This window comes from Novosphingobium sp. UBA1939, assembly GCF_002336885.1.
Taxonomy (GTDB): Bacteria; Pseudomonadota; Alphaproteobacteria; order Sphingomonadales; family Sphingomonadaceae; genus Novosphingobium.
On the sequence record NZ_DDFB01000020.1, the window covers coordinates 1 to 57,077 of the forward strand.

General features: G+C 63.8%; 54 protein-coding genes and 1 pseudogene (1 of these 55 running past the window's edge). 15 read left to right on the forward strand and 40 right to left on the reverse strand.

All coding sequences use genetic code 11. The annotated features are described in order from the left end of the window. The 4 genes from B3547_RS03585 to B3547_RS03600 form a co-directional block, all read left to right on the forward strand. A partial coding sequence (locus B3547_RS03585; protein ID WP_292960259.1) for a hypothetical protein occupies positions 1–283 on the forward strand: 283 nt, incomplete at its 5' end. 130 nt (positions 284–413) lie between these two features. Then, on the forward strand, positions 414–854 hold the full coding sequence (locus B3547_RS03590; protein WP_292960262.1) for a winged helix DNA-binding protein: 441 nt from the start codon (positions 414–416) through the stop codon (positions 852–854). Further along, positions 854–1,225 (forward strand): hypothetical protein, encoded by a 372-nt coding sequence (locus B3547_RS03595; protein WP_292960264.1) that lies wholly within the window; start codon positions 854–856, stop codon positions 1,223–1,225. The genes B3547_RS03590 and B3547_RS03595 overlap by 1 nt, the downstream gene beginning before the upstream one ends. Positions 1,226–1,709: 484 nt before the next feature. Continuing rightward, the gene (locus B3547_RS03600; protein ID WP_292960266.1) at positions 1,710–1,976 is read left to right on the forward strand and encodes a helix-turn-helix domain-containing protein; all 267 of its coding nucleotides are present in this window, start codon (positions 1,710–1,712) and stop codon (positions 1,974–1,976) included. Between the two features lie 134 nt (positions 1,977–2,110). Here the strand turns inward: B3547_RS03600 and B3547_RS03605 are convergent, their stop codons facing one another. After that, complete coding sequence (locus B3547_RS03605; protein ID WP_292960268.1) at positions 2,111–2,680, reverse strand: outer membrane protein; 570 nt, start codon at positions 2,678–2,680, stop codon at positions 2,111–2,113. 212 nt (positions 2,681–2,892) lie between these two features. On the opposite strand from B3547_RS03605, the gene B3547_RS03610 reads away from it, so the two are divergent. Further along, positions 2,893–3,141 (forward strand): hypothetical protein, encoded by a 249-nt coding sequence (locus B3547_RS03610; RefSeq protein ID WP_292960270.1) that lies wholly within the window; start codon positions 2,893–2,895, stop codon positions 3,139–3,141. Positions 3,142–3,182: 41 nt separating this feature from the next. On the opposite strand, the gene B3547_RS03615 is transcribed toward B3547_RS03610, so the two are convergent. From B3547_RS03615 to B3547_RS03710, 20 genes are all read right to left on the reverse strand, one after another. After that, positions 3,183–6,320, reverse strand: coding sequence for a conjugal transfer protein TraG N-terminal domain-containing protein (locus B3547_RS03615; RefSeq protein ID WP_292960272.1), 3,138 nt, complete (start codon positions 6,318–6,320; stop codon positions 3,183–3,185). A gap of 42 nt (positions 6,321–6,362) precedes the next feature. Further along, positions 6,363–7,814: a conjugal transfer protein TraH gene (locus B3547_RS03620; protein ID WP_292960275.1), complete on the reverse strand. Its 1,452-nt coding sequence runs from the start codon at positions 7,812–7,814 to the stop codon at positions 6,363–6,365. Then, positions 7,814–8,716: a conjugal transfer protein TraF gene (locus B3547_RS03625; protein WP_292960278.1), complete on the reverse strand. Its 903-nt coding sequence runs from the start codon at positions 8,714–8,716 to the stop codon at positions 7,814–7,816. The genes B3547_RS03620 and B3547_RS03625 overlap by 1 nt, the downstream gene beginning before the upstream one ends. Positions 8,717–8,718: 2 nt before the next feature. After that, positions 8,719–9,219, reverse strand: coding sequence for a hypothetical protein (locus B3547_RS03630; protein ID WP_292960280.1), 501 nt, complete (start codon positions 9,217–9,219; stop codon positions 8,719–8,721). A gap of 108 nt (positions 9,220–9,327) precedes the next feature. Next, entirely contained in the window at positions 9,328–12,369 is a 3,042-nt protein-coding gene (gene traN, locus B3547_RS03635) for a conjugal transfer protein TraN (protein WP_292960282.1), read from the reverse strand. Then, positions 12,369–13,112 (reverse strand): type-F conjugative transfer system pilin assembly protein TrbC, encoded by a 744-nt coding sequence (trbC, locus tag B3547_RS03640; protein WP_292960284.1) that lies wholly within the window; start codon positions 13,110–13,112, stop codon positions 12,369–12,371. The genes traN and trbC overlap by 1 nt, the downstream gene beginning before the upstream one ends. Before the next feature lie 17 nt (positions 13,113–13,129). Continuing rightward, positions 13,130–14,206, reverse strand: a complete 1,077-nt coding sequence (traU, locus tag B3547_RS03645) for a conjugal transfer pilus assembly protein TraU (RefSeq protein ID WP_414690490.1) — start codon at positions 14,204–14,206, stop codon at positions 13,130–13,132. Between the two features lie 11 nt (positions 14,207–14,217). After that, positions 14,218–14,829 (reverse strand): type-F conjugative transfer system protein TraW, encoded by a 612-nt coding sequence (gene traW, locus B3547_RS03650; protein ID WP_349676468.1) that lies wholly within the window; start codon positions 14,827–14,829, stop codon positions 14,218–14,220. A 35-nt stretch (positions 14,830–14,864) separates the two neighbouring features. Next, positions 14,865–15,446 carry a S26 family signal peptidase gene (locus B3547_RS03655; protein ID WP_292960290.1) on the reverse strand — a complete coding sequence of 194 codons (582 nt, stop codon included), beginning with the start codon at positions 15,444–15,446 and terminating at the stop codon, positions 14,865–14,867. Continuing rightward, positions 15,427–16,077: a TrbI F-type domain-containing protein gene (locus B3547_RS03660; protein ID WP_292960292.1), complete on the reverse strand. Its 651-nt coding sequence runs from the start codon at positions 16,075–16,077 to the stop codon at positions 15,427–15,429. Before B3547_RS03660 ends, B3547_RS03655 begins: the two co-directional genes overlap by 20 nt. Positions 16,078–16,089: 12 nt before the next feature. After that, on the reverse strand, positions 16,090–16,419 hold the full coding sequence (locus B3547_RS03665) for a hypothetical protein (RefSeq protein WP_292960294.1): 330 nt from the start codon (positions 16,417–16,419) through the stop codon (positions 16,090–16,092). Positions 16,420–16,582: 163 nt separating this feature from the next. Further along, complete coding sequence (traC, locus tag B3547_RS03670; RefSeq protein WP_292960296.1) at positions 16,583–19,159, reverse strand: type IV secretion system protein TraC; 2,577 nt, start codon at positions 19,157–19,159, stop codon at positions 16,583–16,585. After that, positions 19,159–19,818 (reverse strand): hypothetical protein, encoded by a 660-nt coding sequence (locus tag B3547_RS03675; RefSeq protein ID WP_292960298.1) that lies wholly within the window; start codon positions 19,816–19,818, stop codon positions 19,159–19,161. The genes traC and B3547_RS03675 overlap by 1 nt, the downstream gene beginning before the upstream one ends. Then, the gene (locus B3547_RS03680; RefSeq protein WP_292960300.1) at positions 19,815–20,093 is read right to left on the reverse strand and encodes a hypothetical protein; all 279 of its coding nucleotides are present in this window, start codon (positions 20,091–20,093) and stop codon (positions 19,815–19,817) included. Before B3547_RS03680 ends, B3547_RS03675 begins: the two co-directional genes overlap by 4 nt. Beyond that, positions 20,090–20,956, reverse strand: coding sequence for a DsbC family protein (locus B3547_RS03685; protein ID WP_292960302.1), 867 nt, complete (start codon positions 20,954–20,956; stop codon positions 20,090–20,092). The genes B3547_RS03680 and B3547_RS03685 overlap by 4 nt, the downstream gene beginning before the upstream one ends. 14 nt (positions 20,957–20,970) lie before the next feature. Beyond that, positions 20,971–22,320 carry a TraB/VirB10 family protein gene (locus B3547_RS03690; protein ID WP_292960304.1) on the reverse strand — a complete coding sequence of 450 codons (1,350 nt, stop codon included), beginning with the start codon at positions 22,318–22,320 and terminating at the stop codon, positions 20,971–20,973. Positions 22,321–22,375: 55 nt separating this feature from the next. Beyond that, positions 22,376–23,191, reverse strand: coding sequence for a type-F conjugative transfer system secretin TraK (locus B3547_RS03695; RefSeq protein WP_292960306.1), 816 nt, complete (start codon positions 23,189–23,191; stop codon positions 22,376–22,378). Beyond that, on the reverse strand, positions 23,188–23,823 hold the full coding sequence (locus B3547_RS03700; protein WP_292960308.1) for a type IV conjugative transfer system protein TraE: 636 nt from the start codon (positions 23,821–23,823) through the stop codon (positions 23,188–23,190). The genes B3547_RS03695 and B3547_RS03700 overlap by 4 nt, the downstream gene beginning before the upstream one ends. A 3-nt stretch (positions 23,824–23,826) precedes the next feature. Further along, entirely contained in the window at positions 23,827–24,111 is a 285-nt protein-coding gene (gene traL, locus B3547_RS03705; RefSeq protein ID WP_292960310.1) for a type IV conjugative transfer system protein TraL, read from the reverse strand. 63 nt (positions 24,112–24,174) lie between these two features. Beyond that, a complete protein-coding gene (locus tag B3547_RS03710; RefSeq protein WP_349676470.1) occupies positions 24,175–24,438 on the reverse strand; it encodes a hypothetical protein in 264 nt (87 codons plus the stop codon). A gap of 441 nt (positions 24,439–24,879) precedes the next feature. Here B3547_RS03710 and B3547_RS03715 point away from each other — a divergent pair, with 441 nt between their 5' ends. Further along, on the forward strand, positions 24,880–25,335 hold the full coding sequence (locus tag B3547_RS03715; protein WP_292960312.1) for a hypothetical protein: 456 nt from the start codon (positions 24,880–24,882) through the stop codon (positions 25,333–25,335). Positions 25,336–25,376: 41 nt separating this feature from the next. On the opposite strand, the gene B3547_RS03720 is transcribed toward B3547_RS03715, so the two are convergent. Beyond that, complete coding sequence (locus tag B3547_RS03720) at positions 25,377–26,081, reverse strand: lytic transglycosylase domain-containing protein (RefSeq protein WP_292960314.1); 705 nt, start codon at positions 26,079–26,081, stop codon at positions 25,377–25,379. Positions 26,082–26,086: 5 nt separating this feature from the next. On the opposite strand from B3547_RS03720, the gene B3547_RS03725 reads away from it, so the two are divergent. Both B3547_RS03725 and repC read left to right on the forward strand, forming a co-directional pair. After that, the gene (locus tag B3547_RS03725; RefSeq protein ID WP_292960316.1) at positions 26,087–26,713 is read left to right on the forward strand and encodes a hypothetical protein; all 627 of its coding nucleotides are present in this window, start codon (positions 26,087–26,089) and stop codon (positions 26,711–26,713) included. Between the two features lie 118 nt (positions 26,714–26,831). After that, positions 26,832–28,133, forward strand: coding sequence for a replication initiation protein RepC (gene repC / locus B3547_RS03730; protein ID WP_292960318.1), 1,302 nt, complete (start codon positions 26,832–26,834; stop codon positions 28,131–28,133). A 266-nt stretch (positions 28,134–28,399) separates the two neighbouring features. Here repC and B3547_RS03735 read toward each other — a convergent pair whose 3' ends face one another. Both B3547_RS03735 and B3547_RS03740 read right to left on the reverse strand, forming a co-directional pair. Beyond that, the gene (locus B3547_RS03735) at positions 28,400–28,768 is read right to left on the reverse strand and encodes a hypothetical protein (RefSeq protein WP_292960320.1); all 369 of its coding nucleotides are present in this window, start codon (positions 28,766–28,768) and stop codon (positions 28,400–28,402) included. Between the two features lie 200 nt (positions 28,769–28,968). Then, a complete protein-coding gene (locus tag B3547_RS03740) occupies positions 28,969–31,230 on the reverse strand; it encodes a hypothetical protein (RefSeq protein WP_292960322.1) in 2,262 nt (753 codons plus the stop codon). Positions 31,231–31,262: 32 nt separating this feature from the next. Between B3547_RS03740 and B3547_RS03745 the strand changes: the two genes are divergently transcribed. The 3 genes from B3547_RS03745 to B3547_RS03755 all read left to right on the forward strand — a co-directional run bounded on the left by B3547_RS03745 (position 31,263) and on the right by B3547_RS03755 (position 38,204). Further along, positions 31,263–32,120: a hypothetical protein gene (locus B3547_RS03745; protein WP_292960324.1), complete on the forward strand. Its 858-nt coding sequence runs from the start codon at positions 31,263–31,265 to the stop codon at positions 32,118–32,120. A 536-nt stretch (positions 32,121–32,656) separates the two neighbouring features. Then, complete coding sequence (locus tag B3547_RS03750) at positions 32,657–33,652, forward strand: CHC2 zinc finger domain-containing protein (protein WP_292960326.1); 996 nt, start codon at positions 32,657–32,659, stop codon at positions 33,650–33,652. Between the two features lie 415 nt (positions 33,653–34,067). Next, positions 34,068–38,204 (forward strand): CHAT domain-containing protein, encoded by a 4,137-nt coding sequence (locus B3547_RS03755; protein WP_292960328.1) that lies wholly within the window; start codon positions 34,068–34,070, stop codon positions 38,202–38,204. A gap of 193 nt (positions 38,205–38,397) precedes the next feature. Here B3547_RS03755 and B3547_RS03760 read toward each other — a convergent pair. After that, positions 38,398–38,592 (reverse strand): annotated as a pseudogene (locus tag B3547_RS03760) (ATP-binding protein); the annotation flags it as partial. A gap of 228 nt (positions 38,593–38,820) precedes the next feature. On the opposite strand from B3547_RS03760, the gene B3547_RS03765 reads away from it, so the two are divergent. Further along, on the forward strand, positions 38,821–39,138 hold the full coding sequence (locus tag B3547_RS03765) for a hypothetical protein (protein WP_292960329.1): 318 nt from the start codon (positions 38,821–38,823) through the stop codon (positions 39,136–39,138). Between the two features lie 253 nt (positions 39,139–39,391). On the opposite strand, the gene B3547_RS03770 is transcribed toward B3547_RS03765, so the two are convergent. From B3547_RS03770 to B3547_RS03790, 5 genes are read right to left on the reverse strand one after another with little or no spacing between them, the layout of a single operon-like run. After that, positions 39,392–39,808, reverse strand: coding sequence for a SirB2 family protein (locus tag B3547_RS03770; protein WP_292960331.1), 417 nt, complete (start codon positions 39,806–39,808; stop codon positions 39,392–39,394). A 26-nt stretch (positions 39,809–39,834) separates the two neighbouring features. Then, on the reverse strand, positions 39,835–42,114 hold the full coding sequence (locus B3547_RS03775) for a nitric-oxide reductase large subunit (protein ID WP_292960333.1): 2,280 nt from the start codon (positions 42,112–42,114) through the stop codon (positions 39,835–39,837). A gap of 19 nt (positions 42,115–42,133) precedes the next feature. Then, a complete protein-coding gene (locus tag B3547_RS03780) occupies positions 42,134–42,595 on the reverse strand; it encodes a hypothetical protein (protein ID WP_292960335.1) in 462 nt (153 codons plus the stop codon). Continuing rightward, complete coding sequence (locus B3547_RS03785; RefSeq protein WP_292960337.1) at positions 42,588–42,872, reverse strand: DUF1971 domain-containing protein; 285 nt, start codon at positions 42,870–42,872, stop codon at positions 42,588–42,590. Before B3547_RS03785 ends, B3547_RS03780 begins: the two co-directional genes overlap by 8 nt. Then, positions 42,869–43,252 carry a group III truncated hemoglobin gene (locus tag B3547_RS03790; protein ID WP_292960339.1) on the reverse strand — a complete coding sequence of 128 codons (384 nt, stop codon included), beginning with the start codon at positions 43,250–43,252 and terminating at the stop codon, positions 42,869–42,871. Before B3547_RS03790 ends, B3547_RS03785 begins: the two co-directional genes overlap by 4 nt. A 102-nt stretch (positions 43,253–43,354) precedes the next feature. Between B3547_RS03790 and B3547_RS03795 the strand changes: the two genes are divergently transcribed. Together B3547_RS03795 and B3547_RS03800 are read left to right on the forward strand one after the other, a co-directional pair. Continuing rightward, entirely contained in the window at positions 43,355–43,774 is a 420-nt protein-coding gene (locus B3547_RS03795; RefSeq protein WP_292960341.1) for an RrF2 family transcriptional regulator, read from the forward strand. 41 nt (positions 43,775–43,815) lie between these two features. Further along, positions 43,816–44,892 carry an NAD(P)H-dependent flavin oxidoreductase gene (locus B3547_RS03800; RefSeq protein WP_292960343.1) on the forward strand — a complete coding sequence of 359 codons (1,077 nt, stop codon included), beginning with the start codon at positions 43,816–43,818 and terminating at the stop codon, positions 44,890–44,892. 8 nt (positions 44,893–44,900) lie between these two features. Here the strand turns inward: B3547_RS03800 and B3547_RS03805 are convergent, their stop codons facing one another. Further along, a complete protein-coding gene (locus B3547_RS03805; protein WP_349676469.1) occupies positions 44,901–45,818 on the reverse strand; it encodes an HPP family protein in 918 nt (305 codons plus the stop codon). A gap of 144 nt (positions 45,819–45,962) precedes the next feature. Between B3547_RS03805 and B3547_RS03810 the strand changes: the two genes are divergently transcribed. Continuing rightward, entirely contained in the window at positions 45,963–46,313 is a 351-nt protein-coding gene (locus tag B3547_RS03810; RefSeq protein WP_292960346.1) for a hypothetical protein, read from the forward strand. A 46-nt stretch (positions 46,314–46,359) separates the two neighbouring features. Here the strand turns inward: B3547_RS03810 and B3547_RS03815 are convergent, their stop codons facing one another. From B3547_RS03815 to B3547_RS03855, 9 genes are all read right to left on the reverse strand, one after another. Beyond that, positions 46,360–46,950: a cation transporter gene (locus B3547_RS03815; protein ID WP_292960348.1), complete on the reverse strand. Its 591-nt coding sequence runs from the start codon at positions 46,948–46,950 to the stop codon at positions 46,360–46,362. Further along, a complete protein-coding gene (locus B3547_RS03820; protein ID WP_292960350.1) occupies positions 46,947–50,027 on the reverse strand; it encodes an efflux RND transporter permease subunit in 3,081 nt (1,026 codons plus the stop codon). Before B3547_RS03820 ends, B3547_RS03815 begins: the two co-directional genes overlap by 4 nt. 3 nt (positions 50,028–50,030) lie before the next feature. Further along, the gene (locus B3547_RS03825) at positions 50,031–50,987 is read right to left on the reverse strand and encodes a hypothetical protein (RefSeq protein WP_292960352.1); all 957 of its coding nucleotides are present in this window, start codon (positions 50,985–50,987) and stop codon (positions 50,031–50,033) included. Between the two features lie 44 nt (positions 50,988–51,031). Next, positions 51,032–52,216 carry a TolC family protein gene (locus B3547_RS03830; protein ID WP_292960354.1) on the reverse strand — a complete coding sequence of 395 codons (1,185 nt, stop codon included), beginning with the start codon at positions 52,214–52,216 and terminating at the stop codon, positions 51,032–51,034. Between the two features lie 209 nt (positions 52,217–52,425). Then, positions 52,426–53,697: a sensor histidine kinase gene (locus B3547_RS03835; protein WP_292960357.1), complete on the reverse strand. Its 1,272-nt coding sequence runs from the start codon at positions 53,695–53,697 to the stop codon at positions 52,426–52,428. A 71-nt stretch (positions 53,698–53,768) separates the two neighbouring features. Beyond that, positions 53,769–54,443 (reverse strand): response regulator transcription factor, encoded by a 675-nt coding sequence (locus tag B3547_RS03840; RefSeq protein WP_292960360.1) that lies wholly within the window; start codon positions 54,441–54,443, stop codon positions 53,769–53,771. A gap of 11 nt (positions 54,444–54,454) precedes the next feature. After that, positions 54,455–54,736 (reverse strand): PepSY domain-containing protein, encoded by a 282-nt coding sequence (locus B3547_RS03845; RefSeq protein WP_292960362.1) that lies wholly within the window; start codon positions 54,734–54,736, stop codon positions 54,455–54,457. 636 nt (positions 54,737–55,372) lie between these two features. Then, positions 55,373–56,617: a Y-family DNA polymerase gene (locus B3547_RS03850; RefSeq protein ID WP_292960364.1), complete on the reverse strand. Its 1,245-nt coding sequence runs from the start codon at positions 56,615–56,617 to the stop codon at positions 55,373–55,375. A 37-nt stretch (positions 56,618–56,654) separates the two neighbouring features. Beyond that, on the reverse strand, positions 56,655–57,077 hold the 3' portion of the coding sequence (locus B3547_RS03855; protein WP_292960366.1) for a hypothetical protein. It continues 45 nt past the right edge of the window; the window shows 423 of its 468 coding nt (coding positions 46–468); its start codon lies beyond the right edge, outside the window; the stop codon is at positions 56,655–56,657.

Here is a 57,077-nt window from a genome sequence, read left to right on the forward strand (position 1 = left end):
GACCATGCACGTGAGACGCGTCCTGCTCGGCGCGGGTGTGCTCGGCGCGGCGCTATCGACCGCGCCGGCCCGCTCGGCCGACGCTCTTCCCACAGTCGACAGCAACGCCGGGCTTCATGGCTCTGGCGCCCATCAATCCGATCCGATTGGCGCAATCATCGCGCGCTGGATGGAGCGTCAAAGGAATGCCGCACCCTCCCCGTCACCGGCCCAGGTTCACACCGCGAAACCGCCGACGCGCAACACTCCGCCGAAAGTCCGTGACGCGGCGGCATTCCCATGATTGTCGAAATAGACAATTATCGTCTATTCTTGATAGCCGCTGCCGTTCGGGAGCTTCGGGAAGGGTGGAGCGCCATTGAAACGGCCGATTGTAGGCCAAATGACTGAGGTAAGCATTGAACACAACAGGCATGACACCATCGCAGACGGGCGTAATGCACGCTGATGAAGCCGAAGAGATCGCTCTTTGGCTGATCAAAGTTCGCGAGAAGCGGAACGCTTTCATTCCGGGCGATTTACTGGGAGAGCCCGCCTGGGATATCCTGCTCGCGCTCTATCTCTTCCACCGCCAGGGGCGCAAAATATGGAGCCATGCTGTCATCGAATCTGCAAATGCGAGTTGGGGCACCGGCTTGCGCACTCTTGCTCGCCTCGAACGCGAAGGATTCGTTCTCCGATATACGGATGAACACAACAAGCGTCGCAAACTCGTGGAACTGACGGACGAGGGTATGACGTTCATGCAGCAAACCCTTCTCAACATGGCGCAGGCGCTCTCGATAAAGGTTCGTGCATCGCATGTGCGGCCCGCCAACCTGCCACGCAGAACAGGTGAGAGAGCAGACACCTGATGCACGAACAGGAAGACCTCTTCGTCGGCATGGGCCGTTTGCTGCGTGGCGCCGGCGTTCCGCTGGATCATGTGGAGCAAATGGCCGAGAAGATCCTCGAGAAGCACGCGGCCGTGAAACCGGCGGCGGTCGAGCATGCCGAGAAACGAGCGGCTGATACCAACCCGGAACTGATCCGTTCGTTTGCAGCGCTTGTCTCGGAGTGCCAGGTCGTCAGCGCGGCGTTCCGCGCCGACATTCTGCGGGCGCAGCGTGTTGCCGGTGCGATCCATACCGCGCAGCGCCGGCTGATCCTGACCGTGATCGGCTTGCAAGCCCTTGGTCTTGCTGGACTGGCCATACTGATATGGCTTGTATGGCGGGCGGCCTGATTAGCGGCAGCTGCTGAAGACGATCACCGCCGCGAACGGACAGGCCCCTTCCCGTTTCGCACGATTCAGGCCATGGCGCCGATGCAGCCAGTTCCGGCTGCATCGAAAGGGGGTGTTTCTCATTGATGTGACAACTGCAATTGCGATCGCGATGCTTTGCATCGCCTTCGCAGGCCTCGTGATCAAAATCATCGAGGTCGCCCGCAAGTAAGCGGTGAGGGAGGCCGGTGCGCCAACACCCGAGCCCTGGAGGTGATCCTCGACGATCCAACTGCCAGACTCATATACGCGGCAATGGTCACCGCTTCAAGTCGTTCTGCCCACGTCCTGTGGGGCAAGCCCTCGCTTCATGTGATCTGCGGGTACTACTCGGTACCGTTCGCCTGAGGAATATCTTAACCGCTCTCTGACATAGCACCGACCTGAAGAAACCTCGCGCGGGAACAGGCCGCGGGAGGGACAAGACAGGCGGTTGGGCAAGAGAATGGTCAAGGTTGCATCTGTGGCGCAGTATCGGTCCGTCGCGGCGGTGATCGAGGCATGCCGCTATGAAACCGGCCTGACCCAGACCCAGCTCGCCCAGCGCATGGGCGCGACGCAGAAATTCGTGTCGCTGATTGAGACCGGCGCCCGTCGGGTCGATGTTCTGGAACTTTTCGCCATCGAGCGGGCCCTTGGGCTGAAGCCCCTGGCTCTTGTCGAGCGGATCTACGAGGCCGACAAGGCGGTGGATGATGACAACGACGATTGACGTCGATCGTTAGAGGCTGTGCAGAATTAGGCGATAATCGGGTATTGTTGGCGGCGCAGCTGACTTATGCCGCCAGAAGGCTCGCGCAATCGCGACGGGGAGAGTTGTCCCTCCCCGCCGCGACGCTGGGGGTCTCAGAAGCGGTAACCGACGCCCGCCAGTACCTGGTGACGCGAGAGGCTGCCCTCGTAGTTGGTATAGCGGTATTCCAGCGCGCCGTAGAGCGGGCCGGATACCCGGACCTGGGCGCCGACGCCGGCGCGAACGCCGTTGTAGTTTTCGCTGCGTTCGAAATGATAGTTAGCATCGTCTCCGGTGAATTTTACGCGGGTGTTCGTGTAACCGACCTTGGCGTAAAGATTGACGTTCTTGCTGGCCTGGAAGGTGACACGGCCACCGGCATACAGATCGCGACCGTACTTGATGCCAAGGGAATAGAGTGGGTTGGACTCGGTGTACTTGGACGAGGAGCCCGTGATTTCTCCATCCACGCCGACCGAGAACCGCGACGCCACAGCAACATCGTAACCAATGCCGCCGCCAAATGCGACACCGTTGGCATTGGCGCTATCCTCGTCAAAGCCCATCGAAACGTGATCGTAACCGACCAGCAGTTCCGCGCGTGGCCCCGAAATATCACCGGCGTGCGCAGCAGTAGTGATGGACGCCGCTGCCAGTGCAGCGACGCAAGCGATAGACTTCATGAGAATGTCCCCTTTTTGATGAAAGTGTTGTGCAACTGCCGTTAGGAGTCGCGAATCTTCGCCAGAAGAGGGAATTGGAGTCATTCCGGACAGATCAGGATTTGCGGATGACCCTGTGATAATGGTGCATCGGTCGGCGAAAGGACCGATCCGAGCACGAGAGATTGACCCCTGATAATGTTTCCAGTATGTTCCGAAGGAGGAGATTAGAAATGGATGAGCATTGGCTGACAAGCGGACCTCGTCCTGGTGGGATCGATCTAGAATCAAAATTTCTTTACGGGTCTCGTGCTCGACCTTTTGAAGATTCGATTTTCGTATCAGATCGAAATAATCCTGAGGTTGCCGCATACTGGGCGACGCTGACGCTGAAGCAGAAGATCGTCGGCTCGGTCTGCAGCATCGCGGTTGGTGCGGCCGGCGCTGGGCTGCTGATCGCTCTCGTGCAATTCCTGCACTGACCTGTCCGAACTTGCGCAGGACAGATCGGCAAGGGCGGCGCCTAGCGCCGCCCTTTTCCTTTGGGATCATACTCGGCGTGCAGATGGTTGCGCGACGGATCGTGCGGGAAGGTCTCGAAGGCGACGTCATAGTCGGGACCAAGACGACGGCCGACCAGCGTCGCCAGCTGCCGCCCTTGTGTCACCGAGATGTTGTTGCCCCGGAAGTCGAGGGCACGTCCCGAAGGGTGCAGGCTACCCACCATGTGCCTGCCATCGCGCCCGGAGGTCACGACCGGCGCCGGGAGGTTGAGCCCCTTGGCGGCCAGAGTCACAGTGTCGAACGCCGGCCACATCTTCTCCGATACCCCTGACAGGTTGACCCCGGGCTTGGTTTGAACATGCCGGCGGGCCTCCTCCTGCTCGCGCGGTGTCTGCATCGTGAAGAACGGCACCGTGTCCAATAGCGAGGAAGACAGCCGGTCGCCCACCGACTGCCGCACGATATCGGCCTGGCGGCCACCCTCGCCCAGCACCTGGTTGCGCATGGTGTCGCCATGCTCCTTCATCGTCGCTTGCGACGAAGTGATGCGGTTGCCCACTTCGTTGTCGAGAGCGGTGTCCGCGGAATGCCCGCGGACCGCTACCTGCGGTCCCTGCGCCGCGACGCCTGCCATGCCCGCATGGGCGATGCGCTGGATGTCCTCGGCACTCGAGAACGAAGGCCCGGCGATTTTTGGTGCCGGGGCCTGAGGGATCAGCCCGAGATCGGCCTGCATCTGCGCGATTTTCGCGTTCTCGTAGCGCTTGAGCAGGATATTCTCCGTTCCCTGCTGCGAGGCTGTCTGGTTGATCTGCCCGGGACGATAGGTGTGATCGAGATTGCGGTTCGCGGGATCGAGCATCTGCTCCTGTACAAACCGGACGTAATCCTGCGTATCGTTGCGGGAGATCGAGAAGTTGTTGTTGCGCCGCTCGGCAAAGGAGTTCTGATACCGCTGGAAGGTGTCCTCTGCGCGCGAGGCTTCTTCGCTAGCGCTCTGGGCATGGCGCAGATCCTGTGTCACCTCCTGGCTCAGCCCACGCAGCTGGCTATCCGACGACGCACTGGTCTGGCGGTAGAAGCTCTCGCGCGCCTGGCGGGCGGAATCGCCTCGTGATTGCTGTTCAAGGAAGCTAAGGCCGTCCAATAGCGATTTCTCCGTTCGGGAACCGTCCTTGGAGTTGCGAGCTTCATGGGCAGCCCACCGAGCCGACACACTTCCTGATCCTTTTAGCGCCGCTAGTCGTTCAGGACCAAGCATCGCTGAGATTGCGGCATCAGCACTGAACTGTCCTTCGCGTGTCGCTGATCGAGCCAGCTCATCAGATTCACTCTTCGTGAAGCCATTGCTCTGCGAAAGTTTCGACGACCAGTTGGTTTGGAGATCATTTACAGTCGCCAATGAGTTCTGCAGGCCACGCCCTACCTCGGTGTTCGACGAAGCCGAATGCTGGGCGGTCTCGAACAGGCGCATCGACGCGCTGTTGGCGGTCGACCAGGCATCGCTCGCCACCTGCCGCTTCTGCTCGACGACGCCGGCGCCCTTCGTGAGGCTCTCCTCCATGCTGCGCGCAAAGTCGCTGGTGGAATGCAGCGTGAACGGGAGTGACGACATGCCCCCTGAGGAATCGTAGCTCATGGTGCCGTCGGCCGCGGTGCGTGTCATCGTGCCATCGGCGTTGCGCTGGAAGAACTGCGGCGCGCCCGTGGTGTACGAGGGTGCGTCGTTCTGCTGGTGGGCGGTCAGATTGTTGTACTGGCGATTGCCATAGGCATAGTTGCCCGTGGTCTGCTCGGATGCCGCCTGCTCGGCCGCGTTCTGGCTTGGCGCGAGAAAGCTCGTCGACTGCGACGCGATCGACATCGCCCCGCGCGCCATCCCTGCGGCGATGAACGGCACCGACATGATCATGAAACCCGCAAGCGCGCCGGCGTCCTGGTTGATCGCCGAGACGCCGGCGAAGTTCGCCGCCGTGAGCCCCGCCGAGTTCCACGAGGCGAGCGAGGACTGCCAGCGCGTCATGAAGATCATGTTGAGGACCACGAACAGCGGTCCCCACGAGGCAAGGTAGAAGAAGCCGGTGATATAGCCCTTGATCACGCCAATGCCGCTGTTGGGCAGCAGCGTCAGCAGGAAGATGATCGGGAACATCGCGTAGAACACGACCGTCAGCACGATATTGAGCAGCGGCACCCATTTCATCGCGCCGGCGGCGATCGTCGCATAGGTATTGCGGGTCTGGACGTCCGCCCGCGAGGCCGCGAAGGCGTCGACCACGCTCTGCGACTGGTTGTTGCTGAAGTTCGAGACCGCATCGGTCATCGCGTTGACCATCATCGCCTGGCGGGTCAGCTGCTGCGCGCTGGTGCCCGATCCCCCGAACGCCGTCGCGCCGATTGCGCCGACGTCGTTGGAGAACTTCGTTTCTGCGGCCGAGGTCGATATCCCGGGGAAGAACTGCTGCGCGATGCGCGGCAGCGCGGCGGTGTAATAGGCGTTCCACCCCGTCAGGATCAGGTTGTAGGCCGACTGGCATGACACGATGTTCGAGGAGCCATCGGGATAGCGATAGGTCTGCGAGAGCGAGACCGATCCCGGGGCCATGGCCGCCAGCATGTCGGGAGCCTGGGTGATGCTCTCGATCGACTTGCGGCCCATAAGCACGTCGTAGAACACGCATTGCTTGAAATGCTCGTTGAGATTGAGCGCCAGCGTCGGATCGTCGATCCGCAGGTTCTGCGTCGCATCGAGCAGCTTCGCCCCGTAGATCATGCCGCCCGTCGAATAATTGAGCGAGGCCGGCATGACGAAGACGGTCTCGGCCGAGGTCGTGAGGTAATCCCCGATCTGGCTCGTGAAGCTCGCAATGCCGGCAAGCCCGATCGGCACGTTGGCGACGACCGCCGGCGCAAGCCCCGGATTGGTGCGGTCGGTGACCTTGACGCTGGTCGTCGGCACCATCAGCACCATGTACATGAGCGTTGCCTGCATGAACCAGCGGATCAGCGCGCGCGGATCCATGTTCCAGGCCGTGGTCATAAGCGCCATGGCAAAGCCCATCACCATGACCACGCGCAGCAGCGCCCGGTAGCCGCCCGCGCCCGACCAGGCCGCGATCGCGTTGAAGACGTTGACGAGGTACTCCCCGCCGCCCACCGTGAAGACCTCTACCGTCGATCCCATGTTATTGCTCCTGCCTCACGGCCGCAGCCCTTGCGCGGAGAGCGCGCGGGAGAAGTTGAGCGAGGCGGCAAGGCCTGGCGCCATGCGCGATTGCAGGGTGCTTTCGATGCGCATCGCCCTATCGACGATATCGAAGGTCCGGTTGACGCGATCGGTGACGCCCGTGGCGCGCTGGGCGATCTGCCCGCGCACGTCGCGCAGCTGCGCCATGTACTGCTCGACGTTCGAAGCATTGCTCTGCGCCTCGAGGCCGCCGCGCGAAGCGGCGACCTGGTCGAGGAAATGGGTGACGATGGAATCGAGCATGTCGATCGACACCACTTCGGCAAGGGAATCGATCTCGGCGTCCGACAGGCGGAAGCCGGAAGCCGCCTGCACGGCGAGGATCTTGTAGAGCGGCACGCTGGCGGTGCCGAGCAGGTTACGCTCCTCGGCCGTCAGCACAGTGTCCGTCGCGATCTTGTCGCTCATCGACTGGATCAGCGCCTTGACGTGCGGGCGCAGCGCCTGCGTTCCCAGCGCCGGCACGGTCTGGCCCCCGGTCTGGAGCGAGAGGCAATCGGTGCCGTCCGTGCACTTCAGAATATTGACCGCCTGATTGCCATCGAGCAGCGCATCGAGCACCGGTCCCACCTGCGGACCGACATACTGGACCGTGGGCTCCTCGCTGTCGCTGCCGCGCGCCGGCACGACGATCGTGCCGGTCAGCGTCATCATCAGCTCGCGCATCTGCTGGCTCTGGTCCGCCATGGGCGAGGCCCTGATGATCGCCCAGGCATAGTTCTTGGGGCCGGGCAATTGCTGCTTCAGCGCGCCATCGGCCTGGTTCAGCGTCGAGGTCTGCTGCCCGCCGTTGCCGCAACCCTGGCGGCTGCGCGCCCAGTCCGAGAAGATGCCCTTGGACGTGCCGACCGCATTGCAAACGGAATTGCTTTTGATCCCCATCTCGCCGGCGACGCCGCCGACCAGCGCCGAGGCCGCCTCGCAGGAATTGATGTTGAACTGGTTGAGATCCTGCACGGCCTTCTCGAGGTCGCCCATGACCTTGTCGATCTGCGGGCTGATCGCCTGGATCGCGAGATGGAAGGCAAAGCCGATCGCGTTGTTGGCGACGGCCTTGGCCATGGCGACGAACTGGTCGGAGTTGATGAACGAGAACGAGCCCGTGAACATATCGATGCCGCCGCATCCCGCCGTGACCTTGGGCAGCTGCAGGTTGGCGGGATAGACCGTCTTCTGCGGGAAACGCGCCCACATCGATCCCAGCGAATAGTAGCCGGCGGACTGGCCCTGATAGGCGACAGGCCCGGTCGCGTTGGCGGCGACGCCCATGTCGGAGAAGGCCTGTTCCATGTCCGAACCGACGCCGGCGCCGGCGGGCGCGATCGAGCCGAAGATCGTCCAGGCCATGGCGCCAAGGGCGAGCGAGGTGCGCGCGAGCGCGCGGCGGCGAAGAACGCGGGCCATCAGAAGCCACTCCCCGGGCGGGTATTGGTGAGCACGAAGATCCGTTCGGTGATCTCGTCGGCCGAGAGGATGCCGGTGCCGATCGGGACCGGGCGTTTGGTCACGGTGTCGTAGAGCACGAGCGCCGGCGTCGCGCGCGAGGTCAGCCCCATGCGCGCGTACTGGCCGGTGTCGACGACATAGCGCGGGAAGACGCGGTTGGGACCACCGTCCATGGAAACGGCGACGACGTCGAAGCCGCCCTTGTCGGACACAGCCTTGAGGATCGGCGCGAACACCTCGCAGGCCCCGCAGCTCTGCGCGTAGAAATAGAAGATGCCATAGCGCTGCGACAGGTGGCGCAGTGTCGCCTCTTCTTCGGCCTTGCGGTTGTCGAGCCAGGCCCGCTTGCCGAGCGACGAGACCGGGCGCTGCAGCGTGTAGTCGAGCGCAGGATCCTGCCAGACCGCGCGTTGCCAGACATCGGAGAACATCGAGGCGCGATCCAATTGCTCGCGCTGGTAGCGGATATAGGCGGTCACATTGGCCTCGGTCGGTTCGATAACCGCGCGCGCCTTCAGCTCGTCGAGGCGCTGGGTGATCGCCGCCAGCTGCGCCGTCGCCGAACCCGCAGGTGCGGGCGCCGTTTGCGGCGATGGCGCCGGGCGCTTGCGGCGATCGCAGTAGAACCAGGTGCCGAGCTTGCGCTGGTGGCAATAGAAGGCATCGCCCGTCACATCCTCGCCGGCGGCCGGCGCCGAGGCGACGACACCAGGCGCCGCGCCGGTATCGTCGGGGAACGTGTCCCCAGCCTCTGCCTGTTGCATCCCGTCCCCCGACGCCGGCACGGACTGGGCCGGCGCTACGCCGGCATGAATCAATGCCAGCAGCGTGGCGGTTGTCAGGAAGGTCCTGCGCATCATCGCTATCTCCTGTCAGGTCTGTCTTGAGGGGAACGCCGGTTACCGCGCCGGCCACCGGAACCGGGGGCCGGAAGACCCCGGAGAGCATCTTCGTCGCCGACGCCGGTCGGCACGCGGTCCTTGCCGGTGAGGCGGAACACGCCGGCAAGCATCAGCGGGCGTTCAACCGCGGCGAGCACGGCCTCGCCGAGCGGCGTGGTCAGCGCAAAGCTCATGCCCTCCTCGTCCCGCGTGATCTCCAGCCAGCCCTTGTCTTCCGAGCCGTAGATCAGATCGGCGAACTCCTGGGCGGAGAGGAAGGGGATGAACCAGCGATACATCGAGGCGATCACCTCATCGACGGGCACGGGCCGATCGGCGCGGCAGCGCACCAGCGCGGCCCATTCCTGGACGGTCACCGTCGGTTGTCCCGAATGGGTGTTGATGCTGGCTTCGATCTTCGCCTCGAACGCGGCGCGTTCCGCCGGCGTCATGTCCCCGAGATTGTCGTCGTCATCATGCATGTCAGGTATTGCCCCCCTTGTCGGTCTGGTGAGGCCGGCGCTCGTAATCGCGGCTTGCAGCCTCACCCATCGCGAACGCATCCGGATCGCTATCCACGTTGGCGGACATCAGTTGCCCCCGCTCCCGTTGATGGCGCTCCCGCTGGACGCGTTCTGCTGGTAATACGCCTTGATCTTGGCCTGGATGTCGCTCGCCATCTGCGCCTGGTCGGGAAGCTTGGCGGACTCGAGAAACTCGGAATAGATTTCCGAGAAGTCCATCTTCGAGAGATCGAGACGCGAGAACTCGTCGAGCGTGAGGCCGACGCACTGTTCGGTCTTGGGTGGCCCCCATGGCTTGTCGATCTGGGGGCGGCCCTGCTCCTGGATGATCCGGGTGAGCTTCGATTCAAAGCAGCAATAGGTCTTGCGCTTGGTGGTGCAGACCCCGAGGAAACTCGACGAGCAATAACTGCCGACGAAGTGGCACAGGCCGAGGCGATCCTTGACGTCGAGTTGCTTCTCGCTGCTGGCGCACAGGAATGTCGTCAGGAACTGCGTCGCGACACTGGCGATCGCGGTCGCGCCGCCCGAGGCGAGCGCTGTATACGCCGTGACCGCCGCGCCACCGGTGAGGAGGCCGGAAACCTTGCCCGCGCAGCAGTTGACGAGACCGAACACCGGCTTGTGGCAGGTCTCGCGCGTGCCCGAGAACATCTCGAGCTTGTCGGGATCGAACTCCTTGTGGGCCTGGTCGATCGCGCCCAGGGCGACGAGCGCGTCCTTGAACTCGTTCGACGAGTCCCGCTCGATCTGCTGGCAGGCGCCGCCGGCGCAGTAGATATCGCCCGAGCAGACATATTCCCGGTTGGGCGGCCCCTGCTCGCCCGGCACCGGGCAGCTGTAGGTGCGTTCGGTGACCTTGCACGGGCCGGACTGGGTCTCGTCGAGGCAGGTATCGCGCAGCCACTTGCATTGCGGATTGGCCTCGAGATCGGTGCATTCGGTCTTCTGGCCGACCGTGACGCAGGCCCCGTCGATGACGTCGCCGCCATTGGGGCAGACCTGGATGGGCGTCGCCGGTTGCTGGAGCACCTGGCTGCAGGTCGAACCGCTGAGCGTCCATCCGGCGGGACAGCTCCACGACGAGGGCATTGCCGCCGTGCTGGCGCGGCACAGCGACCCATCGAGGGTATAGCCGGTGGGACATTCATAAGTCGGCGTCGCCGAGGCGGTTTCGGCCAGCGAACAGCTCGTGCCCGAAAGGGTGTAGTTGGTCGGGCAGGCATAGATCGGCGTGCCCGCCTGCGTGGTGGTCTGCGAACAGGTGGTGCCCGACAGGCTGTAGCCGGCAGCGCAGGCATAGGTGACGCTGGCCGAGGCGGTCTCGGCCGTGCTGCAGGTGGTCCCCGAGAGCGATCCACCACTGGGGCAGGAATAGGTGATCGACGCCTGCTGGCTTTCCGTGGCCGTACAGGTCGTGCCCGAGAGGGCATAGCCCGCCGGGCAGGAGTAGCTGACACTCGCGGGCTGACTCTGTGTTGAGGTGCAGGTCGTCCCGTTCAGCGCGTAGTTCGCGGGACAGGTATAACTGACGGCCGCTCTGGTCGTATTGGTGGTGGTACAGGTGGTCCCCGACAGCGAACCCCCGTTGGGGCAGGAATAGCTGGCCGTGGCGTTCTGGGTATAGACGATCGAGCAGGTCGCGCCGTTCAGCGTGTAGCCGTTGGGGCAGGTGTTGGCCTTGATCGGGTTGTAGAGGCAGGAATCATAGATGCCGGTATTCTTGAGCCGGCGTTTGTCGTGGAATTGCATGCCCTTGTAGGTCGGCGATGCGCAGTTGTAGTTCACGAAGTACGTCGACGAAATCATGCAGTAGTCGGCTTCGAGATTGTAAGGCGAGCCGCTTCCCTTCTTCAGCAGCGTCCCTTGCCCACACTGCAATTCCTGCGTCGCACCCGTCGTGGCGGTCTGCGAACAGGTGGTCCCGCTCAGGCTATAGCCCGCCGGGCACGAATAGGAGGCTGTCGCGGAATACGTGCTGGTCTGGACACAGTTCGTCCCCGAGAGCGTCCCGCCTTGCGGGCAGGAGTAGCTCGGTGTCGCCGCCTGCGAATTGGTCTGCGTGCAGGTGGTGCCGTTGAGGCTGTAGCCACCGGGGCATGAATAGCTCGCCGCCGCGGCCTGGCTCAGCGTGCGCGAGCAGGTCGAGCCGGACAGGGTGAAGCCGTTGGGGCAGCTGTAACTGGCCGTAGCGGCGTAGGTCGTGCCACGCACGCAGGTCGTGCCCGAGAGGCTCCAGCCCCCGGGACAGGCATAGATCGGGCTCGCCGCCGCCGTGCTGGTCTGCGAGCAGATCGATCCCGAGAGCGTGAACCCGGCAGGACAGGTATAGCCCGATACGCTGGCGCCGATCGTCGTGGTGCGTGCGCAGATCGTGCCGCTCAGCGTCCATCCCGCCGGGCAGTTCCATTGCTTGACGCTGGCCTGGATAACCGACGAACAGGTCGTGCCCGAGAGCGTATAGCCCGAAGGGCAGTTGTAGCCGGTGACCGTGGCGTTCTGCGTCAGCGTTTTCGTGCAGGTCTCGCCCGACAACGTCCAGCCATCGGGGCAGGTAAAGGCGCCGACCGGTTCGGACGACGATACCGTCTGCCCGACATCGCAGGTGGCTTCGTAGAAGACCTGCGTCGGCGGCGTCAGGATCTCCTGGCACTTCCCCTGCTGGCCGCTGGTCGCGATACCCTCGGTGGTCGTGCCGGCATTGGCGTTGATCGCCTCGCCCCGCGCCTTGATGTCGGCAAGGCTCGCGGGATCGATGCGCGACCGGTTGCTGTCCGCGCCCCGCATCAGGTTCCAGGCGTCATTGCCGACCGCCCCCGTCGCGGCCGAGCCCAGCGCCTTGTCATCGGTCCCGTAGAGACCCGACAGGCTTTCGGGCGCGGCCTGGTAGCCGGGGATGGTGTCGGCATTGACCTGCTGGTCGGGGATGCCTTCAGCGGCCGACTTCTGGCCCTTGGCGAATGCCGTGCCGTCGTTGTTGGCGGCCTGGACGTCGCCCTGCTCGAGTTGGCCCGCAGCTCCTGCGACCTGCGCTGCCACGACGCCATTGTTGACCAGCAGCGACAGCGTCGCCACCAGGCACAGGATATCACGGGCAAGGCGGCGCATCAGGAACCCTGCCCCTTCCTCAGACGCCCCAGCGCCTGCGCGGCGATCTGCGCGCCGGGTCCATCGCCGGCGGCGATCGTGTCGAGCGCATAGTCGAGCGTGACATTGCCGCTGATGCGGTCGAACGGTGGCGGCAGCGTCGTGCACTCGAGGCCATCGCAGAGATCAAAGTCGGAGGTGACAACGACCACCGCCGGGACCGCGCTCACATGAAAGGCACGGAACAGGCGCGGATCGATGCCGATCGAGCCGTAATCGTCGCGGCTGTCGACGACCTTGAGAATGCCCTCCTGGAACGCCTTCATGGAATTGCCCGGAAAGCCGTTGAACACGACCGAGCCGCCGGCGCGCGCGGTGTCCCGGATCAGCGCCTTCAGCGATTGCGGCGGCATCGCGAGCGAGGCAAAGACGATCAGCTGCGGTGCACGGCCGTGGTCGGCGCCGGCATCGGCCGCGGTCTTCACCAGCGCGTCGAAATCGACAAGGCCGGCAGGCCCTCCGCCGAGACGCGGCAGGCTCGCGGTCATGTTGCGCTGGCCGACCTCGGCGGTGGACTTCGCCTCCTCGCGCAGGGCCTCGCTGCGGCGCAGGACTTCGTCGGCAAGAGCCTGGGCGTCGCCCTCCCCCGCCTTGCCGCGCGCGAGCACCGCCTGGATGTCGATACCCTCGACGTTCTGCGCCACGGCATAGCTGGCGCCCGCCAGCGCCAGAGCGCCGAGCGGCACGAGCGCCATGCGCTTCATGCGTGAATTCCTTTCGCTCACAGGACGCAGCAGTTCCGTTTGCGCCACACGAGGTAGCCCATGTCCTCGCCAGTGACGGGGACGGCGTTGCCCGAGCCGGGTTTCATGTCGCTGGCGCCGATCGGCGGACAGGCCCAGCGGCCCTTGACCATCGGCGAGGGGATCGTCGCCTGGAAGCGGTACTGCTGCTTCCGCATGATCGGCATGACGTACTTGCCGCACAGGCCCTTGGACCCCATCGTCCCCCAGGCCACGCCCTCGCGGTGGAGCTTGTAGGCAAAGCGCGAGAGCGCGAGCCGGCTCGACTGGACCTCGCCGACATGCTCGGCGATATTGCCGTCCATCGGATACATCGAGCCGAGACAGCCGGCGCACCAGAACAGCGGATCGAGCGGCAGCTTGAGCGTCGCCGCACCGCAGTCGGCGGCGCAGGCGACCTGCGCGATCGGATTGGCGAAGACCGCGACTTCCGGGTTGATCAGCGCGGTCAGGGTGTCATCCTGCCAGAGCGGATCGATCTCGGTCACATAGGCGATGTCGAACGAGGACTGCTCCATGCAGGCAACGTCGGTCAGGATCTCCATCCAGTAGAGCAACGGATAGACGTACCAGTGGACGTTCCACTTGGCCCCGCCATTGCGCCCGTCGCGCGAGGAGGCGGCACGGCCGTAGCCAATGTCAAAACCCGGCGCGATCCGCACTCCGCCAAGGCTCGAGAAGCACCAGGGCTTCATCGTGACATCGGCAAGCCGCACCGGCTCCCAGAAGCCGAACGCGAAACCGATGCGCGGCAGCGGCGAGCCGCAGGCGCAGACCGGAAGCGAGGGGTTGTCGGTATCGGGACGCTCACCGGGAAATATCTTCAGCGCGCCAACGGACAGAGGGAACAGGCAGGACCAGCACACATCGGTGATCGGGTTAACGAAGCGGCCGGTGCATTTGGCGGGAACATTGGCGGCGGCAACGCCGGTATCGGCATGGGCGCTCGCAGTAAGGCCGCCGATGCCGAGCATCAGCGCCAGCGCGGCGACCAGCGTCCGAACGGACAGGAGCGCCGCCCCAAACCGCACATTGAAGGAACGCAGGGGGAACATCGCAAGCGCGCTCATTTCCTGCCGATCCCGACCGGTATCTCGGATACGCGCATGACCTTGCCGGCAGGTTCGACGACGGCCGGAACCGCATGGATGCCGAAACGGGCGGTAAGATAGCCGCCCTGGTCGAAGTAGAACCGCCGGCGCCTGCGCGTCATCGCCTCGAGCGGCGCGCCTTTCACCATGACGATCTTGGCATTGAGATCGGTATAGCGCCGCATCGCCCATTCGAGCTGGTCGCGATCGTCAGCGTCGATGAACACCAGGCTCTGGCGCACGGTCACGAAGTCGAGCGGGTTGACCCGCTGGCCGGCCCGCGCGATCGCGTTGCCCTTGGTATCGAACACGTCGTGGTCGATTGTGATCGCGGGATCGTAGATCCAGCTGCGCGGGGTGGTGGCGAGGCCGATCCCGACAACCGGATCGGGACGGCGGATACGCGCCTCGCTGCGGCGCGCGAATTCCTGGTTCATCCGCTCGATCGCGCCCGAGTCCTTGAGGCGGGTGAGCTTGTTGCGGATCATCGCCAGCAGATCGGGCTCGATCACGGCGAAGACCGCACCATGCTGGCCATAGTCCCGCGCCATGGCGGGCGCGGGCGCCGGCGCCAGGCCGGCAGACACGGCGCAAGCGAGAAGAGCGAGACCTCCGCGCCGCATCACAGCAGGACCCTGGTGGCGATGCCGACGATCTGGCGGCGGCAAACGAAGCCGATCGCGGCATAGCGGCTGTCAAAGCCGTCCTTGTGCGCGCTGCCCATGTAATAGCAGCCGTCCGGAATGCGCCCCACCGGCCCCGGTTCCAGGACTTCGCCCTGCATCGTGCGCGGCTTGAGGTGTCCGACGACGCGGCTCGCAACGTGGCGGCCGCTGGCGTCGGTCACGGTGCGCAGCAGCACCACGTCGTCACCACGATGCTCGATCACGTCGCCGGCGAGGCCCAGCGCGATCTTGCCGAACGCCGACGGGGTCTTCCCGAAATGCGCTTCGACGAGCGCGTTGCGGGGCGGCAGGAAGAACGCGACCTGACCGCGCTCGGGCAACTTGCCCCGTTCGACCACATAGGCCCAGTTCGGAAGCGAGTGCGAGCGGTTGATCAGGAAAAGGTGGTTATGGGCAAGATCGTCGAGACCGCGCCAGAGCACGAGCGCGGCCACGAGGGCCGCACCCAGCAGCCAGCGCTGCCGGGCCGTCATATGCGCGGGCGAAGGCGTCGCGATCTCACTGGCCGGATGCGCCACTGGCCCCTCCCCCCATGGCCGGTGCGGGCGCCGGCATCACACCGACCTGTCCGGCAGCGCCATTCGGCACGATCGCGCCCGCGCCGCTGGCCGGCAGGCCGGCGTTGCCGGAGCCTTGTGGCGCGGCTCCGTTGGCGCCAGCAGGCGATGCCGGCATGCGCGGCGCGGGATTGGCGAGGATAAGCTTGCCCACCGCTTCGCGCACTTCGGCGGTGATATTGGGCGTGGACGAAGACACCACGGCTTCGCCAACAAGGATGGTCTCGCCCGCTCGCGCCCTCTGCTTCAGCACCGACTGCAGCGCCGCCATGTACTGGCGGGTGTCGATCTCGGTCTGTTCCGGACTGTTCCCCGTCCGCGCCTCGGCCATTACGAAATCGTTCATCATCGCGGCAAGGTTCACCGAGACGATCCGCCGGCTTTGCAGCACATGGACATCGCGGGTGATCCATGCGCCCCACAGCACGGCGCCGGCGATCGCGGTGCTGCCCAGCAGCTGGCCCCAGGAGAAACCGGCGAAGCCACGGCGGCGGGGCGGCGCGGCAACAGCGGGCGTTGCCGGCGACGAGACAGGAATCGGATCGCCTTCACCGGGCACGGAGACGGACAGGGACGGAGTGGTGGTAGCCATGACGGTAAACCTTCAGGATGAGCTGGAGAGGGCGGCCGGCGCGGCCGCGTGGCGCAGCGCGGCAAGGCGTGACAGGCAAAGGCAGACGAACAGCACGACGAGGATCTCGCTCACCAGCCTTGCAAAATCCGCCCGCGCCGCCGGCGATGCGGCGACGAAGTGGCGCGCGAGATTCTCGGCCTCGGTGAAGAACGTCAGCCAGGTGGCGTTGGCCATCAGCACGAACAGCGCCAGCAGAAGCCCAAGCGCGGCGGCCGCGTTGACGAACAGCCAGGTCGCGAGAGCGACGGCCCAATAGAGGATCGCGGACGTTCGCCCCGAGGCAGTCGAGCGAGAGGTCACCGATCGAACTCGTCTTCGACGAAGTGCTCGAGCCCCCGCGCCGCGTCGGAGCCAAGCCGCCAGCCAAAACCGCGGGCGATCGAGTTGAAGATCGTGCTGATGAAATGGAAAAACATGGGCGATCCTTCTCAGGACAGGTCGAACAGATGGGAATGACGGCGCATCACTCCGCCGCATCCTGGACATCGACGTTTTCGAGCGGCGACCATTTCCTGGGATCGTCGGGGTAGGCGATGCGCTCGATCGCCTGCGCCATCGGGAAGCCGCGCTCGACATAGCGCTCGACCGCGGCGAAGACCTGCGGGCTCGAGGAGAACACCGTCGCGGAATAGGGATCGAGCACGAGGCGGCCGACGGCGAGCGTCTCGGGGCCGCGGATCATCAGATCGGAATATTCGGTGCCATTGCGCTTGAGCGAGCGCATCAGCGCTTCGCTGCCATCGCTGAGATCGAAGCGCCCGTGCTTGGCGAAGTCGGTGATCGTCTCGGGCTTTTGCTGGAGAATGACCGACCAGTCGCTGTTCTCGAGAGCGGCCACCGATCCTTCGGACTTGTAGTAGTCGTTGAGCGATTGTGTCGCGGTGATGAGCGAGCCGCCGTACTTGCGGCAAGTGCGGGCATAGGCCTCGATAAATTCGGCCATCGAGCCGCCCTTCAGCATCTGCCACGCTTCATCGAGCAGCAGCGCCTTGCGGGTCGCGCGGTCCTCCCGCATCGCCTGGCTCGAGAGGAACATGATCGCGCTCAGCACGACCGAGCGCAGTTCCTCGCGCGAGGCGAGATCGGACAGTTCGAACACGGTGAGCGCCGCGCCGATCTTCAGCGAGGCGCGGCCAACGAAGAACTTGCCATAGGTACCCGCGCTCGAGAACGGGCGCATGCCGATCGCGAGGGCCTCGCCCTGCGGATGGCCCGTCCCCTCGAGCGCACGGATCACGCCATCGATCGAGCCCTCGACGCCGCGCGCCGCCCACTCGGCGTTGACCGCGCCGTCGACAAGGCCGACTTCGGTATCGTCGAGCCGCGTCGTGGGCCGCGCCATCTGTCCGATGATCGCCTTCAGCATCGCCATGCAGTCGAGACGGTAGTCGTCGCTCAGTGCCGCTTCCGCGCCATCGATCATCGAGAACGGGTTCAGGCGGAAGCCCGCCGACATCGTGAACTCGACGAACTCGCCTCCCTGCAGCTTGCACGAGTGCTCGAAACTGCGGCCATCGTCGATGACGATGACCTTGGCGCCGGCACCGACCAGCGCGGCGGTCATCTCCTGGAGCGCCACCGACTTGCCCGAACCGGACTTGCCGACGACCGCGACATTGTGGTTGCCGGCGGCGTTCTCGAACGGCGACCAGAAGAAGGGCTGGCCGCGCCGGCCCAGCAGCAGCAGGTGCGGCACCGGCGATCCCGCATATTCGCCCTGCATCGGCGCGATATTGGCGACCGTCGTCGTCAGCATCGTGCGCATGCGCTTGAGCCGCTCGAAATCGCGCGCCAGGCCATTGGCCATGGTCATCGGCATGACCGCGAGCAGGCCCGGGATCTGCATGTAGCGCTCGTCCTGCAGTTCCCATCCCGAGGACTTGTAGATCGCCTTCAGGTTGCGCTCGTGCGCATCGCCCTTGCCGAAGGGCGAGAACGTGGTGACGCCGTAATAGACCCGCACCAGCTTCTGGCCCTGGCGCAGCTGCTCCTGCACATATTCCCATTCGCGGGACTGGTCCTTCAGCTGCGGCATCCAGCGGGCCGAACGGGAATCGGCGAGCGAGGTCGTGCGCATGAACTTGAAGCTCGCGCGCGCCGTCGCCGCCTGCTCGTCGGGATATTCGAGCGCCAGCACGGTCGCGACGGGGCACGGCATGCGCAGCTTGTCGATGAAGGGATCGCCGATCAGCTTCGCAGTATCCCATGCCGTCCAGCGTGGCGGCAGGTTGCGGACGGCATAGGAGCGCACATCGAAATGATCGGGCCGCACTTCGCCGATATCGGGCGTGCCGTCGGTGTTCTGGCCGAGCGCGCGGAAGCGTTCGGTGCGCAGGACGATGCGCGTCGGCTCGATGCGGATCTCCATGTCGCGGCGCACGGCCTGGTCGGCGATCGGATCGAAGGCATTGTAGCCGGAGACATCCTCGCCGCCCGAGGTCGTGGGCGAGGTGAAGTCGTCGATCAGCGCGAGCAGGCCGACCGGATCGACGACCTGGGCATGGACGTCGATCGATTTCAGCATCGAGATCATGGAATCTCTCAGGGCAACGAGTTCAGCGTCGGTCGTCTTCGCGCCTTCTGGAACGCCCACCGAGACGATCACGCGGTGCGAGCGCAGATGGAACGGGGCATCACGCGACAGGCTTTCCCAGACACCGCCGTTGATATGGTCGCAGCGGTGCTGGGCCATGCGCTCGTAGATGCCGCCGGCCTCGGCGCGCGGCATGAACCACATGCCGATCGTGCCCGCGATGCGCGGGCTCTGCCACTGGACGATCTGGATGCAGGTCTTCTCCGGGATGCCTTCGGACAAGAACTGCGCGATGATCTCGCTGGTGCGATCGTCGGCGCCGACCAGCGGGGCCATCTCGACGAGAAATCCGCGCGAGGCGTTGTTGTAGTAGATCTGCGAGCGGGGATCGTAGCTGCGATAGGGCAGCCAGTGCGCGAGCATTGGGATCGCCGCCTGCGGCGGCGCCTTGTCCACCTTGCGCGGACCACCGAAGAGATCGGCGACGAGGCCGTCAAAGAACGCCATCAGTGCCCTCCATCGCCGCTGGTAGCCGGGAACGCTGGCGCTCGAACCGGCGCGGACGGAGATGCCGGCGGCGATCTGGGAGCAGGAGCAGGAGCCGAGGACGGGGCCGATCCGGACGCGGTTGCAGCCGCCGCCGGCGTACCCAGCGTCCGTTCGACCTGGGTTCGAATGCTCGCCACAGGCGAGGCCGCGACGGTCCTACCGCCATCGGAGGTCACCATCTGGTCGAACGCGGCGAGTTCCGGCGCGCCCGCCGCCAGTTCGACGAGGCTCAGTCGGACCGGTGTGGCTGTCGCCGGCGGCGTCCCACCGCCCAATCGGGGGCCTGGCGCATCCGGCTCGACATAGACAACCGTGGCATCGCGCCAGCGGCCAAAGCGATCGGTGCGCGCGGGCATCACCACCTTGAGCGCACCGGCCGAATGCTGGGCCGGCACGGACTGGCCCGCCACGGACTGGGCTGCCGCCGATGGCAGCGCGTCCGACCCGGCCGGGGCGTTCATCACAGCCAGCGCCTGATCATCGATCTTCGACGTCGGCGCGCAGATGCCGTCGGGCGCACGGCAGACGAAGTTGCCTTTGACGTTGCCGCCAAGGCTGACGCAGCCGGCGACAAGGGCCGGCACCGCGATCGCGAGCAGAAGTGCGGGCCGGTTCATGGGCACACACTCCCAAGATCCACGCGTTGACGATCGTGGTCGACAGGCGTTGCGCCCGCGACGATCGCCTGCGCCAGCGAGCCGGACACCAGCGTCGCGAGCAACAGCTCGCCGCACACCGCAAAAGCCTTCAGCCCCGCGAACAGCGGCAGCAGACCGGCAGGATCGAACAGAGCCATCCTGCTAGCCGCGCCGGCGCTGAGCCCATGGAGCACGCCCAGGCCCACCGCTTCGAAGCCGACCAGCGCCGCGACGATCATGCGCTTGCCCGTCATCGCCGCGCTCCCCTGAGCCAAGGCTCGAGAATGTCGCGCGAGCGGTAGCCTTCGAGGACTTCGCCATCGGAGCGCACGATCACCGGCGTGCCCGTGAAATTGTTGGTCCGCGCGAACTCCTCATTGGCATCGAGGCCACTGGTGTCGCAGGCCGCTGCCGGCAGGGGTTCGCCGGCATAAGCCGCCTTCACCGCCCTTGCCTTGTCGCGCGCGCAATAGACGCGGTTGGCGATATCGCGGCTGCCGAGCGTCGAGATCGGCCGCTCGATCACGCGCACGTTCATGCGCTCGAGTTCGTTCACGAGCGCGCGACAGTAGCCGCAATGGAAATCGGTGAAGATCGTGACCGGCGTGCCGTCCGGCGCGCCCCAGACCACCGCGCCTGCCGTCCCGAGCTTCGAGAGATCGACACGCCGTGCCGCGGCCGGCGGCGTCGCGGGCTGCGGGGCATTGCCCCGGCCCATCAGCGCCGGCGCGCTGGTCTCGCCGCCCTCTTCCTCGCGCGCTCCGGCATTGGCCGCGCCGCCGAGCAGCAGGCCCGGGTTGATCTCGAGGAGCTTTGCCGCCGTCAGGTCCTGGCGCGTCTCCATGTCATAGACGCGGCCGATAAACAGATAGCGCGCGCCATGATCGACGTAGAACAGACTCTTGCCGGCGACGACCTCGCAGAGACCTGCGACCTTGTCGCAGTCCAACGCGCTCACCTCAGTCTTTGGCAGGCGCGCCTTGAGCAGATCGGTGACGTGGGTCGCATCGATATGGCCATCGGCGGCATAGACGCCGGCGGAGACACTGAGCGCGCTGACCGCGCCAACGAGCGCCGCGCGCAGCGTGCCGCTCCTGAACTTGCTGATGATGTTCATGATGAGGATACCCTTCAATTGCGGATGAACGCGCCTTCGAGGAACACGATCTCGACATCGATGCCGGTCGGCATCTCGATCACGGGCTGATACTGTTCGGCGCGCTCGATCAGGTATTGCGAGAGCCGGTCTCCGGCCTGGCTGATGCCTTCGCCGAGCCCGCCCTGGGCGATGTCGCTGGCGGAGAGCTTGGGCCGCTCGCCGTTGACGATGGTCTGCCCGCTGGTGAGGAAACTGCGGGTGTTGACGGAGAAGCCCTTGCCGACGCCGCCAACAAGGCCGGCGAAGAACGCCTGCATGGTGAGGCTGCCTTCGCGGCTGACGACGCGGCCGCGCACGCCGGTCTTGCCGCCGAAGGCGACGAAGCCCTTGACCTCGCTTTCCGCAAAGCGCCCGCCGGGCTGCGGACAGGTCATCTTGGCAAGGCGCACATAGACCTTCTCGCTCGAGAGATCGCCGCGTGCGGCGCCGTTCACCAGGCAGCCATCGATCCGCGTGGTGAGGACCTTGCCGTTCTGCGCGACCGAGCGGGCCGGGCCGGTAATGCGCAGGACCACCGGAAGGGGATCGGACTGCGACTGGACGTTGGAAGCGGCATCGACGCCGACGATGACCCGCGCTTTGGCGTAGCTGTTCGCCGGCAGATAGTTGGGGCTGTCGGTATAGATCGTATTGCCGCGATCGGCGGGCTTGGCCGTTCCGGCAGGGCCGGACGGTGTCGAAGAAAAGCTGATGACCTTGAGCTCGGAACGCGGCGGTGCCGCCAGTGGCGATCCCGAGGGCACTCCGCTCGCGCCAAAGCCCTGATAGGACGCGGGGCCAGAAGCGCCATAGAGCGCGCGCGGCCCTGCCGCCGCCGCGGTGCTCGCGCTGGTCTGCGCGGCGGCAAGCTGCTGGCGCAGGTTGCGGTTCTCGTCCTCATAGGCCGAGACGACCTTGGTGCCGTCGGCCGCCATGCTCGAGTTCTCCGAACGCAGCGCGTCGAGTTGCGCCTGCAGCTGCTGCAGCTGGTTCCCCTGCCCCGCCATCCGGCGCAGCTGGTTGTCCTGCGCCTGCAGCCGGTTCTCGCTCATCGCGATCCATTCCTTCTCGGAAAGGTTGCGGGCGCCCAGGTCATCGGTCGAGACCGAGATCTGCTGGCCGCCTTTCGGGGTATCCGTGCCCGGAGCCTTCGATCCGGAATCGGCGAACAGCCACCAGCCACACAAGGCCACGACCACCGCGCCGCCCGCATAGAGCGCGATCCGCTGGCGGCGCTGGACATCGTCGTTGGCGCCAAGGCCCGCTGCCGGTGTCGGCGCGGCGCTCATATCGAGAGCGGTGGGCGAGGCTTTCCTGCGCCCGAACAGATCGCTCAATGCCATTGTCTTACCTCACTGAACTGGGGTCCGCCGTTGCGGGCGGCTTCAAGCATTGCCGTCACGATTCCGGCGCCGCCCGGCGCGTGACGACATAGGCCGTCGTCACCTGGTGCGGCTCGAGGCGGGGGCTGGCGATGGCGATGGCGAGCGCATCGCCGGGCGCGATCTGCGCTTCGCTGAGTTCGGTCGCGGCCTTGCCCGTGTTCTCGATGCGCAGCACCCGGCCCGTCAGGTCGAGACCGCGGTACTGCGCGAGCAGCTGCACGGTGACATCGCCCGAGCGCACCGGCATCAACGCGGCCTTTTCCATGCGGAAGCCGGGCACGACTTTCTGTCCGGCCATGGCCTGGACAAGGCGGACGGCGGTCTCGTCGAGGTCGGGCGCCTGCTGGTCGCCCTCCTCGGCATCTGCCGCCTTGGCCGCCTTCTCCGTGGCGGGATTGGCGAGGAAGATCTGCTGCGCCTCGATCGGTTCGATCCGGCAGGCGAACTTGTAGACGAAGCCCATCTTCGAGGTGCCGAAGAACGACAGCGCCTTCGGCCGAAAGCCGGTGGGGACGGACAGATAGATATCGCCGCGGTTCTGCTCGTTGACCACCGAGAAATCGTCTAGCGGGTTTTCCGGCTGCACCTTGGAGACGCTGGCGAACGCATCGCCGACGAGGCTGATGCGGGTGAGATCGCGCTGCGAGGCGACGCATTCGACGCGGGCATTGTCCTCGACCGTGAGGGTCTGGTCGGCCAAGGCCGGCGTCGCGCCGAACAGGCCGGCGGCGAACACAACGCATCCGGCAAGCTGCGCGCCGCGGTTGTCGAGCCGGGACAGCAGCAGGGCGCCGGCCCCGAGACAAAGGCCCATGGCGGTTGAGGTCATGGCTGTGATCCTGTGGTGTGCTGGTCGGTTGCCGGCGGCGTTGCCGTTGCCGGCGCCGGAGCATCGGCGTCCGCTGGCGCGCCAGGCGCGGCGACGGCGCCGAAGCCGATCAGGCGCAGTTCGATGCCGGTGTAGGTCCACTCGAAACGGAAGGTGCGCTTGAGCGCTGCCACTTCCTGGCGGCCGACCATGGTGTGGAGCACGCCCGAGACCTCGGACGTCAGGTGTTCGGGGTCCACTTTCATGGACTCGATCGTGTAGAACTGGGCGACGCTCGACCCGCGCTGGTCGTTGACGATGCGCAGCAGTTCGCCCTTCATCCGCCCGTAAGCGGAAGGGTGGACGATGCGCAGGACCGCATCCATCCAGTATTGCGCGTTCTGCGGTGTGCGGTTGAGCATGAGCACGGTCGCATCGCGCGTCACCAGCTCGAGGTAGTCCTTGCTGACGCCGGCGCTCGAGAGTTCGATGGGCCGCGTGAGCACGGGCTGCAGCACGACTTCGCGATCGCGCGCCGACGCCGCGATCAGCGCGAACATCGCGACCACGCCGAGCCCGACGCTGGTGAGCACCAGCATGTTGCGCTGGCGCAGCACGCGCTGAGCCTGCGCCTGGCTGAAACCGATTTCCATGGATTATCCCGCCATCAAGCGAAGGTAGGAAGGCGGGACGGCGCGAAGGCCGGTCATCCCTGCGGGCAAGTGCCAGTAGGCCGCATGAAGAAGCCAGGATGTAGCGCGGCCCGCTTTTGCCTTACGCAGACCCCACCAACCCAGGAAACCGAATGCGATACCGACGAGCACATGCTGCGTCATGATGCCAACCACGAACGGAATCGCGAGCGCGGCGAACTCGTCGAGAGTCCACAGGCCGATCCGTTCAGGCTCATCAAGCTTTGCAGGAATACCATAGCGATCCATCGCCGCCCCTCCCCCGGATCATGCACGCGCCGGAAATCCGCCGCGCCCACGCCCGGTCACAGATCAGATGATCGCGGTGATCGTCGAGGTGACGATCGGGATACCCGTGCCGACACCGATGCCGACACCGACCGGGATGGCGATCTGCGCCATCGAGAAACGGCCGGACGCGAGACCGATCAGGCCACCGACCAGCGAGATCAGGGTGATGATCTTGCCGCCCGAGCCTTCGAGGAAGCCCGAGAACTTGGTGAAGGCCGTATCGAAGGTGGTGTCGGTGCCCGCCAGCGCGGGCATGGCGAACAGCGCCACCATGAGCGCCGCCATCAGCAGGCCGAAGGCGAGGTATTCCAGTTTGCGCTGAGGCGAGGCGTCCGAGACGCCACCCCATTTGGTCAGTGAGGCAGTTGCAGCCATACGATGTCCCTTGTTTGGAGTATCGTCAGTATTGACGACGCATGCAGCCAAAGGGACGGCAGACGATTTTCAAGTTAAAAGTGTTTCTCTAGGAAAAGATAATTCCGATTGAAGATAAAACGAACTTTCCAGTGTATATTAAGTTCATCCATGACGGATTAATGCAACATATATTTGCACTCCTCCGTCACTGCGTTGGATTTATGCAATCTTCTGGTGGATTTATGCAACACGCACCAACGAGCATTTAATTGAGCACACACTCCTCACAAACCCGCTTGCCGACCAGCGCGACATGGCTTACGGGTCATGATACATGTAATGTCATGTATTATGTTTGGCGAGGAAAACATGGCCCTCAGTGACAGCTATCGGGAGCTTTTCCTGAAGCAGACGAATCGGAACCCCGTTTCAGCACGATCAATCGCCACCAGGGCGAAACTGCACCAATCAAGCCTGATCCATTTTGCGGTGAAGGGCGGCCAAATGCGCTACGATCACCAGGTCGCCCTGCTGGATGCGGCCGGGATAGACCGACTGGCGTCGGTTCTTGCCGTTGAAGTGCTTCACGATCCCGAGAGCTACGAAAATCCCGCCATTCACATGATCGCCGGGATGCTGCCGCCGTTGCTCAAGTACCTCACGGTACAGGAGATGGATGCCGTCGATCCGTTTCACGCTAACGAGATGACCGTCATTTCCGAACATATCGCGAAATATCTAATCCAGGTCGTGGAAAAACGCCTCGCTCGCCGAAAGGTGCCATACGAGCACTTCACGTTGGATTTCTCGCGAGAAGCCCGGTGACATTCGTCCGTCCGGAAATGGTTCCAAGCAAACCATCCATTTCAGGGGCCGTTGCTGATTTCAAGCGTGCGCCAGTTGGCAAGAATTGTGGCGACATAGCCTCGCGTTTCCCGGATCGAGGGAACGGACTCGGAAGCCCTCACCCTTCCTGGCCCTGCATTGTACGCGGCCAGCGCAAGGTCCGCCCTGCCGAACTCCGTAAGATGGGCCTTGAGATATCGAGCGGCCCCGGTGAGATTGCCGCGCAGGTCGTAGCGATCAACACCGAGATTCCTGGCCGTACCCGGCATCAGCTGGCCGAGCCCAAAGGCGCCCTTCACGCTGGTAGCGAACGGATTGTACCGGCTTTCCTGAATGAGCATCGCATCGAAGAGTCCGACAGGCAGGCCCGCCTCGCAGGCCACCTGCTGCATCAACGGATAGAGCAGGCGTCGCCTTTCTTCTCCGGTACGCCCCATCAACTGCGACGGTCGCCACCGCCGCGCGCCGCAACCGCCGATCGCCATCGGGACCGGGATAGCCCGGCCCGCCCATACCGCCGTTGGCGCCTCACCAGTTCGCATCCAGCGAGGGATACGTAGAAATGACGACGATGAAGCCGCATCAGGAGGTTGCGTCCAGTCCTGCAGCATCACGGCCCCTGGCCGCACCGGCTCCTCAAAACCTGCCATCATATGCTCTGCAACATCGCGATGGCGATCCGCATGCTGGGTGGCCGGCCCCGCTTGAAAATCAAGCAAGGCCACGGCCCGTGACGGAACAGGACGCGCGTGAGCAGTCGATGCAAATAGAAGCGTCCCGGCGAGCACAAGCGAACGGTGTAATGTCATGCAAGGACAGTGCCCCGCAGGCGCCCCGCTCACAAGCCGAGGAATCCCACCAAAACGTCTGGTCTGGCCGTGAGCGCCCATCCAAACTGATCCGAAATCTCCTCAACGCCACTCCAATCCAGGGCGGACGCAGCAGGAACGGGCAACGAAACTACGCCTATCGCGAGCGCCAGATCAAGGAAGGCCTGGTCCCGGTACGCCTGCTCCTTCTTCGCGAGGTTCACACTGCGGTTACCCAGCTTCGCGATCGGCACGGTTTTGACAACCTGAGCACCGCAATCGATGCTTACCTGGTCATCGTCGAGCGGCGTGTGAATATCGCGGCGCTGGCCATGCCGCGCCGGCATTCGACCGCTGAGCCCTACGTTGAGTGCAACGCCATGGTGTCCGAACAAGCGCGCGCGTTCCTCGACCGGATCAAAAGCACGCACGGCTTGTCGCGCTACTATGCCCTCGAGGCCCTGCTGGTCGCGCACCCCGATCCCTGGGCCGTGCGCCCCGGAGCCAACAATTCATACATTAATTCGGAGAATGCCGTGAGCGGATAAACGAAGCCCGGCACGAAGGCCGGGCATCGCAGGATAACTTGCCTGAGCATTTGCACTGCCCAAACCGAACCCAACTCATCTGGGTTCAGGCTAGCTTTCCTCGACATTGCTGTCAACGATGCGCGCTCCGCGCCACGGGCTTTTTTTGCCCGCGATCGGCCTCACCCACAAGGAGGCTGACGTCATGAATTTACCTGTCACGAAGGGGGAGCATCCGACCCCTGCCGACCCCGTGCGCTATGAAGCCGCGATCGCCAGCGCCTGGCGCGAACTGCCGCCGGTCAACGATGCCCGCGCGCTGCGTGGCGAGATCCTGCAAACGCTCGATCGGCTTGCGCGCTACGCAACCCGCAGCCTCGACCTGTCCCGGGCAAACCTGCGTCACCTGTCCCGGCTCGTCAGTCTGGTGAGGCCCGAGGATATCGTCGCCAATGGCGGCCTGCTCGGCGCCTCGAACACCTGGTACGCCGAACGTCTCGGTGTTCAGCCGGACACGATGACGACCATCTTCCGGGCGCTGCGGCGCGCGGGGCTTATCATACCACACAATCCGACGAACAATCACCGTCGCACCGCGCGCCGGGGGCACGATGCATCCTGGGCTGGGCGTGGATACACGCTCAAGCCCCTGTTGGTTCGTCTTCCGGCGCTTTCGGCCGAAGCGCGACGGCTCGAACAGGATGCGGTTATCGTCCGCGCCAAGATGTTCGAAGTTGGCGCGCTGATACGCCAGATGCGCGCCCAGCTCGCGGCCGTTCCGAACGACGTTCTGGAGCAGCGCCTTGCCGAGACGTCGGCGGCGATACGCAATGCGGGCCCCTTCCCTGCCAGCCAGGAGGCAAGCGACCTTCTCACGCGCGCGTTTTCGCTCTCGATCGAGGTGGAAAGACATCTGGATAACCGCTCGACCGACACCCATTGTCCGGATTTATCTCTGGGCCAGTCCGGAAAAAATTCCGGACCCCATATTACAGCCGAGCAACAAGATACTGTGCTTGTATCGGCTTTGCAGGAGGGGGGTAGCGGTGAGGTCCGAGCGCCTTCGGGGCGAAATGCAGGGGATGGGGAGATGTCATGCGGCGTGACGATAGCGGAAGCGCGCCACCTCTTCCCGGCCGTGACGCTGTTCATTCCGCCGTCAGGCGATCACGAGAGCCTGGTTGTTGCGTCCTCGCGCCTGGCCGACGCGCTCAGGATCAACCCGCGGCTGCTGGGGCGAAGCTTTGAGGTCATGGGTATCGCCCGAACGATGTGGAGCCTCTTTCTCGTCTGCGAACGCACCGCGCGAGGCGACATCCGGGCCACGCCGGCCGCCTATTTCAATGGCATGGTCGCCAGAGCCGCCACCGGGGCACTGGATCTCGATCGCTCGATCTGGGGCATTCGCAAAGCGATCGCAGACACGCGGGCAGGGCATTGAATCCATATCGCAGGCATGCGGCCCCGTGAGGCTTGTCTGGGCATCAAGGGGTGTTAATAGTTTAATTGTCGTTAACGATTTTGATGTCGTGACGTAACGACTGCTAGTGGATGGAGCAGAATGTCATGAAGAACAAGCGCGCACCGAGACCGGCGCCAAGGCCGGCCACAAGAGGCTTCTGGACCGCCCTTTTGCGCTACCTGTACCAGAATTGACAGGTAGGCGCTGAACGCCGAGGTGACGGTGATGGCTGCATGCCTTGACCGTCACTCGGCAAAATCTGGTGACCTCAGATACGACACTGCCAGAATCAGAATCGTGGATGATATCGTCACGCGGTGACCGAAGATTCCGGAATAGTGATCACGCACGCTTCGTATATATTTACTCGATTGATCATCGAAACGGGCTCCGAACCTGATTTCGGAGTGCAGAGCCTTCTCAAATAGTTGCTCATCGCCCATCACGGACGCCAGTGTTTCGTGATCATTCCAGGGAAACTCGATCAGCAACGCTTTGATAAATGCATTGAAGCTGTATATCTTCAACTTCTCGATCTGGAATCGGGCATGCGCCTCTATGAGATAGGCAAATTGGTTATTTGTAACCGAGACAGTATACTCAGCATGTGCCATATAGGACGCGAACCTGAATTCCTTAGACCTTGATCCGGACCGAGAATCCTCTTTGCCTACACAGGACACTCCCGCTTTAGGCCGTCACGCGCACCCCGAAGAGGAAGCAGTATGGCAATCCTTTGAAGCGGCCGTAGAAGGTTTCACGCTGATCCAACAGATGAGCGTGGCCCTATCATCGCTCGCCAGGGAAAGCGAGTCTACGACACCCGCTGTTGCTGCTGTGCGGCCGTTACCAGCTCTTCCCACGTCATGACCTCCCCAACCGCCCTGCCGACACCGTAGTCCATTCCTGCGGTTTGGGCTGCTGCAAGATCCGCCTGCGTGACAAGGTTCGGTATGAAGAGGGTCCGGCCGAGTTCCCGTCCCAGATCGCCCGAGGCTCGCAGCAATCGCTCACCCGCGATGTAGCCGTAGCCAGAGAACGTCTCGGAGAGTTTCATCTGCGTGGCCCGAAGCCGGCGCAATGTCGCAAAATCGATGCCCCTGTTCGCGCCAAGCCCCAGCAGCGAACATTCGATTCCAAGCTTGCGCAAACGGAGCAGTTGATTGTCGCGCGAACTGCCGCGCGCCACGGTCTCCAGGCGATCAACACCAAGGGTCAAGCGTTGCGCAAGATCGGGTTTGCCCGACAGGTAATAGCTGACATCGTCCCACAGGTGGAGATCATCAAGAACGGTGGCGTCGATATTCAGCCACAAACGGAGATCGTGAAAATGGCAATTGCCGCTCTCTGGCCCGGCCAGAAACAGGCGTATCTGCGCCATGACCGTGTCACTGCTATCGGGAACCACACACTGGGTAAATTCGGCCCCACAGATATGGCCCGTCTGGAAGCTCAATACCGGTCGATATGGGCGCAGCGACGTTACATTGGTGCCGACGATCCTTTCCCTCTGTTCAGCGGACCGCGCGATCGCGAATGGAAGCCGACGCGCATATGCGCTCTGAGCGGCTTCAGTCGCCTGCAACAGCGCTGTCGGCAAATCCTGCGGCCCTGAGAATGCAACGCCGGCATGAATCGCCACCTCGGCGTTACGAGGACTTCCTTCAAGAAGACGACTCTCGAAGGAGGCCGAACACAGCACATCTCGCACATTGTGGATATTTTGTGCACCAACATAAAACGAAAGGATATCCGGACCCGTCAGGAATACCTTGGTGGTCGACCCAAGGTACAGAAGCCGTTGCGCTGTCGACTGCAACGCCGACTTAAGATCGTCCCCAGGATCAAGGCAGGCCACACGCAAGGAGCAAACCCCCAACGTCCCGGCCAATTTCTCCTCTTGAGCAAATGCGTGCCGGTTTGCCAGACCGGTATCGCTGTCGATCAACCTTTCGTGCTGGACGTCCAACTTCCATCGCATGAGCGCCGCATAGACCCATGCCAGCAGGATGCCGGGGAATAGCTCCACCTCGATGTTCCATCGCGTCAGGACGACGAAAGACAACGTTGCAGCAATCGAGAAGAGCGCCGCATCCTGCGGCTTGAAGGGCCGCCTCTTTAGAGCCCACAACAAGTGCGGAATCGCCAACGCCACGAGCCAGATGGGCAACCAGCCCAATTGCCGGGGGAGCCCCCGGCGTAACGTTTCGATCTGCACGATCAGATGTTGCGCCGACGCCTGCACATATCCGGAACCCGCCAGGGTGCCATATTCAATCCAATCCGAACTATGCCGATTGCTGATGATGACGATGCGTCCGGAAATGTCCCTCGGTGCAATGCGACCAGCGACAACGTCCGACAGCGACACTCGTCTGACGAGCCGGGTGCTGATGTTGGGATTAACAGGTGTCGTGAATTCAGACGGACTGGAACGCCCGGCAACCAAATATGGGATTGGCGCAATTCTGCCATGCGTCGTTTCAAGCCAGGGCGAAACGGAACCGCCGGGGCTGCGAAAGAACATTAACGTCAGGGCATTCCCAAAATGGACATTCCGTTGGAACTGCGGCAGCGGCCTGCGATATGTAACCTTCGGAAACGCTTCCAGATGGAGGAACATCCCCGAAAGCCATCCCGGTGTCGGGCCGTCATTATTATAGCCCTCTTCAGGATAAACATCGAGGAGGGCTATAACGGGACGCTTGAGGCGTGCGATTGTGTCTCCAAGACGGGTGTCCGCCTCCGGTGAAGAAGGCTGATCAAGAGAATCGTAATAGACAATTTGACTTGGATCCGCTTCATCGAGTTTCTTCAGGACATCGGACACCAAAAGTCGCTGCTCGCTCTCGGAACGCTTCGCAGCACCGCGGCCATCTTCTACCAGCAGGTAGTGATCGAGATCCCGATCCTTGAAGGGAATAGTCGATAGAAAGCGAAACGTCTCAAGCGGTGCAAACAAATCCACGGCCGAAGCCAGGAACGACAGGACAACCGCCCAGACAATAAATCCACGCGGGACAGGGAAACGGAAAAAGCGATGCACGCGGCGCTTCATAGTCAGGCGGTCTTGCATGGCAAGGGACTCTGGGGCAAAGAAGCATGTAAATGAATGTCACTTCGGACCAATCTGACGCGGAACCGGCAACCGTCCGTCTCTACCTCGAGATGCGCCAGCGCGTCATCGATGGTCGATTGCGCGGAGGGCAGTTGATACAGACACCGTCCGTTCTGGCCTTCTTCGAGTGCGGCATGTCTTCGGCGCGCGACGCGATGCGGCGATTGCGGCAGGAAGGCTACTTCTTGCAGGATGCTCGTGGACGCAATTTCGTCCGAACGTGGTCAAGCAACGAGATCGCCGATGCCTGGTCCATCGGTGCGACGATGTGGGGATATGCCGCCCTCCGGTTTACTGAACGCACTGACGAACGGTACAAAATTCATCTGAACACCTTGCTGACTGAAGCGATCAACGCACGGCCTACTGAACCTGGCGAGATTCAATTTACGGTATCCAGCATCCTCGCCACACTTCATATGATTGCTGCTCGCTCAAAGATCAGCAACGTGGTAACTACGCTTGACCTGCACGTCCCGTTGGGCCTTCGGCGTATTTGCCTGCAAATATTGACCACCGTCGATCTTCAAAGGCTGAGCAATCAGCTATTGAATGCAATTGGTTATGCACTCGCTGGCCAGGGCCAATTGGCTGGGCAAGGTATCGAAATGGCGGTTCGTTCGATACTTCCCCCTGCTACCGCGCATTTTTCCTGGCTATCGTCTTTGCCGACAACCAGCGAAGCCGTTTTTGACGATAGTTATAACGACGCACCGCAGTCACCCTGGAAAGACTTCCAACCCTATTATGGCATTGGAAAGCCCGAGATTGTGGACGTAGAGAAATGGATTTTGCAGCGGGCCAGGCATGCCGAGCCCGCCATTCATGCAAATGCGCTCAGTGCTTGAGCATTTATAAGCCGTAGAAAATCGCAGCGCTTTGCTGAGCCCCCTTGCGGGGACGCACATGGGCGAACTTCAGTCCGTAAAATACGATCATTTGCCTGCCCTCTACGAACCCGCGACCGCGGGACGGGTTTGCTGCGCCGCAACCAGAGGCGGCTCCAGAGCACGGCCTCGTCGCGGATGACCATCGCGGTGTTCTGACGCTGATTGAGGTTACCCACCGCGCTAACAATTATGTAATTACATCGCCCCCCTAACGCATCATCGGGACATTCGAGCTTCTGGACTGACGGTCGATGCCCGACATGGGGCGCCGCCTTTGCACCGATTGGGATCATTTTGCTTGGAGCAAAAGCCCTTGCAAATCCCGGCTATATACGCCAATTCGCTTCTCAGCGGTTAGTCTCCATCCACAGTTGACCTCTCCGCGAGGGCGGCCTGGCACCATCGGTTCCTGGCCGCCCTTTTCGTTTCAAAAGGCCCTGCTCGCGATTTTCTGCATCGCCATGAGCCATCTAACCATGTAAATACATGGATACATGGCTAAGATCGGCAAGCCTCCCCGATCAGGGAGGCGCTTCAGCAAGGATGATCTCGATACGCTTCGGGCTACGACGCAACTCAGCACGGTGATCGGCCGCAAGGTCAAGCTGCGCCGCGCTGGCTCGGAACTGGTTGGCCTTTGTCCCTTTCACGACGAGAACACACCGTCTTTTCGAGTCAACGACGACAAGGGTCTGTTTCACTGCTTTGGATGTGGCGCCGGCGGCGATGTCATCACGTTCCACATGCTGGCAGAGGGCATGACTTTTCCGAATGCGGTTCACTCGCTGCTTTCGGGCAGCGATCTGCCAGTCTCGCCACCACGGGACGACGTGGCGATCGCGCGCAAGATTTCGGCCGAACGAGTGGCCGCCATCGAGGATGCGCGACGCGAATGGAGTTCTGCACGATCGGTCCGTGGAACGCCGGCGGAGATCTACCTGCACTCTCGCGGGATCACAGGCCCCCTTCCCTGGCCGGTTCGGTTCGCGCGCGTTCCGCTCTGGCGCAACCGCGAAACCGGTGCGGTTGGCCGGTGGACGCCGGCCCTGCTCCTCGCCGCCCAGAATCGCGACGGCAGGATTGTCGGCGTCCAGCATGTCTTCCTGACACCCGATGGGCGCAAGCTGCCGATCCGCAATCCCAAGCAAAGCCTCGGGTCCATCCGGGGCGCCGCGGTGCGGCTTTCACCGCCAGCTCAGCGTGTCATTCTGGTCGAGGGGCCGGAAGATGGCTTGTCACTTTTCTTGCGCGAGGATCGCGTGCCGATCTGGATCACGCTCGGCACCGGCATGATGCCGTTCGTGGAGTTTCCGCCGATCGTCGAACACGTCACGCTCGCCGGCGACAACAATGCACCAGGCCGGCTCGCGGTGGCACGGGCTGGAGAGCATTTCCGGAGCCTCGGCCTCGCCGTCGATTCCATGTACCCCCCTCCCCGCTTCGAGGACTGGAACGATGAACTGCTCGGCGTAGTGAGCGCCAGCCCATGACGGCCCTTGCAGGTGCCAACGGTGCTCAGGCAGAACGCCCGCGGTCGTTGCCATTCCGTGCACCGTTGAAGGCCTTCCAATCAGGTCGTCCGTTTGAGATTTCGACCGTTTGAACCTATGGCTGGCTTGGACGATACAGGCGCGGGCCGCGAGCTGCTCTTAACGCGATTTCGCCGGATGATGTACCTCCGGGTAGCTGCAGGGCTCGATCCACTTCAGCTCTTCCTTATATATAGCAAGTAATGGAAGCTGGGCGGCTTTATTCTTCATTTTCCGTCATTCTGTTATTGCGGTCTGTGACGAATCCTGTCCTGACAGAGAGTGAATCCCCGTGACGCTTTGGCTCGCCGTTCTGGCTCACCTTGCAAGTCTGACCCCGGCCACGAGTTCCGCACCGATACCGCCTCCGGACCCCGTGGCACAGACCGCGCCCGGTTGCGCGCAGATCCGGCAGGCGATGATCGTACCGAAGTGGGCCAGCAGCACGCGCTTCGATGCGCTTCTCTCCTCCGATTCAGCCTCGAATCCGGGCGCTCTCAACGCCGAAGCCGCCAAACTCGCGGCCGACAAGACAGAAGCAGCTCGTCTGTTCGCCGATCTTGGCTTGAGGGCCGATCCTGAGGCGGTGGCGGACATCGTCCTTTATCAGGCTCAGGTAAACCTCGAGGCATCAGCCTGCCAGGAGGAATTCGCACACGATCCCGACCTTCTCAAGAACGTGGGCCGACAGTTCGCGCAAAGCCTGTTCCTCATGGAATTTGCCAGCAGCGCTGGCATCGTCGACGCCAGCAACCTGGACGATTTCGTAGAGGCGCTTTCACGCAAAATATTGAATCTCCAGGAGCCGATGCGCAACCGGGTGGCCGGCACCGTCGTCAACCTGGAAGGCCGGGACTTTGATCCCTGCGCCCCCCGACACCAGTCATGGCAGAAAGTCGTCACGCTGGCCTTCCCGGCCAAAGCGATCGACTGGAAAAAGGAATGCAGCGCGCGCGCCGCCAACATCTCGTCGCCCCCGCAACCCTCGGTTGCCACGCCACCCTCTCCTCCCCTGGCGGCGACGCTGGACGCGGTTGCTCCGATCACGCTGGATTGCCCGCCCCGGCCAGACTCCGCGGCGGCTGTCGCGGATCGCCTCGATGAACTTGCCAAGAACATGCCTCCATCCGCGGATGCGATTCTGCGGCGCCTTGATGCGATCGATCGCTCGTCCTGTCTCTATCAGGCCGGAGACCTGCCCACGCGCGCGGATTTCGTCCGCAAGCGTCGCGCGATCATCTTGCAAGGGGCGCGGAAAGCCCATCGTGCAGGGCAATATCGTGATGTCGCCCAACTGCTGCTGGGCGGGATCGAGCGGGAGCGGCCATGGCTCCCCGGAGCCGATGGGCTGAACGAGTATGGTGCGCAAATCATCAGCCTGTCGCAGACATGCCGGTGGGATTTTTCCGGCTGCGCGTTGCCACCCGCATGGCCGCATCTGCTGGAAGCGATCGGCACGCATTTCGCCCTTGCCGGCTTTGGGCGGAGCCCGGTCGAGGTGAATGGCGATTGGGCGCATCCTGCCTTCACGTTTGTCGATGCACGCAGCGCCGAGGATTCTGGAGATTACGCGGGGGCGAAGAGTCTCCTCGACCAACTGCTGTCCCCTGCGCCCGACACCGTGGTTCCGTGGATCGGCCCGGTTCAGACGAGCGGCATGGTGCGCCTGCTTATGGAGGAAAGATCACTGGCTCTTGGTGGGGACGCGGAGCGCCTTGGCAAGATACTGACGGCAACCGCCTTGGTATCGGAAGAGCTGAACAAGGCCGTGATCTCCCCAAAGGCGGGGACCCTGACGCTTTTCCTGCACACCGCGCGCGAGAGGCGTATCGGTGCCGACCACCGCGGAGAAGACGTGACGGCGCTAGGCGCCCTTTTCCAGGCGTTGACGGAAAGATTGAAGGGCGATCAGCTATCCGCCGATGAGACAAAGGCAATCGGTCAAGCCGCTGCCCAGGAACTCATCCCGTATGTGAAGAACGATCGCGAGCAGACCGCCGAAGCAAACTTCGCGATGTCCATGTCCATTGCAAACGCCAAAAATCCCTATCAGGCTGCGGTCTGGATGAATTTCTCCGGCAATGCGTCGACCGCGCCCACGGGCATGGACGCCATCAACCTTGCGGCTTGGTACATCGATCGTTCCGATTGGCCGATGAACCAGGATTATTCTCGCGGGCTCGGCTATATCGCCGCCGAGGATGCCCAGCACGGCCTGGATCTTCTGGCCAAGAGCGACGCCTCGTCCAACGATCTTCCGATCGTCGAGGCATTACGGTTGCACGCGACGCGAAACCTGGCCGTGTTGGCTGCAAGCGGAAGCGACCTCCGCCTCAACGCGCTGCTGTCCCTTCCCCCGGAAGACCAGGAAGACTGGTACTATCGGGAAAGGGACCTTGCCCTCGAATTTCGGTCGCGCGGTGACTTCCCCGAAGCGGAGAAGTGGGCACGCTTCCACTTGGCACATCCCAGCGATCAAGGATGGTGGGACAGCACGGCGGCGCACGTCCTTCTGGCCGATATCGTATTTCAGGAGGGCAAGACAGACGAAGCGGCGCAACTCATCGCCGAAGTCGACAAGTCGGGCAAGGGCATCGATCCCTCCATCATGTTCGACAGGGAATTGGAAGAGCGCCTGCGGGTACGGCTCGCGCTGGCCCTGCACCATCCGGACTCGGCGCTTGAAAGGGCCATCCAGTCTTTCGACCAGAGCATGCGCGACGCCGAAGCCGTCTTGTCCGACGAGGATGATGGCGTTGCGTCCGATGAAACGATGGCACGATCGCAGGCGCGGCTGGAAGCCTTTCAGGCACGTCCGCTTATGGAGCGTCGCCGGTGGGCCGTATCGACCGACTACATCTCCGATAACCAGATCCAAAATCTGATCGAAGTTGCTGCCGCGCAACCCGTCAGACAAGGGCGGAAGGATGGCGATTCCCTGCCTTTCATCGGTGCGCAGCGTTTGATCGGAACACGCGCCAGCGATACGTTCTACCGCGCCGCGTTGCGCGAGAGCCTGCCGAACATCCCTGCACGCGCGGATGCCAGATGCGGCAAAGCGCGCCTTGCCGCCCTGCTGCGCCGCGGCGAAGATGCGGCCGAACGCGCGACCAGTGCCGGCGAGGCGGCAAACGCGGGATCTGTTGGCGTGTTAGCGGCACGGGATGATCTGCGAACGCGCTTCCCCGGCGCTCTGGGTGCGGCCGAAGCCGCGGACGAGGCCGACACGGACAATAAGGCGCTCCGCGCGGAAACTGCGCTTTGCATTCCGTCGTTCGCCCAGATCGTGGATGCGCGCCCTGTCTCCATAGAAGAGGTGCAGGCGCGGCTTGGCCCGCACGAAGGCGTGCTGGTGCTGGTCCCTGCGGCGCAGGACGTCTTCGTTTACGCGATAACGAAGGACAAGTCGGCGTTGGTCGACGCCGGCCCGGTCAAGCGGTTGGGCGGCCTGGTAACCCTGCTGCTGTGCGAACTCGATCGCGCCAAATGCGCCCGCCTCGATCCCAAACTTGCTTTAACCGTGCGAGACCCCGCCAGGCAGCTGTATTCGCTCATCTTCCCACCGCTGGGTGACACGTTCGACAGTGTCGATACCCTCTATACCGTGGGAGGCGGACCATTTTCGGCTATTCCCTTCGCGGTCCTGAGGACCGGAGACCGTAACGGGGACTGGTTGGCCGAACGCTTCGCGCTGATTACATTACCGGGTGTCGCCAATTTGAAGCCGTTTGGCCCCCAAATGGCGGTCTCGCCGCGTGAGAGCCATTTTTTCGGTGCGGGAAATCCGGTTCCTCCCGCTGACCTGACCGCCAGCGCGGTGGTGCCGGGCAACGGGGCGAAGCGATCCGTCTGGGCATGGCATGACCAGGGCAGGCTGCGCATCGGCTTTGCGGCCTTGCCGGGAACCGCCCTTGAACTCAACGCGCTCAAAGACATTTTCGGCGCCGCCAAATCCCATGTTCTGATGGGGTTGAACGCAACCGAAGCGGCGGTAAGGCAGTCACCCTTTCTCAGAAATGCAGAAGTTGTTGAGTTCGCCACGCATGGTTTCCTGGCAGGTGATGCCGGGATGGCGGAACCGGGGCTGGTCTTTACGCCACCAGAGCGCCCGTCAGCGGACGATGACGGTTATCTGTCCGCTTCGGAGGTGGCGACGCTGCGGCTCCGCGCCCGCTTTGTGATTCTGTCGGCGTGCAATACGGCCGGCGACGCGGCCGCTTCGGAAAATCTTTCGGGCTTGGCCCGGTCCTTTCTCTTCGCCGGCGCCCAAGCCTTGCTGGTCAGCCGATGGCGCCTGAGCGACCAGGCCGCATCCCTGCTCACGGTCGAAGCCATGCTCGCGCAACGGGAAGATCCGACGCTGACCAAGGCTGCCGCTCTGCAGCGCGCGATGCACAACGTGCGGACCGGCAGGCGTCAAGATGGCACCGAACTGCAGGATTGGACGCCGGACCTGGCCGATCCCTTTGCGTGGGGACCGTTCGAACTGGTCGCGGATCGCAACGTGCCTTGACCGGAAGACATCCCGGTTGTTCGTGGCCGCCGTTACACTGAGGAGCAGCATAGCAATTTGCCGGCATCAGTCGCCGAAGCGCTGAATTGCATCACCTGGTCGATCGCATCACTGTCAAGAAGCGACGATGCGCTGCCTCGGCGGAGTGAGAGATGCTTGCAATATGAAGGCATGTGTTCGCAAGCCAGACTCCACCGAGTGGAGGACTGGTCTCCCGTCGCAGGATGTATTCGTAGCGCGCCAGTTCCAGCACGAGCATTTTGTTGAGGCTGGGGATCGCCGTGAAGTCGAGAGCGTCGAGGCTCTTCACCGCCGAGAACCGGGCGGCACAGATCCGACGTTCGACCGTGCGGCGTTCCCGGTCGATGAGTTCCAGTTCGATGAGGCGCTGCTGAACGGCGGGAGGTTAGAGGGACGCCGGCTGGCGCCGAACGACAGCGAGGTCGCCGTTCGGCTCGGCCAATTCCTGCTCTTCCTGGGTCGCCCGCGCGAGGCACTGGTCCACATTGAGGCGGCCATCGATCGTGATCCCGTCCATGGTCGCAACTATGCGGCGCTTTGTTGAGCATATCTTTGCCTGGGCGACATCGACCGGGCCATCGCGGCAGGCGAGAGTATGACCGATCTCGGCTTTCCCGCCGGGCCGTTGGCTATCGCCTATGCCGCCAATGGCGAGCACGAACGTGCCACCGACCTGTATTATAGTTTTCGCATGCTCCTGGGCACGATGTTCATGTCGCCCCCCGGCATGGCAGATCCCTATGACATCTCGATCGCCTATCCGGCGATCTACATAGGCCATGCCGAACTCGTGATGAAGATCTACCCGCAGCAAATGATCGGCCGGAACGTGCCGATCCAGGCTGAACTCGTAGAGGCCTCCTGCGCCGCCCGGCGCTCGCCCATCATTGCTTGGCATCCTTCAGAATTCTGATGCTGAATCAGACACTCACACCGAGTTCAAGGCCAACTTTTTCAACACTATCAGCAAAGAGCCGCCGCTCACATTAACGACGCTGAATGTCTTGAGCTGGTCGCCTGCCGCCTGTGCGCGGTGATGGAAAATGCCGCCTTCATAGCCGTCGTTCAGCTACATTGCATCTGCTTCTGAAACCCGCCGAACGTTCACGTTCGAACATTCGTAAAATTGCGCTCGTCCGAAGGGCGTGTGGCTTGGCAGTAGGCTGTCATGCGAGCCAGCCCAGCGGATCATGCGCGCGGGCGATGCCCACTGCGATGCCAAATGCGATCAGCGCGATGCCTATTGCCGGCAGGCTGCGCGCGCGGGGCTTGCCCGGCGCCAGGCCATACCAGGCCCCCGCAAAATAGAGCGCGACGAACACCAGCTTAACGCTCAGCCAATGGTTGGCGAACAAGGCGGAGGGAAGGATCGTCAGGAGCATGGCCGCGGCGGTCAGCACTGTGCCGTCGATCGCCCAGCCCAGCAGACGTGCAGCAAAGTGCCGGGGCCAGCTCATTTCGAACAGCAGTCCCAATCCGCGCAAACCGGTCCAGCCGCCACTGAGCGTGATGGACGCGATATGCACGCTCAGGATCTGCGGATAGAATTCCAGCATGGCGGGAACAGGACCGGCGCGGAACACGATCGCTCCGCGCCGGTCCCTTGCTCCTATTCGGCGGGTTCGAGCTGAGCCGGCAACTCGAACTCCGCTTCAGTCCGCGGCCAGATCCACAGCCGCGCCACGAACATGGCCAGCATAAGGGCTCCGGCAGCGAAGGTAAGGTCGCCGGGCATCCGCATCCACACCAGCAGGTGGATCAGCGGCTGGTCCATGAAGTCGGCCGAGCGGGCGAAGGCATAGCCATGCTCGAGCACCGCCTGCAGCTGCAGCACGCCCATCGGCAGCAGCGTGAGCAGCGCCATCAGCGCAAGGCCGATGTTGAAGCACCAGAAGCTGCCGCGCAGCCAGCCTTCGTTCCACGCCGTGTCGGGGCGCAGTCCGCGCAGGCAGAACAGCATCAGGCCGATGCCGAGCATGCCATAGACCCCGAACAGCGCGGTGTGGCCGTGCAGCGGCGTGAGGTTGAGCCCCTGCACGTAGTAGAGCGCGATCGGTGTGTTGATGAGGAAGCCGAACAGCCCCGCACCGACCAGGTTCCAGAAGCTCACGCCCAGGAAAAACATGATCGGCCACTTGTAGCGCGCCATCCACGGCGTCGCGCGGCTGTGCTGCCAGGTCTCCATCGCCTCCATGCCGATCAGCGCCAACGGCACCACCTCCAGCGCGGAGAAGCTGGCGCCAAGCGCGACGCCGGCCATGGTCGTGCCGACGAAGTAGAGATGGTGGAACATGCCCAGCACCCCGCCCGAGAGGAACACGATCGTGGCGAACAGCACGTTCACAGTCGCGGTACGCCCGCGCACGAGCCCCAGCTTGACGAACAGGAAGCTGATGACGGCAACCGCGAAGACCTCGAAGAAGCCTTCGACCCACAGGTGCACCACCCACCAGCGCCAGTACTCGACGTCGGACATGTGGCTGTGCTGGCCGTACATCAGCCCCGCGCCGTAAAAGAGGCCGATGGCGACGGTGGACAGGAACATCAGCCCAACGATCGAGCTCATCTCGTCCTTGCGGCGGATCGCCGGCCACAATGCGCGACCGACGAGGCCCAACCACAGCAGCAGGCCGATGAACAGGAAGACCTGCCAGAAGCGGCCGATATCGACGTATTCCCAGCCCTGGTGGCCGAACCAGAAGCTGGTGGTCAGCCCCATGTCCTGCATCACCGAGAACCATTGCCCGGCAAAAGCACCGACGACGATGACGAGCAGGCAGACGAACAGGAAGTTCACGCCGAACCGCTGGAATGGAGGTTCGTAGCCGGAGATGGCCGGCGCGATGTAGAGTCCGGTACCAAGCCACGCGGTCGCGATCCACAGCACGGCGAGCTGCGTGTGCCAGCTTCGCGTCAGCGCATAGGGCAGGTATTGGGCCAGGTTGAGGCCATAGACTTCCTGCCCCTCGACCTGGAAGTGCGCGGTGGTCGCGCCGAGCAGGATCTGGACCAGCATCAGCGCGATCACGATCCAGAAATACTTGGCCGATGCCTTCATCGAAGGGGTGAGCACAAGGCCGCGCAGCGGATCGCTGGCGGGCGGCGTCAGCGGCTCTTCCTTGCCGTGCCAACCGGCATAGTGCCAGCCGAGCAGGGCGATGCCCGCGATCATGAACAGGATCGAGAACAGCGACCACATGAAGGCGCCGGGCGTCGGCGAATTGCCGATCAGCGGTTCGTAGGGCCAGTTGTTGGTATAGGTGACGTCGGTGCCCGGCCGGTCGGTGCTCGCCGCCCAAGCGGTCCAGAAGAAGAATGCGGTCAACTCGCTGCGGCGCTGCGGATCGGGCAGCGTGTTTTCCTTCATGGCATAGGCGACGCGCAGGTCGTGCGTCGTAGGATCGGCCGAGAACAGGCTTTCATAGTGCCGCGCGACCTTGGCGATGGCGGCGGCGCGGGCATCGCTGATGGTCAGCGTGCCGCTCGCCGGATCATAGGTGTTGCCGCGCAAGGCCGGGCGGAGCCGCGCCTTTATCGCGGCCTTGTTTTCGTCGGAGAGCGACGCGAAATCTTTCGCTCCTCCCGCCTGCGCTTCGGCTTCGAGCCGCGCAGCGACCTCGCGGTGCAGCCAGTCGGCAGACCAGTCGGGCGCGACCAGCGCGCCATGACCCCAGACGGTGCCGAGCTCTTGTCCGCCCATCGATTGCCAGACTTCCTGGCCGGTCTGGATATCGTTGCCGGTGAACAGGGTCCGGCCACTTTGCGTGACCACGCGTTCGGGTATCGGCGGCGCGGTGCGCATCAGGTCCGCGCCCAGCCAAAGCATTACGGCAAAGCCGGCGAACACGATCGCCGCCAGCCCAATCCACAATCGTTTGGTCGTCGACATCGCAACGATCCCCCTCTTGCTAGTAAAGTCCATGGCTGCCCGCCGCGGCCCCTCCGGCCGCGATCAGGCTGAGAAGCAGGAGCACGCGGTGCATGACTCGCAGGCGCACAAAGTCGCGTTCGGGCGACGGCGAGCTGGCCATGCGCCGGTGCAGCACGAGCGGTTCAAGCACGAACAGCATCAGCGCAAACGCGGCCCAGACCGCGACCATCGCGGTCATCCACCAGAAGTGCGGATCGACGAAGCGGCTCCACAACTCCGCCCGCCAGCACATCCAAAGTCCGCTGGCGCCCGCGAGCAGCACCCACAGCCGCGCCTGCGGGGCGAAGCGCGCTTCGATACGATGGAACTCGCGCATCCGCTCGCCCGGCGGGGTTGCCGCCAGCGTGGGGATCACGACCAGCGTCACGAAGCCCACGCCGCCGATCCACAGGATCACGGCCAGCACGTGAAGCGCGTGGGCGATCGCAAAATCAGCCACGGCCGTTCTCTGCGGGCCGCTCGCGGTAGAACTCGACCTGCATGCGCATTGGCCCGCAGATCTCGACGTGGTGGTCGGCCTGGGGCGGGATCGGTGCCGGTTCTGAGGGCGTCACTTCGACCACGCGCGGCGGTTCGTGAAAGACCAGCCGCACGCGCCCCGCGAGGACACGCAGCAGCCCCCAGACGCCCGCCTTGGTACTGTGGGTGTTGCGGATGGCCTCGGGCAGGCTGTCCTCGTCGAACACCGGGGTCGTGCGATAGGGGACCGCGGTCATGCCGCTTCTTCCGCATTGTCGAGACGGAAGAACAACGAGAGCTTCAGGCTCTCGGCAATCATGCCCGCCTTGGCCTGCATGGCTTGCGCATCTGCGGGTGGCAGCATTTCTCCGGTCACGTCCGACCACAAGGCCAGCCAGCGGTCGAACATCTGCGGCGTGATGGCGGCGCGGTGCTTGATGTGCGCGGCCATCGGGTTGCCCTTGTAACGGCCGCTGGTGAGCATGACCGACGACCAGAACGCCACCAGCCGGTCGAGGTGATGTGGCCAGTCGGCAATCGTGGCGTTGAACAGCGGCCCGATCTCGGCGTCGTCGCGCACGCGGGCATAGAAGGCCGGGATGACGCGCTCGAGATCGGCTTCGGTCAGGTCGTGCATGCGCGACTCCATAATCATGTATATTTAAATCATGTATTATAGATTTGACTTTATCGCAAGGGTCCATATCGTCGGATCCTACGAACCGATCCTGGAGTGCCGATGCGCCTGACCCGCTACACCGATTATGCGCTGCGCGTGCTGCTGCACCTTGCGGTCAACACTGGACGGCCCGTGCCGATCTCGGAAATCGCGGGGGCTTACGGGATTTCGCAGAACCACCTGGTCAAGGTGGTGCATGACATGGTGAAGTCGGGCCTGCTCGAAAGCACGCGCGGCCGCAGCGGCGGCGTGGCTTTGGCGCGTCCCGCAGAGGAAATCCGCCTCGGGCAAGTCGTGCTCGATAGCGAGCCGGACATGAAGCTTGTCGACTGCGATGATTGCGCCATTGCCCGTGTCTGTGGCCTTCCGCTCCCGCTGCAGGAGGCGACCCGCGCCTTCATCGAGGTCCTGGACCGCTACACGGTGGCCGACATGGTCGCGTCTTCTCCGGGACTTAGCCGGGCGCTCGCGTCCGTATGATGGCGCCAGCGTCCGACACCTTTCGTTGAGGAAGCCAGATCATGAACGCACGCCCCCCTTGGCTTGAACGCGCGCGCGACTTCAGCGACCGCTTCGGCGGAGAGATCCCGCTGTTGCTTGCGCCCATGGCGGGAGCCTGTCCACCAGAGCTGTCCATTGCCGTGATGCGAGCGGGAGGCTGGGGTGCCGCCGGCGCCCTGTTGATGCCTCCCGAAGAAATCGCGCATTGGTGCAGCACTGTTCGTGCAGCGGTCGAAGGGCCATTCCAGGTCAACCTGTGGATCCCCGAGGCAGACGCTCCCATTGATGCGGATGTGATCGCGGCGCAGGCTACCTTCCTCAGGAACTGGACCGACGAGGTCGGCGATCCAAGCGCAACCGGCGGACCCGACTTCGCCGAACAGTTCGATGCACTGATCGAAGCCGCGCCGGCGGCGATCTCCTCGATCATGGGTGTCTATCCGCCCGATTACGTTGCGCGCATGAAGGAGGCTGGCATCCCCTGGTTCGCGACCGCCACTACGCTTGACGAGGCGAGACGCGCGGAAAGCGCGGGAGCCGACGTCATCGTCGCACAGGGTGCCGAGGCGGGCGGTCATCGCGGATCGTTCGATCCCGCGGCGTCCGAACGTGACCAGTGCGGCTTGTTCGCCCTGTTGCCGGCGATTGTCGATGCCGTCGACTTACCGGTCGTGGCGACCGGCGGCATCGCCGATGCGCGCGGCGCGGCGGCGGCCTTCATGCTCGGCGCATCGGCGGTCCAGATCGGAACCGGCTTCCTGCGCACCGATGAGAGCGACGCGGCTGCGGCGTGGAAGGATGCGTTGGCAGTCGCACAGCCCGGCGATACGATGCTGACGCGCGCCTATACCGGGCGTTGCGGAAGGGCGCTTGCGACCCGCTATGCAATGGCTTCAGCCGAACCCGGTGCGCCGGCTCCTGCGCCCCATCCTCTTCAGAGGGGTATGACGAAGCCCATGACGCGCAAGGCCAAGGCTGGAAACGACATCTCGCGCATGCAGGCTTGGGCTGGCCAGTCAGCGCGGCTTGCGCCTGGAGGCGCGGCTGCCGATGCGGCTCGTACGATTTGGAGAGAGACGCGCGACCTTATCGGTTAGCTTGCCGGTTATGCTGCCTTCTGAGCGGTCTCGATTGGGCTTCTCTCTGCGGCCTTGACCACTAGGCCAGTTTGTCTCTCATGGGGTTGCCGCCCGATTTGCCGCTCGACGGCCTCGAACAGGGCTGTCAGATCATCGATGTCCGCATCGATTACTTCGTTCCAGTCGGCCAGCACCCGCTCCAACGCTTCGCGAACGCCCATGGTGGCAACGCTCGAAGTCGGCAACGGCACCCTGTGAGGCCAGGGGTGGCCGGTCAGGTTGTTGATGAGCCATCCCGCGGCGACGAGCGACCAAACGTTCACGGCAATGCAGAACCAGTGCGCCAAGCCCCAAGGGTCGTGTCCCGCCGCGCCAAGCGCGCACAGTAGCGCGCAGGCCCCACCCGGAGGATGAAGGCAGCGCAGAAGAGACATGGCCGCGATGGCAAGCCCGACGGCAAGGCTGGCGCTCAACACCGGAGCACCCAGCAAATGGCCTATTCCAAGACCGATCGCCGCTGAAATCAGGTCACCTCCGATCACCGACCACGGTTGGGCCAGTGGGCTGGCCGGAACCGCGAACACGAGCACCGCCGAGGCGCCGAGCGGCGCCACCAGCAGCGGAAGGGCCCCGGCGTGACTGCCAAGCAACAGCCACGACATGACCCCGGCAAAGCCGATGCCGAGCGCGCCGCCAATCGCACCCCTGAGCCAGCCCAGGTGGCCAAGCGCGGCCTGGTGGGTTAGCCTCGAAGCGTGCTTGAAAATCCGATCGACCACTTTGCCTTCTTCGCTTTGCCTGAATCTGGCCACGCCTCTTGGGCATCCCTCCAGCCGCGACAAACGAAGAAAACTGCTCGGATCAATAGGCGGACTTTGAACGCGAGTACCGGTGAGCGCTACGCCGAGCACATGGCCAGAATCGCGAACATAGCGGTCGTTCATTGCCCATCGAGAGGCTCCTGAAACCTGCCATTCCAGGCCACATCAGTAACGGCGGGAATCCTAACCCTTGGTCGGCACATTGTTATGGAGTAGACAGTAGGCGCAATGTTGAAAAATTCTCCGACCACTTATCTCTCCTGCTGCTTGGCACTCTCGATCACAGTCTCGGGATGCGCCACCGGTCAGAAATTCCGCGGTCCCATCACGATTGCTTCGAATTCCGAAATAATCGTCGTCAGTGCGTCGGCCCGCCAAAAACCGGACGGCATTCTGGTGGGAGGGGATGTCCACCGGAGCAATGGGTATGCAGGGGCGATTCCCGGTCATCTTCATGTGATCGGCTGGGACGGGGCGGGTAACGCGGTTGCGACTGCGGACGTGCCGTGGGGTGAGTTCATGAGCCGACGGTTTCGCCTTGCCTATTTCAAGGCGTTTCTGCCAACCAACAATGTCGCCGCGATCTCGAAGATCAGCATCGAACCCGTCAACCCGTAGCTTCGCGGCCGCCGCCTATTTCCAGGTGTTCGCCATCGCATTGCAATCAAGGCTCAGGTTCGAGCTCTTCTCCCTCGCTTCGGGCGGCCTCCCAGACTTCCTTTGCCGCATCGAGGTTCATCCAGGCGATGGCGAGACCGACAACAATGTCCGGCCAGACCGAGGACCAACCAAGTGTAACCAGACCGGCGCCGATGATGCCGACATTCGCGAACGCATCATTGCGCGCCGACAGAAACGCTGCGCGCGTAAGGCTGCCGTGAACATGCCGCACCCGGGCCAGGAGCAGCGCACAGCCAAGATTGACGATGAGCGCACCCAGCCCGGTGATCGACAGGGCGAAGGCATCGGGTGGGAGTGGATGCGACACCTTGCTCCACAGGGTCGCCAGAAACGCTATCGCAGGCAGCAGCAGGACCAGAGCCAGCAGGTAACCAACCCTGCGGCGCGCCAGCGCACTCCATCCGAGCGCCATCAGAATCAGGAAGTTGACGGTTGCATCCTCGAAGAAATCCGCGCTGTCTGCCAGCAGCGATGCCGAGCCGATGCGCAGCGCAACCGTCCCTTCGATGAAGAAATATGCAAGATTGCACAGGGCTACGATGACGATCGCGCGTCTTACTGTGCTGCCGGTCATGCTGCCTGCTCCTTACCCTGAGCATGACGATATCTGAGGATCAGGGCCGGCAGCAACATCAGGCTCATGACAGTCGAGGTCACGAGTCCGCCGAGGATGACCGCGGCCATGGGCCCTTGCACTTCACGGCCTGCTTGTCCCGCCTCAATCGCCAACGGCAACAGGCCGAGGGCAGTAACGAGTGCCGTCATCAAGATCGGCGTGACCCGTTCCTCGGCGGCCCGCATCACGGTTGCCCGATCGAACGGCAGTCCTTCCTCATCAACGAGGTGATCGACATGGGCGACCAGCAGGATCGCATTGCGCGCGGCAATACCGAACAGCGTGACGAACCCGACCAGCGCCCCGAGCGAGAGAACGCCGCCAGTCAGTGCAATTGCGATCACACCGCCCACCAGCGCGAACGGCGTTCCGGCAAGGATCAGCGCTGCCGCCCGGGCGCCGCCGAAGGCAAGGATCAGCAGGCCGACGATCGCGATGGCGGCCACCGCGACGTTGAGCGCAATCTGGCGGGTCGCCGCAGCCTGGCCTGCCGCCACGCCGGTAAACGACAGCGATACACCGGGGGGCAGCTTGACCTTGGCGGCAATCGCGGCACGCGCATCGCGCTCGAAACCCGCGACGTCGGATCGCGTCGGATTGATCGTGACGACCTGGCGCCGCTGACCTCCGGCGCGGGCGATCGAAGCTCGTCCTTCGCCCAATGACAGCGTCGCAATGTCACCGAGGCGGACCGAGGACCCGTCGCTGGCGCGCACCAGCATCGCCGCTACGCTCTCGGGGTCCTGGCGCAGTTCGGGCGGAAGAACCACCGCCACGTCGGTTGTCCGGTCGGGTTCGGCGACCTCTCCGGCGACATGGCCCTGGAAGGCGATCTCGATAGCATCGTTGGCGTCAGTTGGCGTCACGCCATGCACCGCCATGCGGGCCGGATCGAGTGCGATCGACAGGAGCGGCGTGCCGGGCGGCGACTTAACCTGAACGTCCGCAGCATCGGGAACCGCCTTGACCACCCGCGCGATGTCGCCTGCGATCCGGTCAAGCACGTCGAGGTCCGAACCATAGACATTGATGGCTAGTTGGGCGGTCTCGCCGGAGAGCGACTCGCCGATCCGGTCGCCAAGGAAGGTCAGCGTCGCGCTCTGGATGGCCGGATAGCGCCCCAGAACCTTGCGAATTTCGGCCTGCGCGCGGTCTTCGCCGCCAGCACCGCCAGGCTTGAGTTCGACATGCATCTCGCTGCGGTTGGGCGGGAAGGGATCTTCGCCGCTTTCGGCCCGGCCAATCTGCTGCTCGACCGTCGCCACCTCGGGAATGGCAAGTAAATCCCGCGACAGGCGCGCACCGTTGTCACGCATCCACCCCATCGAGGCTCCGACGGGGCCATTGACCTTGAGAACATAGTGACCCTCGCGGAACGCCGGGAGCAGCTCGCCGCCGAACGCCATAAGGCCCAGCGCGCCGATGAGGCTGGTGACGATTGTCGCTCCGATTACAGCCTGCGGTCGATCGCACAGCCGTTCCAGCTGCGCGCGATGCCAGGCCTTGGCCCGCGCCAATGCGCGCGGTTCCTCGTGCGGGGTCATCCTGCCGAGCAGCAGTACAGCGAGCGCCGGTGTCACAGTCAGGGCAACAACAAGCGAGGCGAGGACCGCAAGCAGGAACGAGAGCGCGAGCGGCGAGAAGAAGGCGCCTTGCAATCCAGTCAGGAACAGGATCGGCGCGATGGTGAAAGCCAGCAGATAGGTGGCATAAACCACCGGTGCGCGGACCTCGACGGTGGCATTGGCGATGATCGCTGCGCGATCGGCGGCACCTGCGCTGCGCAATCGGCGGACGATATTTTCGACGCCGACCACCGCATCGTCGACCACCACACCCAGCGAGACGGTCAGCCCGCCGAGCGTCATGGTGTTGATCGTCCCCCCCAGCTTGTCGAGCACGATCAGCGCGGCCAGTAGAGACAGGGGGATCGAGAGAAACGCAATCAGCGCTGTGCGCAGGTCGCGCAGGAAGGCGAACAGCACGAGCGCAATCATCAGTGCGCCGACGATCAGATCCTTCGACATGCCCGACAGGGCAACTTCGATGAAGTTGGCGGGCCGGTGCAGCGCCGGGTAGAGCTTAATGCCCTGGGCATCGAGCGTCGGCTTGAGTTCTTCCAGCGTCGCCGCGACGGCGCGGCTGGCCTCAAGGGTGTTGGCCCCGTATTGGCTCGACATGGAAACGAGCACGCCAGGCTTGCCCATGATTAGCGCATCGCCGAACTGCGGTGCAGGCACGAGCACGACATCGGCCACTTCGCGCAGCGCCACCGCCGTGCCATTGCCGCTCGGCACCAGTGCCGCTCGGAGCTTGGCGGCGTCGATCGCGCCATTGCCCGGCTGAATCAGAATGCGCTGGTTGGTCGTCTCGGCAAAGCCCCCGCCGCGAACCGTGGTCAGTGCAGCAATCGCCGAATTGACCTCGGCGAGCGAGATGTTGCGCGCGACAAGCTGCGAGGGCTTGATCCGGACCTCGTAGCGCGATGGGGCGGCGCCATAGACCACTGCGCCTGCGACGCCTTTGGTAGCCAGCAGCCTTGGCCGTATGGTCCAGTCGGCCAGCGCGCGAAGTTGGCGCTGGTCGAGCTTGTCGCTGGTCAATCCGATCTTGAGGAGGTCCATCGTCGAAGAGGTCAGTGGCGACAGCGCGGGCGGCGATACGCCGCTGGGCAGCTTACCCGAAACGCTGCCCAGCGCCTCGGCAATAATCTGGCGCGCGCGCAAGGGTTCCGAGCCTTCAGTAAAGACCACGCGGATCACCGAAAGCCCCTGCGCCGATTCCGAGCTGACGCTCTCAACGCCGTTGGCCCCGTTGATGGCATTCTCGATCGGGCGGGTAACCAGTGCCTCGACTTGCTCGGCTACAAGCCCCGGAGCTTCGGTCTGGACCGTGACCTGGGCCGGAACGAACTCGGGAAACACATCGTAGCGCGCACGATCGACTACGCTGATGCCGTAGATCGCGAAGATCGCGGCGGCGACGATGACCATGCGCGCATTGGCGATGCACCAGCGAATCAGCCTGGCCAGCATCGCTTAGTCTCCCTCGGCTTCGGCAACAGCACCGCCGGCATCGAGCGCCAGCAATCCGGTCGCGCCCGAGACGGCGATGACATCGCCGGCCTTGAGTCCGCCCCGGACGATCCACCCTTGCGGTGTGCTCTGCGGATCGTCGAGCGCGATCCGCTCGAACGCCTTGCCATTCTGGCGGAACACCCACATCCGGCCCTGGAAGCGGACTATGGCTTCGCGGGGAACAAGCATGCCCGAACTGGCGACGCCGGTTGCGGCGCGCGCAGGCAATATCCGCCCCGCCTGCGCCTGCCGGGCCAGCGGCCCGCGAACGATGGCGAGTACACCGGCGCTTTGCAGTCGGGCGTCGGCAGTGGCCGCTGCACCCAATACGCGCACTGTCAGGGCTGACCCTGGTTCGCCTATCTCGACCACAGTTCCTGGCGCCAACATTGCCCCCGGAATGTCGATCCGGACGAGCGCGGCGTGGCCTGCGGCGATCTCACTAACAAGCTGGCGGATGGCACCCGGCCCGAGCCGCGACAGCCCGGAGCCAAATTCCAGCCCGACGCGTTGCTCGGCGAGCCGGGTGCGGGCGGCATCCGCCAGCGCCAGCGCACGGGCGGCTTCGACCGATCGCCGCGATGCGCTCACGTCCTGACGGTAAAGTGCTTCGAGGCGTGAGGCCTCCGCCTGCGATGCTGCAGCCGCCGCGCGCGCGGCATCGGCCTCGGCGACGATGGCCGCAAGCGGTCCGACATCGAGGCCGCGCGCGAACCCGTCCGTCATCTGACTGGCAACAGTTGTAGTAACCGCCGCAGTCTTGACGCCCAGTCTTGCGAGCGCGGCCGGGTCGGTCACCGGCTCATTCTTCGCCGGTGCGGCATTTTTGTCCGTTGGGGCATCGGCATCCTCCGCACTCGCCGTTTGCACTGCATCGGAATGCCTGATCGCCCCCGCGCCGTACAGGCCGAGCGCCATGGCCGCCGCACCCATTCCCGCCCATGCCGCTGATCGCCATCGGCTCATTGTTCACCCCTTCCAATCATCAGTTCCGGTCCCGACAGCGGGCGACGCAGAGCGTCTTCTAGTGCCAGGTCGGCGGTAAGCGCGCGGGCCAGCGCATCGAGTTCGAGAAGCCGCGTCGTCAGTCGGCCTGCCTGGGCGGCGCCCCAGTCGGCCCGATCGAGCGATCCCGCCGCCAGTTCGCGGTCGGCTTGAGCCGCCAGACGCGCGGCGATTGGCAGGTCCAGCCTCCTGAATTCATCGAGCGCGCGCTGGGCCGCGTCTGCTTCGCCAAGGGCGCCATCGACTGCGCCAATTGCCGCTGCATAATCGGCCTCCAGCTTCGCTGCGGCTTCGCTGCGGCGGGCGGTGGCCGCGGCGATGGCCTTGCGATTGAGGTCGAATGGCGGCAGCGACAGGCCGAGGTTGAACGGGATCTTCACCAGCCCGCGTTCCCAGGTGAACCCCGGTCCCACCGTGATTGCGGGATACTGTTTTGCCACTTCGCCGCGCAGGTCGAGTTCTGCCTGGTCATAGGCGACCATCGACTTGAGCAGATCGGCCCGCGCCAAAAGAGCTATTCTGCGCTCGTCCGCGCTGACGCGCGTGACATCCTGCGGTGCCTCGAACCCGTCCCACGCAAACGCCGCTCCGGCCAGCGCAGCGGGCGATACACCGATGGCGTTGGCGATCTCCACCAATCCCGCCTCGCGGCGCGCATCGGCATCGGCATGGCGATGACGCGCGTCGGCGAGATCGGCCCTGACCCTCTCGAGTTCAGCGCGCGAAGCCTCGCCTGCGTTGACGCGGCGTTCCATCGCTGCGAAGCGGCGTTCCTGTATGGCGACAAGCTCGCTGGCGGCGACATTCTGGCGGTCGGCCACGAAGAGCTGGGCAAGACCCCGGACCAGGGTCATGCGCGCCGACCAGACAGTCTCGGCCAGATCATAGCGAGCGGTGACCACGGCAAGTTCGGCGCTGCCGATCCGCACCGCGCGCGCGCCGCCGATGTCGAGCGGAATCTCGCTCGATGCTCCGAGTAGCCAGGGCGAGGGATCGGGTGCGGCCCCGGCATATTCCGTGGTGAGGGTCAGCTTGGGGCCGGGTGCCTGCTTCGCGCTGCGCGCGGCGGCAACGGCGCTCAGCACATGCTGCCGCGCCGCCGCTATTGCCGGATTGGTGTCGAACATGGCGGCGTAGAGCATCGCCCGATCAAGCCGCGACGGGTTGCATTCGGCCTTGGGAGCCAGTCTCCGGCAAGTGGTGGCGGCTTGCCCAAGGTCGAGCGTGCGGCGCTCCCTTTGTGCGGCGATGGCAGAAAGATCGACCGGACGCGGGGCATAGTGTGTGCAGGCGCTCGCGCCCAGAACAAGCGACAGACAAATTGACCCCAGACATATCGGTCGAAGGATTTTCACGCCGGTGCTCCCGGAAAGCGCAGTTCGACCACTAGCCCGGGACTGGCGTCGCCAAGCACCAGCTCGGCGCGGTGGATATCGGCGATTGCCCGCACCAGACTGAGGCCGAGGCCGTGTCCTGGTGTCGAGCGCGCGCCCTCCAGTCGCACAAACCTGTCCTGGACCCGGATTCGGTCGCCTTCGGCAATGCCTGAACCGTTGTCGCGAACCATGACGACTGCTTTGTCGCCATCGCGCCGGGCGCTCAATTCGACGGTCGATCCGTCGGGGGTATGACGCAGCGCATTTTCGATCAGATTGATCACGGCTTGGGCAATCAATTCACGGTCACCCTCGACCGCGATGCCGTCTTCGACGGCGAGGCGCAGGCTATGATTGCGATCCTCCGCCAGCGGCAGGTGCGATTCGCCGATGTCGGCTACCAGACCCGAAAGATCGACTTGCGAGAAAGCGCGATGAAGTCCGCCTTCCTCCAGCTCGGAAATGCGCAGGATCGCGTCGAACAGCGTCAGCACGTCGTCGGTCTGCTCGACCGCGCGGTCGAGCGAGCCAGCCCGGTCGCATTCGTTGCCGGTCTGCCGCATTGCTTCCAGCTGGTTGCGCAGCCGCGCCAGCGGCGTGCGCAGATCGTGCGCCAAGTCGCCGGTCACTTGCCGCAGATTGGCAATCAGGCTGGCAATTCGGTCGAGCATAGCGTTGAGCGAAGCCGCGACGCGGTCGAATTCGTCGTCCGCCTCGCCGACTCTTGCACGTTGGCCAAGGTCGCCGCTGGTGATCGCAACGGCGGTTGCTTCGATCCCGTGCAACCTGCGCCTCAGATAGGCGGCGAGCACGAAGGCTCCCAATATCCCGAAAACCAGCAGGGCCACAAAAGCCAGGCTGAACATGCCAAGGATGGTCCGGTCGATTGCTTCGAGCGATTCCAGATCGGCGGCAACCACCATGCGGTATCCGCCAGGCAGGACATCGACCTTGGCCCGCGCCGGATCGGTTCCCTCGACGGGATCGACAAATACGATCTTGCGCCATCCTGGCTCCGGCATGGCAGTTACGAGGTTGCCTGCGATCCGCCGGCCACCAGGCGCGAACAGCGCCGTTCCCAGCGATATCGGCCCGGGTCCGCGTTGCTGCGAGATTGCTTCGATCACCCCCTTCAATCCATCGCCGCGGTATTCGACCAGCAGCGCGGCGGAAGCCTGCTCGATGTTGGCGTCGATCTGGCGCGAAAAGGCAGCGTGGGTTGCGAAGATCACCGCGGCGCCCAGCACGAAGGTTGCCACAGCATAGACAAGAAAGCCGACCAGCGCGATGCGGTTCGCGGCGCTGCGTGGCAACAACCTCATGCCGCGCGCAGCCGGTAGCCGACGCCGCGCACCGTCTCGATGGCGTCGGGAAGATGGCCTTCGTTGAGCTTGGCGCGCAGCCGGCTCATGTGGGTTTCCACGATCTTGGTCTGCGGATCGAAGTGAAAATCCCACACCCGCTCGAGCAGCATCGTCCTGGTGACGAACTCCCCAGCGTGCCGCAGGAGCTCTTCGAGCAATCGAAATTCGCGCGGCTGGAGAAGAACCGCTTTGCCCTCGCGCCGGACCTCGCGCGCGAGCAGGTCCATTTCTATGCCGCCTGCCGCCAACTTCGTCGCGGCTGCCGCTGGCGCGGTGCGGCGCCCGAGCGCCTGGATGCGGGCGGCCAGCTCACTGAATGCAAAGGGCTTGATCAGATAGTCGTCAGCACCGGCTTCAAGGCCATCCACGCGATCCTCGATGCGGCCAAGCGCGGTCAGCATCAGCACCGGCGCCGAGACACCCCCGGCTCGCAAGCGCTTGAGGATAGATAGACCGTCAAGAACGGGCATCATCCTGTCGAGCACGATCACGTCGACCGCCTCGGTCACTGCAAGATGAAGCGCATCCTCCCCGTTTTCGGCGGAGATGACATTGTGCCCCAGTTCGCCGAGCCCGCGCTCGACGAAGTGCCGGGTGTCATCGTCGTCTTCAGCCAGCAGGATGCGCATCGTCCCGTCGTTCAATCCCTGGCGTTCAGCGGTTCGAACTTGTTCTCGACGATCCTGCCGGTGACAGAATCGACGCCGATTTCGTGGATCCGCTGGCCCTGCCGGATGTCGAACGAATAGCGCATCCCCCCGCCTTCGCGCTCGCGTTCGGCCTTTTCGATGTGGCCGGGCGCAGCTCTGAGCGCGATGGCGCGGGCCTGCACCATTGTGATGCCGACCGGTTTTGCCTGGCCGATTTGCGGCGCGAGAAGCGTTGCGATGGCGAGCGAAAGTATCATGGCAGTATTCTTCACGGGCCTTACTCCTATGCGTGCGTCAAGCACGCTCAAGGCGATAGCCCACCATAGCTCACGTCACGGTTCGCTTGGGGATACAATTTCCCAACCTAGACGAAGAAGACTGCAATCGTGCCCAGACCTTTCATCTCCGGCCACATGCATAGTTCAAGCCCGATCGACCACGATCCCAAAAGGCTGCAATTGGCTGAACATTTGCGGACGAAATTTGCAACACGCGTTTGGGCGAACGGAATGGTCCGGCGTTCAACCGCGACGATGCGCGAAAAAAAGCGTCTCAACGCCAAAGTTGAACGAACGACTACTTGTCGAGATGCTGGTTTCGAAAGGAGCCGTTCAGGAGTGTCCGCCATCACGGGCATTCCCGTCCCCTTCGTCTGAAGAATCAAGCGATCCCACCCACGAAGCCCTTGGCGCTCCCTGACGCCGGGATGGCCAGCCTCATCCCTCCCCGGCACCCACGCTGCCGGCAACGCGCCCGCGCCTGGACCTCGGACAGCCACAAACGGCGATAGTCGCCGCGCGCGAGGATCTCGGCCGGCGTTACAAATCGCACCTTACGGCACCTGGTGCAGGTCAACTCGATCCGTGTATCGGGATCGAGGTCGCCCAACTGAAGCGCATCGAGCCAGCTCACCAGTCATCCTCCGCATCCGGAATGCGCGTATAGCTGATCTTGGTCCCGACGTTCCCCCCGACCGGGGGCTCCCACGGCCCCACGCTGACGACGGTCTGCCCGTAGCGCGCATTTAGGCCGTCCATCGCCCGGTTCAATTCCTCGGCCCTCTGGCGATCGCGATCGTCGTTCGCGAACAGATCCGGCTGACGCGCATCCGCACCGGTGAGCTCGCCCAGCGTCACCATGATCCGCAGGATCTGGGTGCGTGGCGGGATAACGGCCACCACATGATCCCACAGGCCGGTGAACGCCTGCAAGATGGCAATGTCGTCCTGCACCTCCCCCAGCGGCCGAACATCCCCCCAGCCCCGCTCGTATCCCTTAAGCCACAGGTACAGCGCCGACGCGTAGAAATTGGAGCGGCGCATCCGCCTGGCTGCTTTCGTCAGAAGCAGGCGTCCCATGGCGCGGGCGTCATCCAGCGAACGCTGATCCGGGGGCAGCACGCGGCCATGGCCGAACATATTGCGCTCGGTTTCCGGCGCCTCGATCGCGTAGCCGTGCAGCGCGTACCAGAGGCGTTCGCCCGTCACATTGCGCCACAGCGCCCGCGCGTGTTTGGGCTGCAGCGCCAGCAGCCCGGTCACGTCCACTACACCCGCGAGCCCAAGCCGGCGGATCATCGAGCGGCCGATTCCCGGAATGTCCTCCAGCTTCAGCCTGGCGAGCTGCGCGGGCACGTCTTCGGGATGCCAGATGGTGAGGCCGTCCGGCTTGCGTGTGTCGCTCGCGATCTTGGCCAGGTGGCGATTGGCCGCAAAGCCGATCGAACAGGTCAATGTCGCGCCGACGTTGTAGCGGATCGTCGTCTTGATCCGATGAGCGAGATCGACCGGCTCGGAACGCTGCGAGGGATCGAGGAAACACGAGACCTCGTCGATCGACTTCACCTGGTCCACCGGGATGACCGACGAAATCTCCGCGACCAGCGCGTTGTGGGCGCGGCGGTAGAGATCGGGCGACTGGGGCACCAGCACCAGGTCCCGGCAGAGCGCCCTCGCCTCCTCGACCGACATGATGCTCTTGACCCCCCTCGCCTTCGCCTCGCGCGAAGCGGCGATAATGGTGGTTCGGCCACCGACGTAGGGGACGACCCCGATCGGGCGGCCGCGCAGCTGCGGATCGCGCAACTGCTCGACGGAAGCGAAGAACCCGTCGAAATCGAGATAGAGATGTTCGATCGTCTCCGGCTTACGCATAGGCCCTCACCCGGCCCATCGCGCCGGCGGTAATCGGTCAGCCGGCCAGCGCCGGGAAGAAATCGAACTGGTCAGGATCGGGCTCAGGCTCCGGATCGTCCGGATCCTCGTCGGCGATCGTCCTCACCTCGCCTACGGCAATCTCATAGTCGTAGTTTCGCCAGACCGTGAACGGGTCGGTCGCGATCGTCTCGTATCGCTCCGGGTCTTCCGCCTTGATGTCATAGCCGTTGCTCAGCGCACTGATGTAGACGTCAGCCCGGAACTGGATCGCGAGCGCCGCCACCGGTGCAGGAGCAAGCCCTTCGGCCACACAGAACGCCAGCAGTGCTTCCTCGCGCTTCGCTTCGTTGTAGCCGCCGGATTCACGGTCGCCGCGCAGGTACGCGCTATACCCGCGCTCGACCTGGTCCATCGTCATCGCAACGCTGCTGAGCATGGTCGCGACACGTTGCCAAGC

Excerpts from the sequence above, each read along its gene's own strand:
- B3547_RS03590 (WP_292960262.1), top strand. The coding sequence starts at position 414 with ATGACACCATCGCAGACGGGCGTAATGCACGCTGATGAAGCCGAAGAG.
- B3547_RS03595 (WP_292960264.1), top strand. The coding sequence starts at position 854 with ATGCACGAACAGGAAGACCTCTTCGTCGGCATGGGCCGTTTGCTGCGT.
- B3547_RS03600 (WP_292960266.1), top strand. The coding sequence starts at position 1,710 with ATGGTCAAGGTTGCATCTGTGGCGCAGTATCGGTCCGTCGCGGCGGTG.
- B3547_RS03605 (WP_292960268.1), bottom strand. The coding sequence starts at position 2,680 with ATGAAGTCTATCGCTTGCGTCGCTGCACTGGCAGCGGCGTCCATCACT.
- B3547_RS03610 (WP_292960270.1), top strand. The coding sequence starts at position 2,893 with ATGGATGAGCATTGGCTGACAAGCGGACCTCGTCCTGGTGGGATCGAT.
- B3547_RS03620 (WP_292960275.1), bottom strand. The coding sequence starts at position 7,814 with ATGGCCCGCGTTCTTCGCCGCCGCGCGCTCGCGCGCACCTCGCTCGCC.
- B3547_RS03625 (WP_292960278.1), bottom strand. The coding sequence starts at position 8,716 with ATGATGCGCAGGACCTTCCTGACAACCGCCACGCTGCTGGCATTGATT.
- B3547_RS03630 (WP_292960280.1), bottom strand. The coding sequence starts at position 9,219 with ATGCATGATGACGACGACAATCTCGGGGACATGACGCCGGCGGAACGC.
- traN (WP_292960282.1), bottom strand. The coding sequence starts at position 12,369 with ATGCGCCGCCTTGCCCGTGATATCCTGTGCCTGGTGGCGACGCTGTCG.
- trbC (WP_292960284.1), bottom strand. The coding sequence starts at position 13,112 with ATGAAGCGCATGGCGCTCGTGCCGCTCGGCGCTCTGGCGCTGGCGGGC.
- traU (WP_414690490.1), bottom strand. The coding sequence starts at position 14,206 with ATGTTCCCCCTGCGTTCCTTCAATGTGCGGTTTGGGGCGGCGCTCCTG.
- B3547_RS03660 (WP_292960292.1), bottom strand. The coding sequence starts at position 16,077 with ATGGCTACCACCACTCCGTCCCTGTCCGTCTCCGTGCCCGGTGAAGGC.
- traC (WP_292960296.1), bottom strand. The coding sequence starts at position 19,159 with ATGGCGTTCTTTGACGGCCTCGTCGCCGATCTCTTCGGTGGTCCGCGC.
- B3547_RS03675 (WP_292960298.1), bottom strand. The coding sequence starts at position 19,818 with ATGAACCGGCCCGCACTTCTGCTCGCGATCGCGGTGCCGGCCCTTGTC.
- B3547_RS03680 (WP_292960300.1), bottom strand. The coding sequence starts at position 20,093 with ATGACGGGCAAGCGCATGATCGTCGCGGCGCTGGTCGGCTTCGAAGCG.
- B3547_RS03685 (WP_292960302.1), bottom strand. The coding sequence starts at position 20,956 with ATGAACATCATCAGCAAGTTCAGGAGCGGCACGCTGCGCGCGGCGCTC.
- B3547_RS03690 (WP_292960304.1), bottom strand. The coding sequence starts at position 22,320 with ATGGCATTGAGCGATCTGTTCGGGCGCAGGAAAGCCTCGCCCACCGCT.
- B3547_RS03695 (WP_292960306.1), bottom strand. The coding sequence starts at position 23,191 with ATGACCTCAACCGCCATGGGCCTTTGTCTCGGGGCCGGCGCCCTGCTG.
- B3547_RS03700 (WP_292960308.1), bottom strand. The coding sequence starts at position 23,823 with ATGGAAATCGGTTTCAGCCAGGCGCAGGCTCAGCGCGTGCTGCGCCAG.
- traL (WP_292960310.1), bottom strand. The coding sequence starts at position 24,111 with ATGGATCGCTATGGTATTCCTGCAAAGCTTGATGAGCCTGAACGGATC.
- B3547_RS03710 (WP_349676470.1), bottom strand. The coding sequence starts at position 24,438 with ATGGCGGCGCTCATGGTGGCGCTGTTCGCCATGCCCGCGCTGGCGGGC.
- B3547_RS03715 (WP_292960312.1), top strand. The coding sequence starts at position 24,880 with ATGGCCCTCAGTGACAGCTATCGGGAGCTTTTCCTGAAGCAGACGAAT.
- repC (WP_292960318.1), top strand. The coding sequence starts at position 26,832 with ATGCGCGCTCCGCGCCACGGGCTTTTTTTGCCCGCGATCGGCCTCACC.
- B3547_RS03735 (WP_292960320.1), bottom strand. The coding sequence starts at position 28,768 with ATGGCACATGCTGAGTATACTGTCTCGGTTACAAATAACCAATTTGCC.
- B3547_RS03740 (WP_292960322.1), bottom strand. The coding sequence starts at position 31,230 with ATGCAAGACCGCCTGACTATGAAGCGCCGCGTGCATCGCTTTTTCCGT.
- B3547_RS03745 (WP_292960324.1), top strand. The coding sequence starts at position 31,263 with ATGAATGTCACTTCGGACCAATCTGACGCGGAACCGGCAACCGTCCGT.
- B3547_RS03750 (WP_292960326.1), top strand. The coding sequence starts at position 32,657 with ATGGCTAAGATCGGCAAGCCTCCCCGATCAGGGAGGCGCTTCAGCAAG.
- B3547_RS03765 (WP_292960329.1), top strand. The coding sequence starts at position 38,821 with ATGACCGATCTCGGCTTTCCCGCCGGGCCGTTGGCTATCGCCTATGCC.
- B3547_RS03775 (WP_292960333.1), bottom strand. The coding sequence starts at position 42,114 with ATGTCGACGACCAAACGATTGTGGATTGGGCTGGCGGCGATCGTGTTC.
- B3547_RS03785 (WP_292960337.1), bottom strand. The coding sequence starts at position 42,872 with ATGACCGCGGTCCCCTATCGCACGACCCCGGTGTTCGACGAGGACAGC.
- B3547_RS03790 (WP_292960339.1), bottom strand. The coding sequence starts at position 43,252 with ATGCACGACCTGACCGAAGCCGATCTCGAGCGCGTCATCCCGGCCTTC.
- B3547_RS03795 (WP_292960341.1), top strand. The coding sequence starts at position 43,355 with ATGCGCCTGACCCGCTACACCGATTATGCGCTGCGCGTGCTGCTGCAC.
- B3547_RS03800 (WP_292960343.1), top strand. The coding sequence starts at position 43,816 with ATGAACGCACGCCCCCCTTGGCTTGAACGCGCGCGCGACTTCAGCGAC.
- B3547_RS03805 (WP_349676469.1), bottom strand. The coding sequence starts at position 45,818 with ATGAACGACCGCTATGTTCGCGATTCTGGCCATGTGCTCGGCGTAGCG.
- B3547_RS03815 (WP_292960348.1), bottom strand. The coding sequence starts at position 46,950 with ATGACCGGCAGCACAGTAAGACGCGCGATCGTCATCGTAGCCCTGTGC.
- B3547_RS03820 (WP_292960350.1), bottom strand. The coding sequence starts at position 50,027 with ATGCTGGCCAGGCTGATTCGCTGGTGCATCGCCAATGCGCGCATGGTC.
- B3547_RS03825 (WP_292960352.1), bottom strand. The coding sequence starts at position 50,987 with ATGGCGCTCGGCCTGTACGGCGCGGGGGCGATCAGGCATTCCGATGCA.
- B3547_RS03830 (WP_292960354.1), bottom strand. The coding sequence starts at position 52,216 with ATGCTCTACGCCGCCATGTTCGACACCAATCCGGCAATAGCGGCGGCG.
- B3547_RS03840 (WP_292960360.1), bottom strand. The coding sequence starts at position 54,443 with ATGCGCATCCTGCTGGCTGAAGACGACGATGACACCCGGCACTTCGTC.
- B3547_RS03850 (WP_292960364.1), bottom strand. The coding sequence starts at position 56,617 with ATGCGTAAGCCGGAGACGATCGAACATCTCTATCTCGATTTCGACGGG.